Source organism: Flavobacterium sp. SOK18b (assembly GCF_014156605.1).
Lineage (GTDB): Bacteria > Bacteroidota > Bacteroidia > Flavobacteriales > Flavobacteriaceae > Flavobacterium > Flavobacterium tiangeerense.
This window is the reverse complement of the sequence record NZ_QKNZ01000001.1, coordinates 1-57,671: the sequence shown is the minus strand read 5'-3', so window position 1 is coordinate 57,671 and position 57,671 is coordinate 1. Positions and strand designations below refer to the sequence as shown.

Below are 57,671 nucleotides of genomic sequence, written 5' to 3'. Positions count from 1 at the left end.
ATGTATTTAAGTGTAACAATTTTTATTAATGCTGAAAATTATACTAGTTTTAATTTATATGACACAAAAGATTTGGCTAGTAAACCTGCTTTGGTGTAATTAGAAACCCTAATACGAGCGCTACCGATTTCGTGATACGGCGTATTTTCAAGTTTTTTTAATAATTTTTTGTAATAAACAAATGCGGTGTAAACACCAAACTTAGCTTCGATTGGCAATTTCACAATCCCTTCGTAAGCCACTCTAAAATCTTCTTCTATTTCGTTGATGATTTGTGTTTTTGCTTTTTCATCAAATGAATTTAGATCTACGCCTGGGAAATAATTTCTGTTAAGGACAAGATTATCATCTTTTAAATCACGTAAAAAATTGACTTTCTGGAAAGCCGAACCTAGTCTCATGGCTTCGTCTTTAAGTTGCTCGTAACGTTTATCATCACCCGCTACAAAAACTTTGAGGCACATAAGTCCTACTACGTCAGCAGAACCGTATATGTAAGCATCATACTCTTCTTTACTGTGATAATCAGATTTGATTAAATCTAGTTTCATGCTTCGTAAAAATGCTTGAACAAGATCATCGCTAATGTTGTATTGCTTAACCGTTTGTTGAAAAGAATTCAAAATAGGATTTAAACTGATTCCTCTTTTTAAGGCTTTGTAATACTCATCTTCAAACTCTGTAATCAACTCTTCTTTATCATAGCCATGAAATGTATCCACAATTTCATCTGCAAAACGCACAAAACCATAAATGCTATAAATGGCGTCTCTTATGCTTGGTGATAACATGTATACCGCTAATGAAAAAGAGGTACTGTAATTTTTAGTAACTAACTTGCTACATTTAAAAGACACATCGTCAAATAATTCTTTCATACTATTGCTCTGAAAATTGCTTATTAATTAATTCTGACACTAATTTTCCAGAAATTAATGCCGGAGGAACCCCAGGACCAGGAACCGTTAATTGACCTGTGAAATATAAATTCTTAACCTTTTTACTTTTTAACTTCGGTCTCAAAAACGCTGTTTGCAAGAGTGTATTTGCCATGCCGTACGCATTTCCTTTGTATGAATTATACTCTGAAACAAAATCATTTTTACAAAAAGACTCTTTAAAAATAATACTTTCTCTAACATTTTGCTGTGTTAGGGTTTCAAAACGCTTGATGATTATTTCAAAATATTCTTCTCTTAAAGCCTCAGTATCATTTATCCCTGGTGCTAAAGGTACAAGAAAAAATCCAGACTCCATACCTTCAGGTGCAGCAGTTGCATCTGTTACAGATGGGAAATTTGCATAAAACAAAGGCTCTTTCGGCCATTGAGGTTCATCATAAATATCCTTAGCATGCTGATAAAAATCAACATCAAAAAACAAAGCATGGTGTGCTATGTTTTCTAATTTTTTATTAAATCCTACATAAAACAATAATGATGATGGAGCAAAAACTTTACTGTCCCAATATTTCTCTGAATACGCTCGGTATTTTTGATCTAATAATGTTTCTGTGTGGTGGTAATCAGCACCACTCAAAATTAAATCAGATGCCACGCGCTCTCCATTTATTTGAAGTGCAACTGCAGTTCCATTTTCAACAATTATTTTGTCAACTCCCGCATTGGTAACAAATTGTACTCCTTGTTCTTTTGCAAGATTTACCATGGCTCTCACCACATCAAACATTCCAGTTTTTGGGTGCCAAGTGCCCAATCCGAAATCAGCAAAGTTCATGAAACTGTAAAAAGAAGGCGTATCCGATGGTTTTGCACCAAGGAATAAAACAGGAAACTCTAAAATCTGAATTAATCGTTCATTTTTAAATTGCTTGCGTACATCTCTACTGATGTTACTAAAAAATTCTCCTACTTTTAATGCCGTTTCGGTGGTAATTAATTCTAAAGCCGAAACTCCTGGACGATAGACTAAATCTTTTATAGCGATATCATAGTTGCTTTTGGCACGTCCCATAAATTTTTGCAGCTTTGAACCACTACCCTTTTCGATGGACTCGAAAGTAGCAACAATTTCATCTAAATTATCAGCAATAGTAATAAAATCATTGATTCCGTAGTACACTCTGTAGGCTGGTGCTAGTTTAATCAACTCATAATAATCAGTAGTTTTTTTACCAAAATCAGCAAAAAATCGCTCAAATACATCAGGCATCCAGTACCAACTTGGCCCCATGTCAAATGTAAAACCGTCTATTTTAAGTTGTCTGGCTCTACCACCTAATGAATCATTTTTTTCATAAACTGTCACATTATGACCACTTTGAGCTAAATAGGAAGCTGCAGCCAAAGCAGAGAAGCCTGATCCTATTATTGTAATTTTTTTTATATCTTTCATTTGTCTAGCAAATATACAAATTGTTTAAACAAAATATTAAATCCAATCAATTAATTCTGAGATAGAATTAAAAATTGTTATTTGCTCTGGAAGTTCGTCCTTTTTTATAAACTCAACCATGCGACCAATATACCATAATTCTGTGGTGTCATCTAATAATTCTTCTGACATCTTCTGAATATAATTATCCAGAATATCTCGTTCTGGCTGAACCGTCATGTAAGACACATAAACAATAGAGTTAAAGTGTTTTTTTAAGTCTTTTAGGTTTTCAATAGGCATACTTTCACCCAGATAAATCGTTTTGTATCCGTGTAATAACACTTCATAGTTTAAGTACATCAAACCTAGTTCATGAATCTCGTTCATAGGTAAAGACAAAACAAAAACTTTATCATTCTTGGTTTGCTTCAAAACTTGAAGTTTCTCTGTATTAATTAGTAATTTTTGTTTGATTAAATAACTAATAAAATGCTCGTGAGCAGGTGTAATGGTATCGGATTGCCACAAAAGTCCTAATTCATTCATCAATGGAATAAAAACTTGATGAAAAATCTCTTTAAATGATTTCTCAGCTATTAACCAATTGTATGTGTTAAAAAACAACTCTTGATCAAAGTTCATCATAGCCATCTTAAACTCACTGATGGCGTGACTTTTTGCAGTTTTACTCGAAATTATTTCACGTACAAGCGACGGAATTTTTTCCTGAGGATAGGTTGCAATTTTTGATATCTTGTACCCATAATCATGGAGCAAGGTTATGTTTAAAAGTTTTTGTAAACTAGCCAAATCATACAAACGAATGTTAGTATCTGTACGCATGGGCTGAAGAATATCGTAACGTTTCTCCCAAATTCGTATCGTGTGAGCTTTGATCCCCGAAAGGTTTTCAAGATCCTTGATACTGAATACATTTTTTACATTGTTCATCGTTTTTCAATATTTATTGAACAAATGTAAAATAAATTTTATTATAAATGGTACTAAATACACCAAAACAAGTAAAAACAGTTGTATTTACTTCAAACTCACCCGTTTTATTGTATTCAAAAGGTCTAAATGCAGAATTGTCTTAGAATTATCTTCATTTCTAGTGTACATAGGTTCAAATTTAGCCCCATAAATTAATTCGTTAAATGTATATGATGTTCTTGTGGCAACTGTATTGCTAAACATGTCGTCAAAGGCGGTTAAGAATACAATAATTTCTCCATTGGTAGATTTGAAATCTTCTTCGGTAAAACCATATAGTGGACTGCTCTCTGTAATAGGATGAACGAGTGTCCAGCTTAAAGTGAGTACATTTATTCTTTCTAATTCTAGGTCTAATGCAAAAAATTTATTGATATAAACCTCATTTTCTTTTATGCTCATTCTAATGGTGACCTTAGCAAAAGCATCAGTAAGATTAGTGTTTTTAAAAGGGGTTACTCGCATCATCAAACCCGTACCCTCTCTATACGGTGCAATGATAGCATTATGAGAAAATTTCAAAAAAGCAGTTGGTTTACTAAAACGTCCAAAAAACAAACCTGTAGCAATGGCAAAACTCAGCAAACCAATTAATGCCTCGGCTGCAGCTAATAAACTACTCAAAAAACCCACAGGACTAATGTGACCATACCCTACAGTGGTAAAGGTTTGAGCACTAAAAAAATAAGCTTGACCAAATTTTCCCCAATCAGATCCTTTAACATCAATACCGTTTAAGTGTTCGATCCCAATTGCATAATATAAAAGTGCAAAAACAAGATTTATTCCAATATAGAATAACAAAAGTATAGAAAGAAACCGCCAACGTGGCATATCAATCATGGTGTGGTACCAACTGATTCTATTTAAGATAAACATTCCTCTTTTTTCAACATTGGCACTTCCATCCTTGTTGATAAAACGGCCACCGTAATTATTGGCATTCGTACCAAAACCCGTATTTTGTTGTGATTCTCCTTTTGGATTCATAGCTTTTAGTTATAAAATGACAAAAAATACCATTTGAATGGCCTCCTTAAATGTTTGATTGAAACAACAAAAATATAAATATAAAAACAAGTAAGTTTATACAGAGTATAAAAACGTTTTAAATCTCATAATATAATACCATTTTCAAAAGTAATTCGTTCCCACTTTTTTTATAATTTAGTACCAACTAAAAAGAAACTATGAAAAAAATAACCAAAGAAGATATCAGTCAAGAAGTATTTGACTTATATGACGATTATGCGCACAACAAAATTGACCGTCGCGGATTTGTAGAAAAACTATCTTTATTTGCTGTTGGTACCTTAACGCTTCCGTCATTATTGAGCTTTATGTCCCCTAATTATGTAGACTCAATTTTGATACAACCCGAAGATCCTAGAATAAAATCTGGATTTATTACTTACAATTCGGACAAAGGCGGTGGGCCAATAAAAGGACTTTTATCTCAACCTACACGAACAAAAAAGAAATTACCCGGAATTATTGTAGTACATGAAAATCGAGGTCTTAATCCGTACATTGAAGATGTAGGCCGTAGAGGAGCAGTTGAAGGATTTATTACGCTAGCGCCAGATGCTTTATCTCCATTAGGTGGCTATCCTGGTAATGACGATGCGGGACGCGAACTTCAAAAAAAACGTACGCGCGAAGAAATGCTCGAAGATTTTATTGCTGCTTACCATTTTTTAAAATCGCACAAAGATTGCAACGGACATATAGGAGTTGTTGGGTTTTGTTTTGGAGGTTGGATTGCGAATATGATGGCCGTAAAAATACCCGAACTTGGTGCCGCAGTACCTTATTATGGAGGTCAACCGACAGCAGCTGAAGCCGAAATGATAAAAACCCCAATCCTAGCCCAATACGCTGGCTTAGATACCCGTGTGAACGAAGGTTGGCCTGCTTATGAAAGCATTTTAAAAAAGAACAATGTACAACATGTAGCCTATTTTTACGATGGTGTTAACCATGGTTTTCACAACAATACTACTCCAAGGTACGATGAAAAAGCCGCTACTTTATCTTGGACCAGAACCATTGATTTTTTCAAGAAAGAATTAAAGAAGAAATAATAAAATATGAGATAAAATTCCCAAATTATCTTTGGGAATTTTTGTTTTGGTCTATAAAGATAAGTGCTTAAAATATTCAACTGAACGCATCAATAACTTGAATTCCTAATAAATAAAAAGAATTAAATCAAAAATGAAACTAAAAATACTATCTCTCTTTGCTGTTTTATGGAGTAGTAATGGAATGACGCAAGAATCCAAAGGATTGATCATAAAAGACATTAACATAATAACAATGACCAGTCCAAATGTTACTGAAAGAAAAAGCGTTTTAATTGAAAACGGCAAAATTGTAAAGATTGATGATTACAATAAAATGTCAAAAAAATCAAACCTTGAAGTAATTGAGGGTTACAACAAGTTCTTGATGCCAGGCTTAGCTGAAATGCACAGCCATGTCCCTGCAGAAAAGGATGTAGAGAATTATCTTTTGGAAAATATTGCCGCAGGAGTAACTCAAATTAGGATTATGAATACTAAAACACCGCAACTCCTATTAAAAAGTAAAATTGAAACTGGTTCAAAGATAGTAAGTCCTAAAATACATTACAGTCATATAATAACCCGTGAGGATAAGTATACAGAACCGCAATTTGACAGCTTGATGGTTGCAATAAAAAAGAATAATCTTAATTTCATAAAAGTTTTTAGCATAGCTAATGAAGAAGTTTTTGACAACTTGATGAAATCGGCCAATAGAAATTCTGTTATCGTTTGTGGACACTATCCGAAGGAAGTTGCTCTTGAAAAAGTACTGCAATCTGGCTACAAAAGCATTGAACATCTTGCTGGCTACGAAAAAATTAATGACCAAAGTGCTCTAGCAAATGCTATTCAATTAACAAAAAAATATAGCGTGTACAACTGCCCTACGCTAGATTGGGATATTATGTCAGTAAAACTTAGTTATCCGAATGACTATAAAAATAGACTAGTTTATTTTAATGCTCCTAAAACGTATCTCGAAAAATGGGAAAAAGAATTAAACGATTACGTAACTGCAAAAGGAAATGACCAAATCATACAAGCTGCAGAAAAATACAAACCTCAATTTCAATACAAACAAAAAATTCTAAAACAACTCAATGATAACAAATGCCTTTTGTTACTAGGTAGTGACCCAGCAGGCACCTTTCAAATGAACGGATTCAATATGCACGATGAAATGGTAAATTGGTCAAATGCTGGAATTGATACCTTTACTATTTTAAAATCGGCCACTTCAACACCTGCATCCTTCTTTGGTGAAACCAAAAATTGGGGAACAATCGAACCAGGCAAATCTGCTGATTTAATAATTCTAGATAAAAATCCATTACAAGATATTACAAACATAAAAACAGTTGCAATCACAATCATTGAAGGTAAAGTTTATGTAAAATCAGAACTATTGAAAAAATTAGAATCAAATTCTAAGAATTAAAAAATTGTGTGTTTCAAAATACTTTCCTACGCTTACCAAAAAAACAAACAGCAAGCCAAACAAAAATTACTAAAGCTAGAACCCATTATATAACAACTCACAAGTAAATCCCAATTGTGACTCTACTGGTTTTTAATAGCCTACCTTACCAAGAAACTCATGGCTATAGCGCACAAAGTTCAATTGGTAGAAGCATTATTTGACCGTCTTGAAAAGGAAATTATAGTCTTTCAGGCCCAATCACAATTAAACTGTTGTAGCGGTTGCGGTGCATGTTGCAGCACTCCTGAGATAGAAGCGTCGCCATTAGAGTTTTTGCCTTGGGCACTGCATTTATTTTTGAATGGAGAAGCCGAAAAAACACTGGACACGTTACAACATAAATCCAATACTTATTGTCACTTGTATCAACCTCTAACCTTAGTAGATCGAGCTATGGGGCGTTGCAGCAATTACCGATACCGCGGTTTAATCTGCAGGCTTTTTGGATATGCAGCCACGAGAGACAAATACGGTCAGCTACGATTAGCGACTTGCAAAATCATAAAAGAAGGACAAAACGAACACTACAAAACTACTGAAGAGGCTATCAGCAAAGGACTTTATATTCCTGTTTTTACAGATTATTACATGCAACTCTCCCAGATTGATGCACGCCTAGGAACTACTATGATGCCTATCAATAAAGCATTAAGCACAGCCATTGAAGAGGTCCTACACTATTATGCTTATCGCCCTTTTCCAACAGATTTGGCAAATATTGCTTAATCCAAACATACAGTCCCACAAAAAAAAGCCCCAGTTGGGGCTTTTTTTGTATAAATGTTTTGAGTTTTATTTACTTAAATACATTTTTCTTCTGGAGTACAATTCATAAAACTGATCGTCTTTCAAGTCATCAATAAATAAAATACTTTCCCCTGTTGATTTCATTTCTGGTCCTAAAGCTTTGTTTACATTGTGGAACTTACTAAAAGAAAACACGGGCTGCTTTATGGCAAATCCTTTCAACTGCGGATTAAAATCAAAATCAGTTACTTTATTATGGCCTAACATAACTTTTGTTGCATAGTTCACATACGGTTCTCCATAGGCTTTTGCAATAAATGGCACCGTACGAGAGGCTCTTGGATTTGCTTCTATGATGTACACAATATCATTTTTTATCGCAAACTGAATGTTGATTAATCCAACGGTTTTAAGTGCTAATGCAATTTTTTGAGTGTGATCTTTTATTTGTTGCATCACAAATTCACCTAAGTTGAATGGCGGCAGAGTAGCATTACTGTCGCCAGAGTGCACACCACAAGGCTCAATATGCTCCATAATCCCTATGATGTATACATTTTCACCGTCGCAAATAGCATCTGCTTCCGCTTCAATCGCACCATCTAAATAATGATCTAAAAGTAATTTATTCCCTGGAATGGTTTTCAATAAATTAATTACGTGTTCCTCAAGTTCTTGTTTGTTAATCACAATTTTCATTCCTTGACCACCTAAAACATAAGAAGGACGAATCAATAATGGGAAGTCTAACGTATCTGCTAGAGCAGCAGCTTCATCAGCAGTTTCTGCAATACCAAACTGTGGAAACGGAATAGCTAATTCTGTCAAAAGTTCAGAAAAACGCCCTCTATCTTCGGCTAAATCCAGTGCGTCAAAACTAGTTCCTATGATTTTGATTCCGTATTTAGATAATTTTTCAGCTAATTTCAAAGCCGTTTGCCCCCCTAGCTGAACAATAACTCCTTCTGGTTTTTCGTGTTGAATGATATCATAAATATGCTCCCAAAAAACAGGCTCGAAATACAATTTATCAGCAGTATCAAAGTCAGTTGAAACCGTTTCGGGATTACAGTTGATCATGATGGTTTCGTAACCGCACTCTTTAGCAGCAAGTACTCCGTGTACGCAAGAGTAATCAAATTCTATACCTTGCCCAATTCGATTTGGCCCTGAGCCCAAAACAATAATTTTCTTTTTATCGGTAACAATACTTTCATTGTCTACGTAACGTATACCATCTGCTTTTTCAATTTCAGCTTCAAAAGTAGAATAGTAATACGGTGTTTTTGCTTTGAACTCTGCAGCACAAGTATCTACCAGTTTAAATACACGGTTGATATTTTTAGCGGTACGCAAATCATGAACTTGGCTTTCTAAACAACCTACCATATGGGCAATTTGTCTGTCAGCAAACCCTTTTTGTTTGGCTTCAAGCAATAATTCTCTTGGCAACGTTTCAACTTTAAAAGTAGAAATCTCTTTTTCTAAAGTGTAAAGTTCTTCATATTGCTTCAAGAACCACATGTCAATTTTAGTAATTTCATGAATCCTACTCAACGGAATTCCCATGGCAATAGCATCATAAATCACAAACACTCGATCCCAACTTGCAAAAGTTAGTTTCTCAATAATTTGTTCATAGTTGGTATATCCTTTTCCGTCAGCTCCTAAACCATTTCTTTTGATTTCCAATGATTGAGTGGCTTTATGCAAGGCTTCTTGGAACGAACGTCCAATTCCCATCACCTCCCCTACTGATTTCATTTGAAGCCCTAATGTTCTATCAGCTCCTTCAAACTTATCAAAGTTCCAACGTGGTATTTTTACAATTACATAATCCAAAGTTGGCTCAAACAAAGCCGAAGTTGATCTAGTAATTTGATTTTGCAATTCATCTAAGTTGTAACCCAAGGCCAGTTTAGAGGCGATTTTTGCAATAGGATATCCTGTTGCTTTTGATGCCAAAGCAGAAGAACGAGATACACGAGGATTGATCTCGATAGCTACAATATCTTCTTTATCATCTGGCGAAACAGCAAATTGCACGTTACATCCACCCGCAAAGTTCCCTATGCTACGCATCATCAAAATAGCATAATCACGCATTTTTTGAAACGTTGTATCTGATAAAGTCATTGCTGGGGCAACCGTGATCGAATCTCCAGTGTGAATACCCATTGGATCCATATTTTCAATAGAACAAATGATAACAACATTGTCGTTTTTGTCTCTCAAAAGTTCCAATTCATATTCTTTCCAACCCATCAAAGCTTTGTCAATCAAAACTTCGTGTATTGGAGATGCTTCTAAACCTCTAGTTAAAAGCTCATCAAAATCTTCTTTTTTGTATACAATAGCCGCTCCTGTTCCTCCTAATGTAAACGAAGGACGAATTACCAATGGAAAACCAAATTCTTGTGCAATTTCTTTTCCTCTCAAGTAGGACGTACATATTTCAGCAGGTGCCGATGGTACATTTATTTTTTTAAGCAATTGTTTGAACTGCTCTCTATCCTCAGTAATATTAATGGCATTAACATCTACACCAATTAATTTTACATCAAAATCTTTCCAAATTCCCTTTTCTTCTGCTTCAAGACATAAATTCAAAGCCGTTTGTCCTCCCATCGTTGGTAAAACCGCATCAATTTGAGGATGTGCTTTTAAAATTTCAATGATTGACTTTGTGGTCAATGGCTTCAAATAAACATGATCAGCCATTGAGGGGTCAGTCATAATTGTAGCCGGGTTAGAGTTGATTAAGATGACCTCAATTCCTTCTTCACGAATAGAACGTGCCGATTGTGAACCTGCATAATCAAATTCACAAGCTTGACCAATAACAATAGGACCAGAACCTATTATCAAAACGGATTTTATAGATGTATCTTTTGGCATTTTATGTAGTGTTGTGTAGTTGTTGTTTATAATTATTAAAAGTATCAAAAATAGACACTTAAGTGTAAAATAACCTGTCCTTTTTTAACGACTAGGTATAAAAAAAGGCGATACTAAAAAAAGTAACGCCTTAATTATGTTTATAAAAACATTATTTTTTGTGTCTTGGTTCACTAGAAACAGTCAATTTATGTCTTCCTTTAGCTCTTCTACGCGCAAGAACTTTTCTTCCATTAGCAGAAGCCATTCTGTCCATAAATCCGTGCTTATTTCTTCTTTTTCTTTTCGATGGTTGAAATGTTCTTTTGCTCATTGCTTTGTATCTTTAAAATCTTATTTATATGTCTACTAATTTGAATAATTGTTTATTCGAAAACCGAGTGCAAATATACAAAGACTTTTTTTCCTCACAAGTAGTTTTGCAAAATTATTTTCAATTCATTTTACTATATTTGTAATCTTAAATTAAACATACTATGTTTCACAGAAATATCAAACTTATTATTGCCGGACTTATCGTAGCTACTGGCATTTGGCAATTCACAGAGAGTAATATTGGTAATGGAATTTTTCTTTTACTAATCAGTGTTATCCCCGTATTTTTATACTTTAAAAATGAATTTATCCTTTTAGCATTTCTAAAATTAAGAAAACAAGACTTTGAGGGCGCTAAAAAATGGTTAGCATACATTAAAAATCCAGAAACAGCATTGGTACAAAAACAACAAGGATATTTCAATTACCTACACGGAATTATGCTTTCTCAAACCAATATCAATCAAGCAGAGAAATATTTCAAAAAAGCAATTGAACTTGGTTTATCAATGGATATGGATTTGGCTGTAGCCAAATTAAACCTTGCTGGTGTAGCCATGACGAGACGTCGTAAGTTAGAGGCAACAACATTATTGAACGAGGCTAAAAAGTTAGACAAACAGAACATGCTGAAGGAGCAAATTGTAATGATGAAAGAGCAAATGAAAAAAATGTAACTCTTTTTTTTAATAAATTAATTATGAACCACTTACAATTGTAAGTGGTTTTTTTATACATATTACTGTTTATCGTTTTTTTTAGGCGGTTCAACGATTTATTTAACATTAGTTAAATAATTAACATAAGTTTATAGTAAAACTTGAATTTATGTGGAGAAAAATAAACATTCTGTTTTTTATACTTTTTACCACAGGCAACTATGCACAAGATAGTATTGTCTATTTTTCTGATGCTGTAAAACGCAATATCAAACCTTATCAATCAGCAAGCGCAATTGCTTTTGAAAATAAAGACTTCACAGAGGGCAAGCGGTTATTTGACTCCCTAGTTCAGCACAAACTAAACGGTACTCTATTTGATGATTTTACCATAAAAGGATATAATTCAAAAAAAGTAATACTCCATAAAATAAATAAACCCATTTTATTGGTTACTTATGCCAGCTGGTGCGTGCGTAACAAAGGAGATGCTCCAGCTTTGAATACACTAGCTAATAAATATGGTAATAATTTACAAATAGTCATAGTCTTTTGGGACAAAAAGAAAAATTTAAAGAAAACAGCAAATCAATTTAATTCTAAAATAAAAATTTGCTATGCTAATGAGGCTTATCAAAATGATTTTAAAATAGTAGCCACCTTAAAACACACTTTAGGAATGCCTACCGTATATTACATAGACGAAAATAAAAATGTAGTAACCATCAATCGCATTAAAAATCAAAATAAAATAAAAATTTCTAAGGACGCAGCATTCGCTATGAGTTACTCTCTTTTTGATGACATGATTAACACTACTAACAACAAATTAAGTTTAAACACAACCACCAGAAAATTTTAAGTTGGCTGTTATTCAAAAAGTTTTAAACCTCATAACTATCCGTAATTATAAGTGGTAATTTCTCATTCAACCATTTGTATTTATTTAAAATCATAATGTGAGTACCTCCTTTTACAACAATACATTTTTTTATATTTTTTATAGGAAAAACATCATCTAGATCTCCATGGATGTGAATGACACTTTCATCGATTGTGACTCTATCCCAAAGCACAACTTGCTCTACCGCCCAGGTTAAATAACGAATATCTCGAACCGATAAAAATTTCTCATACAACTTGAGCCTTTGATTTACTTTTTCACCAAAAGAGAATTTAGCTAAACTTTCTATATTCAAAATCAAGTTCATCGGGATTAGTTTATAAGCTTTAGTGGACTTTGCTAACTTTAATCGCACTGGAAACTCAGTATTACTCTTGACACTGGAAATAATAATAACTTTGCTAGCCGCAATATGTTTTGCCATTTCCTGAACTAAAATACCACCGAAAGAAACCCCAATCAAAACTGGATTTTTGTGGGCTATTTTATCTGCAATTCTCTTGGCATACGCTACCAATGTCTCATTATCAAATGGAATTTCCCACTCCAGGTAGTGCATTTCAAAATCAGTCTCAGGAAGTTTTATACGCTCAAAAATAGTTGTACTAGCCGCCAACCCAGGCATAAAATAAACATGTATTTTACTCATAATTGCTTTTAACTTATTTATAACACCTTTCAGCATTATTATACCGAAATTTGTTTAAAATTAATTTTTTTTTAGAAAATACACATACTAACAATCATATATTAATAATAAATTATGACTTCGCAACTTTATAAAGCAAATACAAGAGGTACTGCCGATTTTGGCTGGCTTCAGGCTAATTTTTCTTTTTCGTTTGGCAACTATTTCAATCCAGAGCGTGTACAATTTGGAATGCTACGTGTACTTAATGACGACACGATTGCAGCTGGAGCTGGTTTTGGCACGCATGGTCACGCCAATATGGAAATCATCACTATTCCCCTCGAAGGTGGCTTGATGCACAAAGACAGTATGGGTAACGAAGGTGTTATTCGCTTTGGCGAAGTGCAAGTAATGAGTGCCGGTAGCGGAGTTGAACATTCTGAAATGAATGCCAGCAAAACAGAACGCGCTAAAACGTTACAATTATGGGTTTTTCCGGATACGGAAGAAGTAACGCCGCGATACGACCAAAAATCATTTGACCTAGAACAACACAAAAATACTTTCATAAACGTAGTTTCACCAAAAGACCACAACGATGGCAACGCACTTTGGGTACACCAAAAAACTTTTTTTCATTTGGGTATTTTTGATACCAACACCAGCTACACCTACTCGATTCAGATTCCTAACAACGGAGTTTACTTGTTTTTAATAGAAGGTGAAATTGAAATAAACAACCAAATTCTGACTGCAAGAGATGCAATAGGAATAACCGGAACATCTGCATTTGATATTAAAATTAATAGTACGGCTAAAATACTGTTGATTGAAGTGCCAATGCAGCAGTAACGATCCTAATTTTATGTAAATTAAAGACAATACATTTTCGAGACAATTTGAAACCAATAGCCCACAAGGTTTACTCGCTGTTGAGTATTCTTTTCAGGAAAAGAAAATCTTTCTCACCAAAATTCACAAACCAGAAGGATTTGAAGACGAAGATTTTTTGAATGATTTTTTAAAAAGTATTTTAGAAAACGCCATCGAAAAAAAATGGAAAGTAGTTCCTATTTTACCGCGAATCGTGCAGTTTTTTAAAAAATTCCCACAATACAAAGAATTACTTCCTCCCGGAATTAGACTATAAACAAAAAACGACTGCATTATTCCTGCAGTCGCTTTTTTATAACCTTTAGTGTAAAAAATTATTTCTCAATTTCACGCATGCTTTCCATTTTTTTGTTGGCCAAGAAACCAGTGATATCTTCAAAATGTTCTACCACTCGTTTGTTCCCAAATTCAAAAACCTTTGTTGCTAATCCGTCCAAGAAATCACGATCGTGTGACACTAGAATCAAAGTTCCGTCAAAATCACGCAAAGCATCTTTGATAATGTCTTTGGTTTTCATATCTAAGTGATTCGAAGGCTCATCTAGAATTAATAAATTTACAGGCTCAAGCAACAATTTAATCATCGCAAGACGCGTTTTTTCACCACCTGAAAGTACTTTTACCTTTTTAGTAACATCGTCACCGTGAAACATAAAGGCGCCCAAAATATCTTTTATTTTAGTACGTACATCACCTACGGCAATATCGTCTATGGTTTCAAATATCGTTGCATTTTCATCTAATAACGAAGCTTGATTTTGAGCAAAATACCCAATTTGAGCATTATGACCAATCTCTAAACTACCACCATCAATGCCAATCTCCTTCATAATGGCCTTAATCATAGTCGATTTACCCTCACCATTTTTACCTACAAAAGCTACTTTTTCACCTCTTTCAATAACCAAACTAGCATCTTTAAAAACTACGTGATCACCATACGATTTGGTCAATTCCTTTACAATAACGGGATATTGACCAGAGCGAGCTGCTGGAGGGAATTTTAACTTTAAAGCCGATGTATCTACCTCATCCACTTGAACAATCACCAATTTTTCGAGCATTTTTACACGTGATTGTACGGCATCTGTTTTAGAGAACGTTCCTTTGAAACGGTCAATAAAAGTACGATTATCAGCAATCATGCGTTGTTGTTCATCGTATGCTTTTTGCTGGTGCATACGACGGTCTTTGCGTAACTCTAAGTAATGCGTGTACTTTGCTTTATAATCGTAAATACGTCCCATTGTTACTTCAATAGTACGATTGGTAATATTATCTACAAACGCTCTATCGTGTGAAATTACCACAACCGCCTTGGCTGAATTTATCAAAAAATCCTCTAACCATTGAATACTCTCAATATCCATATGATTGGTAGGCTCATCTAGTAAAATCAAGTCTGGTTTTTTCAAAAGAATTTTAGCTAACTCAATTCGCATTCTCCAACCTCCTGAAAACTCTGATGTTTGCCTTGTGAAATCCTCACGTAAAAAACCCAAACCAGTTAATATTTTTTCAACTTCGGCTTCGTAATTCACTTCTTCAATGGCATAAAACTTCTCGCTTAAGTCTGAAACTCTTTCGATTAATTTCATGTACGCATCACTTTCATAATCAGTACGAATGGTTAACTGGTCGTTGATTTCATCAATCTCAGCTTTCATTGAAAAAATTTCCCCAAAAGCTTTTGAAGCTTCCTCCATAACAGTAGCCCCATCAGTTGTTAACAAATGCTGCGGCAAATAAGCTACTACTGCATCTTTTGGTGCCGAAATATTTCCGGTTGAAGGTTTACTTTGTCCTGCAATAATTTTAAGTAAGGTAGATTTACCCGCGCCATTTTTACCCATCAAGGCAATTTTATCATTTTCATTTATGGCAAAAGAAACATCACTAAAAAGCGTTGTACCACCAAATTGCACTGAAATATCATTTACTGTAATCATTATTTGAGTTTAAAGTTTAATGTTCAAAAGAGTGAAGGATTCAACATTTTATGAAACCGTTTTTTGAAGGTGCAAAGATAGTTTAAATACAGAATTAGACAATTTGCAACTCAGAAAGTTTTGAGTATCCTAAAAACAAAAATGCCATTACTATAAAGAAAGGCCTTAAACAGAATTATCTTTACAGCAATAGCATTCTAAAATACTAGATGATAAAAAACGATCTTATTCTTTTCTCCACTTTTTGGTTTCCTCAAAAACATGCTCTAAAATAGCTGCTTCTCTTTCATCAAATTCTATATTTCTGCGGCTCATGACTAATCGGGCGGTTTCAAAAGCTTTTTTAGTGATGTACGTTGTAAATCCAGCTGCACCACCCCATGAAAAACTTGGCACGAAATTGCGCGGAAAACCACTTCCAAAAACATTAGCACTCACACCTATCACTGTTCCTGTATTAAACATCGTATTGATACCACATTTACTATGATCGCCCATCATCAAACCACAAAACTGCAGTCCCGTTTTAACAAATCCCTCCGTTTCATAGCTCCATAATTTTACTTCCTCATAATTGTTTTTCAAATTTGAGTTGTTACTATCCGCACCTATATTACACCATTCTCCAAGGACTGAATTTCCTAAAAATCCGTCATGTCCTTTATTTGAATAGCCAAATAAAACTGAATTATTAATTTCACCACCTACTTTAGAATATGGTCCAACAGTGGTTGCACCATAAATTTTGCTCGCTAATTTCACCTTCGCATGTTCACATAAGGCAAATGGACCTCTAATCACAGAGCCCTCCATGATTTCTGCATCCTTACCTATATATATAGGACCTGTAGAAGCATTTAAAGTTACAAACTCTAACTTTGCTCCTTCCTCAATAAAAATATTCTCGGGTGCAATGACATTTACACTCTTTGGTATGGGTTGTGATTGTCTGTCTTCGGTTAGAAATTCAAAATCTTCTCTAATAGCAGCATCATTTTTAGCAAAAATATCCCAAGGATTGTGCACAGTCAAACAATCGTCAGTGTATTCAAGTATCTCATAAGTATCAAAATCTACTTCTTCTTGCTCCTCCGTAGTGTAAAAAGCAATTACTTCATCTCCTTTAAAAATAGCTTGATTAGGCTCTAAGTTGCTTACCATCTCTGCCAATACCGCATTAGGAAGGTACGATGCGTTAATCATTACATTGACTTCAAGTTCCACCATTGGATATTTTTCTGATAAATATTCCTCGGTAAGTGTTGTGGTTGTTGACCCTAGATGCAATTCCCATTTTTGTCTAATAGTCATGATACCAATCAAGATGTCAGCAACGGGACGAGTAAATGTAAAAGGCAATAAGGCATTTCTTGAAGGTCCGTCAAAAAGGATGTAATTCATAGTGTGGATTATTTATAAGTATATCGGTGTCAACTTCACCTGCATGTTTGTAATATTGACTTCAAAGTTACAAAGTTTTCAAATAAATAGCATAAAAAAAGCCTTTCATGAAGAAAGGCTTTACTATTATAGAAAACAAGTTAAAATTATTTAACGTGTTTAGCGTATTTAGTTTTGAATTTATCAATACGTCCTGCAGTATCGATAAGTTTAGATTTACCTGTGTAAAAAGGGTGAGATGTTCTAGATATCTCCATTTTTACAACTGGGTATTCAACACCATCAACAGTTATTGTTTCTTTAGTATCTGCAGTAGATTTAGTAATAAAAACTTCTTCATTTGACATGTCTTTGAAGGCTACTAATCTGTAATTTTCTGGGTGAATTCCTTTTTTCATCTTGTAAATCTTTTTTATTTGTTAATTATTAAGTTGCTTTGAAGCTTTTCTTTTTACAGAAAAGGTATAAACTCCTAATAACTTTTTGTTTTTATACTTTTATTTTGAGTCTGCAAATTTACACTATTTTTTCAATAAACAAATCTTTGTTTCACTTTTTTTATGTGAACTCAAAAAACGTTTTTTAACGTTGAATATATTGGGAATTGTTATATTTGTAAACTAATTTTAAAACCACCTAAAATGATCAACGAAATTGTCAAAAAAAATGGAATAACTTTTGGAGTTATAATAGGAGTAGTTTCAGCACTAATCACAGCAACAATATATGCTGTTGATCTTAATTTATTCACAGAATGGTGGATAGGTGTACTGAGTATTTTGACGTATTTAATTTTAGGTATAGCCTTACTTGTTAAGACAAAAAAAGAGTTAAATGGTGTTTTTTCTTTTAAAAATGCATTTACTACTTATTTCATTACAATAGTAATAGGAATATTAATTTCAGTTCTTTTTAATATTTTACTTTTCAATGTCATTGATCCTTCGGCTAAAGAAGCTGTGAATGAATTAATCATTAAGTATTCAATGAATATGATGCAAAAGTTAGGAGCACCTGCTTCTTCAATCAATGAAGCTATAGCAAAAATGAAGGAAAATGATCCTTATTCACCTATTGAATTATTAAAAGGGTCTATTTTCACAATACTTTTTAGTTCTCTTTTTGGTTTAATTTTAGCAGCATTTTTTAAAAGCAAATCTACACAAGAATAAAAATTAATGAATTTATCTATACTAATTCCGCTTTTAAACGAAGAGGAATCGCTTCATGAACTTTATACATGGATCATCAAAGTGGTGCAATCCCATAATTATACCTATGAGATCATTTTTCTGGATGATGGTAGTACGGATAATTCTTGGGCACTGATTGAAGGCTTTTCAAAAGAAAATCCTCATGTAAAAGGAGTGCGTTTTATGAAAAACTTTGGGAAATCACAGGCTTTACATGCTGGTTTTGCTAAAGCACAAGGAGATGTTATCATTACCATGGATGCTGACTTGCAAGATAGCCCTGAGGAAATTCCGGGATTGTATGACATGATTAACAATGGGAAATACGATTTGGTTTCGGGTTGGAAAAAGAAACGCTACGACTCTGTAGTGGCTAAAAACCTTCCGTCGAAACTATTTAATTGGGCGGCTCGAAAAACATCAGGCGTAGAATTGAATGATTTCAATTGCGGCTTAAAAGCATACAAAAACATTGTAGTTAAGAATATCGAAGTTTCTGGTGAAATGCACCGATACATTCCGGTATTGGCTAAGAATGCTGGTTTTGGCAAAATTGGCGAAAAAGTTGTACAACATCAGGCCCGAAAATATGGTGAAACCAAATTTGGGATGGAACGTTTTATTAACGGATTCTTAGATTTGATTACGATTTGGTTCTTGTCCAGATTTGGAAAAAGACCCATGCACCTTTTTGGCGCGATGGGATCCTTGATGTTTATTATTGGATTTATGCTTGCTGGTTACATCGGTTTTTCAAAATTATACCACATGTATAATGATATGCGTTATAGTCTTGTGACCAATAATCCTTGGTTTTATATTGCCTTAACTACAATGGTTTTGGGAACACAATTGTTTCTAGCAGGATTTCTAGGTGAAATCATTTTGAGAACAAAAAATAATGAAGAGCGTTATAAAATTGCGAGTATCGTAAACTTGTAATTTAAAAATAGACGCCTTACAACGGGATGATTACTAGCCCTGATAGTAGTGAAAATCCTTTTATTCGCCTCAGCGAATAAAAGATTGCAACGTATAGCAGGAAAGAGCTCCTAAAAATAAAAAAATAAGATGGAAATCAAACAAAACATTCTAGATGCGGTAAATGAGTGGCTTACGCCAACATTCGATAACGCTACACAAGTGGCTGTGAAAGAATTGATGACTACTTCACCAAAATATTTAGAGGAAAGTTTTTATAAGAACTTAGAATTTGGTACTGGAGGAATGCGTGGTGTAATGGGAGTAGGAAACAATCGCATTAATAAATATACACTAGGAAAGAGTACACAAGGATTGTCTAATTACTTGCATACTGCGTTCCCAAACCAACCTTTGAAGGCCGTTATTGCTTACGATTGTCGTCATGATAGTGATACACTAGCCAAAATCGTTGCTGATGTATTTTCAGCAAATGGGATTGAAGTATATTTGTTTTCAGAATTGAGACCCACACCAGAATTGTCTTTTGCGGTAAAACATTTGGGATGCCAATGTGGTATTGTACTTACGGCATCGCACAACCCGCCTGAATATAATGGATACAAAGTATACTGGCAAGATGGTGGTCAAATTGTTCCGCCAGAAGACAAAGGCATTATTGATGTGATTGAAAAATTGACCTACGATCAAATTCAGTTTACGGCAAATGAGGATTTAATTCATTATATAGATACTGCTATTGATGCCGCATTCATAGCATCATCTATTGCAAATGCTAGTTTTAACACTTCGCAAACAGCAAAAGACGATTTAAATATTGTATTTACATCATTACACGGCACCTCAATAACTATCATTCCCGAAACTTTGGCGCAAGCCGGATATAACAATGTACATATTGTAGAGGAGCAACGCAAACCGAATGGCGATTTCCCAACGGTTAAATCTCCGAATCCAGAAGAACCAGAAGCATTGACCATGGCACTTGCATTGGCAGATAAAACCCATGCTGATATTGTGGTAGGTACAGATCCAGATTGTGATCGTTTAGGGGTTGCTGTACGTGATAACAACGGTAAAATGACTTTGCTAAACGGTAACCAAACTATGGTTTTGATGACCGCATTTTTACTAGAGCAATGGAAAAAATCAGGAAAAATTAATGACAAGCAATTTATAGGATCTACTATTGTATCAACTCCTATGATGATGGAACTGGCTACTAATTACGGCGTGGAATGCAAAATAGGTTTGACTGGTTTTAAATGGATTGCCAAAATGATCAAAGACTTTCCAGAGCTAGAGTTCATTGGTGGTGGCGAAGAGAGTTTTGGATATATGGTGGGCGATGCTGTACGTGATAAAGATGCTGTTGCAGCAACCCTATTGGTTTGCGAAATGGCAGCTCAAGCCAAAGCCAATGGAAGTAGCGTATATCAAGAATTAATCAAATTGTATGTAGACAACGGTTTTTATAAAGAACACTTAGTATCCATCACTAAAAAAGGAATGGAAGGTTTGCAAGAAATCACACAAATGATGATTGACTTACGTGAAAATCCTTTGAAAGAAATCAACGGCGAAAGAGTGATCATGGTAGAAGATTACCAGTCAAGTATTGCTAAAAACTTATTAGATGGTACTGAATCAGCCATAACGATTCCAAAATCGAATGTATTGATTTACTATACCGAAGACGGCTCTAAAATATGTGCTCGCCCAAGTGGTACCGAACCAAAAATTAAATTTTATATCAGTGTAAATACTACACTTGAAGCGGTTGAAGATTTTGAAGAAGTAGAAGCAATTCTGGACCAAAAAATCGCCAACATAATTACTGCAATGCAATTGAACTAATGGATCCGAATATAAAAAAATTAATACCCTTTACAAAACCCTATCAATCACATATTATTTGGAATGTGATTTATAATATTTTGTATGCTTTGTTTAGCACGATTTCAATGCTGACTTTGTTTCCTGTTTTACAGGTACTTTTTGGCAAAACAGAAAAAGTATATGAACAGCCAATTTACACGGGAATAGGAAATCTTAAGGATTATGTAACAGAATATATTAACTTTAAAATCTCCTCTTTATCTGATGGTGAAAGTACTGAGATTGTGTTATTGTTTGTGGTGGCCATGGTCATTACAACATTTTTTATTAAAAATTTATTCAACTACTTGGCTTCCTATCACATCATGCACCTAAAAAACGGTGTTTTGAAGGATTTGAGACGTTCGATGTATGACAAAATCATTGAATTGCCTATCTCCTATTATTCTGAAAAAAGAAAAGGAGATATGATGGCGCGCATGCTTGGTGATGTGAATGAGGTTCAAAACTCTTTTTTCTCCATTTTAGAATTGGTAGTAAAAGAACCTTTGACGATCGTTTTCGCATTGGGAATGATGTTTGCCATTAGTACCAAATTGACATTATTTGTACTGATTTTTATGCCTATTTCGGGTTATATCATTTCTAAACTGGCTAAAAATTTAAGAAGCCAATCGATGGAGGCGCAAAAAGAAAGTGGTTCTTTAATTTCTGTGGTTGAAGAAACTTTAGGCGGTTTAAAAGTGATCAAAAGCTACAATGCCGAACCCACTTTTAAAGGTCGCTTTAATGAATCTGTAACACGTTTGTTAAATTTAAACAACAGCATCGGAAGTCGAAATAACTTAGCGACTCCATTGAGCGAATTTCTTGGAGTAACTACAATTGCTATTTTACTTTTTTACGGAGGCCTATTGGTTTTAAATGACAAAACTCTTGATGGAGCTTCTTTTATCGTTTATCTAACACTGGCATTCAATATTTTAACTCCTGCCAAAGCCATTTCAAAAGCATCTTATTCTGTGAAAAACGGATTGGCTGCTGCTGAACGTGTTTTCGAAGTTTTAGATGTAGAAAACGAAATCACTTCAAAAGTAAATGCTGTTCAAAAAGACGCATTTGAATCGGATATTACCATTTCAAACATCAACTTTAAGTACGAAGACGAAAAAGTATTAAAGAACTTTTCGTTACAAGTAAAAAAAGGACAAACGGTGGCGCTAGTAGGACAGTCTGGTAGTGGAAAAAGTACTATTGCTAATTTACTAACTCGTTTTTATGATGTAAACGAAGGCACTATTTCTATTGATGGAACGGATATAAAAGATCTTGACTTACAATCACTGCGCAGTTTAATGGGATTGGTAACCCAAGACAGTATTTTGTTTAATGATACCATCAAAGCCAATATATCATTAGGAAAACCAGATGCTACCGATGAAGAAATAATTGAAGCCTTGAAAATTGCCAATGCATTTGAGTTTGTAAAAGATTTACCAAAAGGAATTTACACAAACATTGGCGACAGCGGAAACAAATTATCCGGTGGACAAAAACAACGTTTGTCTATCGCTCGTGCCGTTTTGAAAAATCCACCGATCATGATTTTGGATGAAGCAACATCAGCATTGGATACCGAAAGCGAAAAATTTGTTCAAGTAGCCCTCGAGAACATGATGCAAAACAGAACTTCAATTGTTATTGCACATAGATTATCCACGATTCAAAAAGCAGATGTCATTGTGGTGATGCAAAAAGGAAAAATTGTAGAGCAAGGAAACCACGAAGAATTGATAGCGCTACAAGGTGTTTACAATAAACTGGTGAGCTTACAATCGCTTGAGTAGTTAAAATCGACAACTCAGAATTGAGGTAAGACATTTCAGTATACATTTTTTAAAGGTTACGTAAGATAGCAATATATTTACGTAACCTTTTTCATTTAAAACAATCTGTTATGCTATTCAAAATTATCTTAGTGCTGCACATTCTTTCTGGATTTACTGGTTTACTGTTGGGTACAGTGGTTTTAATTCGCAAAAAAGGCGATAAAATCCATAAAAGAATTGGCTTGATTTTCACCATTGCCATGATCAGCACAGGATTGTGTGCCTTTTATTTGGCGTATGTACATCCTAATTTATTTCTTTTTATAGTAGGTGTATTTACGATCTATTTGGCTATTTCCGGATACAGAATGGTACAACTGAAAAAAGCCCATTTAGGTCAAAAACCGCAACTTGGCGATGCAATACTTACGATTGCCATGTTGATCTGCTCAGCGCTTTTTTACTACATTGGCATCCGTTATTTACTAGCTAAACAAGTTTTTAGTATCGTATTTCTATTATTTGGAACAGTAAGTTTACGATTGTGTTACATAGAATACAAAGCCTACACAGGTAAAGTTACCGATACCTTATACGGTTTAAAAAATCATATTGGCCGTATGACAGGCGCCTATATTGCAGCATTTACGGCTTTTATCGTAGTCAACAATACTTTTTTACCAGATGTGTTGGCATGGAGTTTACCCGGAATTATAGGTGGTATTTTCATTTCAAGGTCCATCCAAAAATTAAAATCTAACCTAAATAAAATTTAATGATGAAAAGAATTTTTGCTTTAGCACTATTCTTGAGTTTTTCAGTTGTCAATTACGCTCAAAACACAAAAATAGATACAATTCCATTTACCTTGAAATCATCTTTATTGGTTTTTAAAGGAAAACTAAACGGAGTAGCAACAGATTTTGCACTAGATACTGGTGCTTCGCTTGGTGTAGTTCCTACGGCCAAAGCTAACGCGGCAAACATTAGGATTTCTGGAAAAAAAAGCATTACTGATAGTAACGAAAATCAAAATACCATGCAATCTGCCGTAATAGAAACGGTAACTATTGGTACTTTTGAAATTAAAGATATCAAAAGTATTATTTATGACATGCCCTTTCTAGCTTGTACAGACGTGTATTTACTTGGCGCCAATGCCATCAACAATTTGAATTGGAAAATTGATTTTGACAAAAAACTACTGTACGTTTCTAAAACTGTTTTTGAACCTACTACTGAAATGCTAACCATACCGATTGTGTACAAAAGCAACAGGCATTTTACTACTATTACGATCCAAGGAAATGTATTAAAAAATTGTTTAATCGATACGGGATACAACGATTTCCTTGAAGTTCCAACTAACGAGCCTGTGCTAAAGAAGTTAAAAAAAGATATTACAAATGATATTATTAGTAGTTCGAGAATAAGTATGAGCCTTTCTGAGATGAAAATAAATGCTTTTGAAACACTTTCTTTTGACAACTTAGTATTAGGAAATAAACGCTTTGATAATGTGAAAATAGATAGTAGACCCGAGATTGAAAAAAAGATTGGAATTAAATTTTTCTCCCAATTGACTTCAGTTACGATTATGAACAACAGCACGTCAACCTATCATTTGCAATTATCTAACAAACCAATATCGTTGCAATTGAGTTTTGATGCTGATGTTTTTCTACAAAATAGCAAACTAATAATTACTGGAAAAAGCAATCATCCAGAGAGTACAGCAAAAGAAGTTTTACTCGGAGATGAGATACAAGCTGTTAACGGTTTAAAAGCCAATGATTTTAAAAATGAATGCGATTTCATTTTATGGCGTATCAAAGCAACTACAAATGACACAATGGAACTTTTATTAGTAAATGGAAAAAAGGTAACACTAAAAAGACAAGTTCTGAAATCATAATTAAAAAAAAATGATGAACTTTACATAAAAGCATTTCCTATAAATTAAAGCTATGTATGTTAACAACGCATCGATAAAACTTCCTGAAGATCCGAACACAGTAGTATGGAAATACCTAGACCTATCTAAATTTCTGGATTTATTGCTTTCGCAAAAACTATTCATGTCCCGCTCTGATAAATTTGAAGATCAGTACGAAGGTACTTTTAGTGAGCCCACTTTTGAAGAAATCAAAAAATTATCTCAAGACAATCCTGATTTTTTAAATTACTACAAAAAACATCGCGAAAAAGTAGCCATTAGCAGCTGGCACATTAATGAATACGAATCCTTTGCTATGTGGCAAATATTTACTCAAAATACTGAAGGACTCGCCATTCAATCTACAATTGGACGTTTGCAACAGTCGCTTCAAATAGAAAAGGAATATCAACAATACATAGGAGAAGTCAACTATATCGATTATAAAAAAGAGCACATTCCATTTGACGACTTGTTTTTTCCTTTTTTATTTAAAAGGAAAAGTTTTCAATATGAAGGCGAAGTACGCATCATCACTGATATTGGCGAAAGCGAAGTTAAAATCAATGAAGGTTTGAAAATAAACATTGACATTAATACCTTAATTGAAAAAATTTACATTCACCCAAAATCCGAAAACTGGTATAAAAACTTGGTAATCCAATTAGTAAAACAACTCGGCTCTGACTTCACTATTGAAAAATCCGATTTAGAAAGTGAGATTTTGATTTAGAAAAACCAATTAAACTGGCTCGTAAGTAGTAATCTTCCACTCTTTACTGGTCAAATCAGTATAATAATAATGAACCAAATCATTTTTATCAAATTGACCGTTTTTATTAGTATCCTCAACCGTTCTAAAATACAAACGATTGCGAGAGGCTAGAAGTTTCCAATCTATTAATTCCTCAAAGTCAGGCGAGATTTTAGTAAGACGCTCCCCGCTTATAGTACTCAAATGCAAGGATTTTATGTCGCTAGCATCTAATTTACCATCTTTGTTGGTATCCATATCAACCATAGTGTACACCATGATTTGGTTTTTGGTTCTATCTGCAACCGTTTTTAAATACGTTGCTGTTTGTATCAAAACGGGTTTATCCGTTAATTTAGTGATGGAGTCTGAATCAATTTTTTGGAATTTAATATTTTGTAAAAAACCTGTAATTTCATATTCTCCATAATTGGAAATCGTAAAACTCAAATCATTCACACTTGATGAACCATAACGCGATTTCACGCCACGATCACGAATACTCAAATCAGCAATAGGGTGAATTAAATAATCCGTACCTTCCATTTGCCAAGGCAAATCAGCTATTTGTATTTGTGCCGAATCCACTTTAGCAATATCCCTTACCTTATTTGCTCCATCATAAGTTACTTTTGGTTTTTCTGCTTCTTCTTTACAACTGGCTAAAAACAACAAAGCAATTCCTATAATGGCGATCTGTATTTTTTTCATGTCATTCTAATATTAAAACTCAAATGTAATCATTTTTAAAAATAGCTTCCTTATTCCAAGTACAATTTAACGAATAAAAAGAATGAAACTGGGTATTGAAAGAACCTTACAACTTAGCAGTCAATTTCAAATTAAAAACTCGTGTGGTCATGTAGTTTGGTATTGCATATTGATTTTTAGAGTAAACATCCCTAACCCAAGTATTTGTAATAGCATTTTGATTGTTAAAAAGATTAAAAATTTCTAATCCTAGAGCTAATTCTTTACAATTTTTAAATAAACCCGAGCTTCTTTTCCTTGTGGTGTTATCAATAAATACTTTAGAAAAGCCTACATCAACCCTTCGGTAATCATTCAATCGGTTTTGGTACAAATAAGGATCTGCGTATGATGGTGATCCTCCTGGTAATCCTGTATTGTAGACTAAGTTCAAATACAATTTTACACTTGGAATATTAGGCATGTAATCTTGAAAAAGCATCGCAAACTTTAAGCGTTGATCTGTGGGTCTAGCTATAAAACCCCTTTCATTGCTGTTTTCCTCTGTTTTTAAATACCCAAAACTAATCCACGATTCGGTTCCAGGTACAAACTCACCATTCAAACGCACATCTACACCTTGGGCATAAGCCACTGCATTGTTATTAGCTGCATACCGTATGCGTACATTATCAATAGTGTATGTATTAGCATCAGTTATAGATTTGTAATACACTTCAGAGAGTAACTTAAAAGGACGATCCCACAATTTAAAACTGTAGTCATTTCCTAAGACTATATGAAAAGATTGTTGCGCTTTTGTATTGGGTTGTACCACACCGTCTCCATCCCTGAGCTCTCTATAGAAAGGCGGTTGATGATAAAGTCCTCCAGAAATCCTAAAAACAACATCTTGTTTCCAATTTGGTTTAATGGCAAACTGAGCTCTTGGACTTATTGTGAATTGAGACTTACCCAATGTGCTGGCGCCAGAAACTTCCCAATTGTGCATTCGGATTCCTGCATTATACCAAACTTCATTCGTTCCTAAATTTGATTTTAAACTCCATTGTCCGTAGCCTGAAAACCGATTTATAGAATTGAAATTTATAGCTCGTATATCTTGATATGGAACCAACGGTCCTGTGTAAGGAGTATAAGGCTGATCGTTTTTTGGCAAATTTAAAATTGGCGGATTCAATGCAAAACCAGCTGAATCAATAACTTCCCACTCTATTATTCGGTCTCTAATAGATTCACGAGTATACTTAACACCCCATTCTATTTGACTGTTTTTCCAGTCCTGAAATCCTTTTATTTCAGTATTTACAATTAAGGCATCAAGATCATTCCTAGCATGACTTAGCTGTGATCCAATACCTCTTGTGAATGAAACGTCACCTAGAGTTTCTGAACCAATATTAGTATCAACTTCACCCAGTCTATATTGCGCCAATATGTCAAAATACTCTTGTTCTAACGTATGAAAGATGGAACCTATAAATTTTAAAGTAAAATTATCCGATACATTAAATACTGATTTTATTGCTCCAAAATACGTATCGTATTTATCTTTTTCTTGACCTTCATAAAAAACCGTAAGTGCCATTGGACTGTCTAGTGTTCCAAAATTTGAAACGCGTGACAAAGGACGATATTGGTATTTATTTTGAGAAATGTTTCCTAAAAAACTCCACTGCCATTTGGACGAAGCCTGATAATTAATATTGGTTTGGATATCAGCAAACGTTGGTGTAAAATTAGTTTGCGTTTCCTGACTGTTCACAAGTAGTGAATTATTTCTATAGCGTAATCCCGTTACAGCTGACCATTTTTTATCTTTAGAAACCGCATCAATAGCAACGCTTCCGCCAAGAAAACTAGCTTCAAGGCTTGCGCCAAAAGTGGTTGGCTTTCTATAAGTAATATCTAATACCGAAGACAGTTTGTCTCCATACTTAGCTTGAAATCCTCCAGCAGAGAAATCGACATTATGAACCAAATCAGTATTGGTAAAACTCAAACCTTCTTGCTGACCTGAGCGAATCAAAAAAGGGCGATAGACTTCAATTTCATTCACATAAACTAAATTCTCATCATAATTCCCTCCACGCACAGCATATTGGGTACTTAACTCATTATTGGAATTAACACCTGGCAAGGATTTCAAAATGTTTTCTACACCAGCATTCGCACCCGGAATTTTTCGAATCATTTCGGGTTCTAGATTTACTATTCCCTGAACCACACTCCTATTACCCGTTATTACAACCACTTCTCCCATTTGCTCTGCCTGGCTGTTCATTACAGGGTTAAATTCCTTTTGTTCATTAGCCTCAAGCATAAAAACAACAGTGATTTTTTTAAGAGAAACGTGTGTAAAAACAACTGTTACTTTTTGATTTGCAGGGACTTTAACATCATAAAAACCATTCTCATTAGACTGAGTATTAAAACCGTCAAATGTAATATTGACATTCTCTAAAGGTTGTTTGTTTTCATCCAAAACAATACCTCGTATCCTTGCCGTTTGTGCAGTTGCAGAAAAACCAAGACAAATAATCGATAAAAAAAGAAAGAATTTAGTAGTACTCAATTGATTTGGATTTATTTTTTCTCACCTCTGTAAAAACGCGTTTCAAAAGTAGTTGAATTTCCCATATTATCAACAACATCAACTTTTAAAACATTAGAACCATCTTGCAAATATTCATCTCTTAAAAAATGAGTGATTTTGCGGGTTTTATTATCATATTCAAAAAGCACCCATTTCCCATTCAAGTATCCGTTGTAGGTTTTAATTCCAGATAAAGCATCACTTATAGTAAGCTGTAAAGACTTTTGCTCATTAATCCATTTGCCTTCAATAGGATTAGCTATCGTTACTGTAGGCGCCACAGTGTCTGATAACAACTTGTAATTTCCTAAAACCTTCACTTTGGTAGAAAAAACACTATCCTTTCTGTAAGTAGAATTGTAACTTACTTTGCCGCCCTGCACTTTACCAATAAACATTTTTTGACGTTGCTCCTCATTACTTTTTGCATCTTTAATGGTAATTGTAAAATTTGAATGAGCCGGAACGGTATCATCATGCAAAAATAAAGTATCATTAACCACATTAAAATTCATATTGAAATCTTCATAAAAAGTTCCTGCAGGAAAAAAAACTGACATGTTTCCAAGTTCAAAATTACTGTCATTTAACGCTTTTACAAAATATTTAGACTGAGGCTGATCAGTGCCAATAATTGTAGGTAACAAATCATAATGTATGGGTATAGAAATGGTTCTCTTATTACCAAAATAATCTGAAACTTCAATTCGATATAATGAGGCTAAGTTAGGAGAAACCTGCAAAACCCCTTTATTTTCATCGACTTCAATAAAACGCAAATCATAAGGAGCTTTCATAAAAAGTTTTTGCACTCGTTGTTGCATTTTTTTATAACGAGAATAATCAATTAAAGCATTGATATACCTCATGTCATTAAAAGAATAGGTGTTAAATGCATAACCAAAATTTGGTTTACCATTCAAAAAAGTCTGAACTTTATAAACACCATTATTATTAAATGATACATCATCAATGTCATGAGCCGTTATACCGAAACCTATAACGCCATTAGAAACAACTTTATCAGACAAGTAAGTACCATCTTTTTGTAAAGAAACATTTAATAACACAGGACGCTTCGCATTATTTACAGTGGTTTTACTATCTAGTGGATAGACATAAACACCTGTAACAACAGGCTTTTTAGTGTCTTTTAAAAAAGCATCAAAACCAAAAAGTAGTGGATTTATAACAAATTCTGTTTTTGTATCTCTAAATTCAAAATGTAAATGCGGACCTTCAGAAGCTCCTGTATTACCAGATAAAGCAATAACGTCTCCTTTTTTTACTGGCAATTCTTCTGGTTTTAAAAACATTTCAATCTCAAAAGACTGCTCTTTATAGTGGTTGTTTTTAACATATGATTCTATTGAACCTTCAGCCTTACTTAAATGCCCGTAAACAGAAGTATAACCATTAGGATGATTGATATAAATTGTTTTTCCATTACCAAAAGTAGAAATTTTAATTCTGGACACATATCCATCGGCTACTGCATAAACCTTTAAACCCTCCTTTTGTTGGGTTTTCAAATCAAAACCCGCATGAAAATGATTGGGCCTCAATTCCCCAAAATTCCCAGACAATTGCATAGGAATATCAAGAGGTGAACGAAAATAATCTTTTGGATATTCATTTTGAGCCTGAATAGAGCTGCAAAAAAACACAAAAAGGGCAAAAAATCTCATAATTTACATTTTGGCTAAGATAAAAAAAAACAACGGAAACCAAATGAGAAAAACAAAAATGTACTCCGCTGAAATTGAGTATTTTAATTTATTTAATGCAAAAAAAATAATAAATTATTGCAAAATTAAAAAGGAATAGTAACTTTGTAAGATATGTAATGAAAAGGATAAATAATGAGTACAATTGCAGAAATTATTGATACTCTTGAAAATAAGGTTCTAAAAATTTTCAGCAAAATGAAAATTTTAGAACAAGAAAATCAAGATTTAAAAAACAAATTAATAAGGTCTGCAACCACAATACAAACTCAATCAAGAGAGATTGAGGCACTAAAAATGCAGTATGAAACACTCAAGATGGCAAACTCATTACTAGGCAGTGACGAAAATAAAAGAGATACAAAGCTAAAAATAAATTCATTAATTCGGGAAATTGACTACTGTATAGCTCAGCTATCAGATTAAGAAATATGGACGAAAAGCTAAAAATTAAAATATCAATCGCCGATAGAATCTATCCTTTAACGGTAGATCTTTCACAAGAAGAAGGTCTAAGAAGTGCTTCAAAAAAAATTGATATAATGATTAAGCAATTTGAAGAAAACTATGCTGTGCGTGATAAACAAGATGTTTTAGCCATGTGTGCGTTACAATTTGCTTCGCAAACAGAACAAAAACAAATTGACAATCAAATAAATGGCGAGGAAACCATGGAGCGAATTAAAAAAATTAACGCACTTTTAGACCAATATCTCGACAAATAAACGTTCTTTACAAAAACTAAGATACTGCCTACATTAGTTCATATTTGGTAAACTCAACACTAACAATTTAGAATGAGCAAATCATCGTTACTATAGCAAGCCAATTCAGTTTGGAAGCTTGAACAACGAGTTAGCTCAAAACTTGTCTTTTCGAGTTTATACAAGCAATCTAATGTAGGCTTTTTTTATATATAAATTTTAACAAACATGGACAACATATTAACGATCGTTATTACAGGAATTATAGGTATCGCAGCTGGTTTTGGGATAGCCAAACTAATTGAGAAAAGCAATATTTCAAACCTCATAAAAAATTCAAAAAAGGAAGCCGCATCCATACTTAAAGATGCAAACCTTGAAGCCGAAAACATCAAAAAAGATAAAATCCTTCAAGCAAAAGAAAAATTTATTGAGTTAAAATCTGAACATGAGCAAGTAATCCTGGCACGAGATAAAAAAGTAGCTGAAATAGAAAAAAGAATACGTGACAAAGAATCTCAAGTATCAAATGAACTATCAAAAGCTAAAAAGGTAAATGATGATTTTGAAGCTAAAACTCAAGAATACAGTTCAAAAATTGAAAATTTAGAGAAAAAACAAACAGAGATTGATCGTTTACACAAAAGTCAATTACAACAACTTGAGGTAATTTCAGGTCTATCTGCAGAGGAAGCAAAAAACCAACTTGTAGAAGGGCTAAAGGCTGAAGCCAAAAGTAAAGCGATGTCTCATATTCAAGACACTATTGAAGAAGCTAAACTTACCGCGCAACAAGAAGCCAAGAAAATCATCATTAACACGATTCAAAGAGTAGGTACTGAAGAGGCTGTTGAAAACTGCGTATCGGTATTTAATATTGAATCTGATGATGTAAAAGGTAGAATCATTGGACGTGAAGGTAGAAACATTCGTGCTCTTGAGGCTGCGACAGGTGTGGAAATCATTGTAGACGATACTCCAGAAGCAATTATTCTTTCTTGTTTTGATCCTGTACGTAGAGAAATTGCTCGTCTAGCCTTACATAAACTGGTTACCGACGGAAGAATTCACCCTGCACGAATTGAAGAAGTTGTTGCCAAAACAGCAAAGCAAATCGATGATGAAATTATTGAGGTTGGAAAACGTACAGTAATTGATCTTGGTATTCATGGTTTACATCCTGAATTAATCAAAGTTGTGGGTAGAATGAAATACCGTTCTTCTTATGGACAAAATTTACTACAGCACTCGAGAGAAGTATCTAAGCTATGTGGAATTATGGCAGCGGAGCTAGGATTGAATGTAAAACTAGCTAAAAGAGCTGGATTACTTCACGATATTGGTAAAGTACCTGATACTGAAAGTGATTTACCACACGCCTTATTAGGAATGCAATGGGCAGAGAAGTACGGTGAGAAAGAAGAGGTTTGTAATGCGATTGGTGCGCACCATGACGAGATAGAAATGAAATCTTTACTTTCACCTATAATCCAGGTTTGTGACGCTATTTCAGGAGCAAGACCAGGAGCACGTAGACAAGTACTAGACTCATACATACAAAGATTAAAAGACCTTGAAGAAGTTGCTTACGGATTTAATGGTGTAAAAAATGCTTATGCTATTCAAGCCGGTAGAGAGCTTCGTGTAATTGTTGAGAGCGAAAAAGTTTCTGATGAAAATGCTGCAAGTTTATCTTTTGATATTTCGCAGAAAATTCAAACTGAAATGACGTATCCTGGACAAGTAAAAGTTACTGTAATTCGTGAAACAAGAGCTGTAAATATCGCCAAGTAAAATATTTAATTCCATAAAAAAAATCCAAATCCCAATGCTAATTTATTGGAATTTGGATTTTTTTTTTTGAAGTTTATTCTCTACTTCCTAGGGTGAAAACTATTCATTACTTGTGTTAAAAATGTACGGTCTAGATGCACATAAATTTCAGTAGTTGTAATAGACTCGTGTCCCAGCATGAGTTGTATGGCACGTAAATCAGCACCATTTTCCAGTAAATGAGTCGCAAATGAATGTCTAAGTGTATGAGGACTTATGGTTTTGTTAAGATCAATTGTAACGGCTAAATTTTTTATAATAGTGAAAATCATAGCCCGTGTGAGTTGTTTTCCTCTTCTGTTTAAAAATAGAGTATCCTCAAACCCTTTTTGAATAGAGAGATGGGTCCTCACAGTATTTTTATAGAGGAGAATGTATTTTTGAGTCACATCACTTATCGGAACTAAGCGCTGTTTATTTCCTTTACCCGTGATTTTGACAAAGCCTTCTTCAAAAAACAGATCTGATATCTTTAATGTTACCAACTCCGAGACTCTTAAACCACAACCATACAATGTTTCTAACATGGCACGATTACGTTCGCCCTCATTAGTAGACAAATCAATCGCCTGTATTAATCCATCAATTTCTTCAACCGTAAGCGTGTCAGGAAGTTTTCGACCAGTTTTGGGCGTTTCAATTAGCTCCATAGGATCATCGTTGCGATAATCTTCAAAAACTAAATATTTAAAAAAGCTTTTTAATCCCGAAATAATTCGAGCCTGCGATCTCGGATTTACCTCTTTGGCAACACTGTAAATAAATTGCTGGATGATTTCGTCAGTTATTTTTAGAGGAGAAACAACAATTTCATTTTGGGATAAAAAAAGTAATAAACGCTCTAAATCAAACGAGTAGTTTTCTACGGTATTCTTAGACAATCCCCGCTCAATCTTTAAGTACGATTGATAACTTTTTATAATACTGTCCCAATTCATACTTACAAAGGAACGTATTTTTTAAGCATAAAAAAACCTCCTTTTAAAGAGGAGGTTAATTAACTATCTTAGATATATAATTTACAATTTGAAATTCACACCTAAATTTACAGAAGAGTAAGTTCCACCTTCTACAGATATTCCTTTGTAACCAAGATATACTTCTACTTTTTCAGTTTGATAACCAAATTTTGGTTGGTAATATACTCCACCATTACCTTCTCCTTCACCTAAATAAATTCCATATCCTAAATCTGCACCTAAAAATAAGTTATCCGTTAGAGAATATTGTGCTGTTGCAGCAACTGGTATAAATCCAGAATCTTCAGCTTTAATTTCTGCAACTCCAGCACCAGTGTTAATTTCAAAAGTTTTACCTAAGAAATTAGTATAACCTGAAGCAATACCAGCACTGAACTTATCAGCAACTTTCCAAGTGTAAGCAACATCTCCTCCGAAATTTACAGAACTGAAATCCTTTGCGTCTCCAGTTGTTAATCCAACATGAGCACCTAATTTAAAGTTTCCTTCTTGTGCATTAGCAAATCCGAAAGCAAATACAGCCGCAACTGTTAAAATAATTCTTTTCATTTTGTTGTTTTTTTTGTTTAATTATGAATCAAATATATATAAACCGTTATTTTAAAAAAAATTTTTAATAAGATTTTTATATTACATGAAGATAAACTGCTGTACTAATTCAGATACACATTAATCATAAATATCTATCAATTAGCAACTTAATAAACATCCGTATCACGGAAATTAGTGAGGTAAAAAAAATTAAAAAAAACAAAATATTAAGTAAGAAAAATTTTAACAATACTATAGTATTAACATCGTTTTAAACCGCAAAAAGAACCTGTTTTAAATCAAAAATATAGCGTATTATTACAATTCTAAAATGAAACGCTTACTTGAAAGTTAAAAAAACAAAATTCTCACGAAAAAAAAAAGATAATTAAACACTACTTGGAACAGTTATTGAAACGTTAAAAATTGAGATTAGCAGCAATAATTTTAAAACAAAATAGTTTTTAAGTAATGTGCTTTATCACTAACAACAATAATTATAAAAATGTAAATTATGAAAAGAATACTTTTAGCAACAATCGTATTGTTTGCAGCTACTGCTAACATGCAAGCACAAGCCATCAAGTTTGGATTGAAAGCAGGTTTAAATTACGCAAATCAATCAGGTAGTGATATTGGCACTAGCCTTGTTGATTATAAAAAAGAGGCTATTACTAGTTATCATGCTGGTTTAATTGCTGAAATAAAACTGACCGATGGATTTGCTATTCAACCCGAACTATTATACTCAACTCAGGGTGCTTCCTATGAAAATGCAGGAGAAGAATTTAAAAATGAATTAGGATATATTTCTATTCCTGTAATGGCAAAATTCAGCCTTAACAACAGTATTAGTTTAGACCTTGGCCCTCAGGCTTCTTTTTTGTTGAGTGAAAGAAAAAATGTTGATTTTAAAGAAGCTGAAACATTTGAATTTGGCGCAGCGGCTGGTTTGACCCTAAATGTTACTAAAAATTTATACATTCAAGGTCGCTATGTACTAGGATTAACCGAAGCAACTAAAGATGCTGAAGTTAAAAATTCAGTAGTCCAGCTATCAGCAGGTTTTAAATTTTAACCAAACCTAAAATTAAATTGCAAAACCGTTCTATAAATTAGAACGGTTTTTTTATTTTTACCAAAATCAGAATTATGAAAATAGGCATTATCAATGGTCCAAATTTAAATTTATTAGGAAAACGCGAACCTGAAGTTTACGGAAACCAAACATTTGAAGACTATTTTAACACATTAAAAGAGCGTTTCCCAGAAATTAACTTTTCTTATTATCAAAGTAATATTGAGGGTGAACTTATTGATAAAATTCAGGAATTTGGTTTTTCATTTGATGGTTTAATTCTCAATGCTGGCGCTTACACCCATACCTCTGTAGGTATAGGAGATGCCGTCAAAGCAATAACAACTCCTGTAGTAGAAGTTCATATATCAAATACATTTTCTAGAGAAAGCTTTAGACATCAATCCTATATTTCTGGAAATGCCAAAGGTGTCATACTAGGTTTTGGTTTGCAAAGTTATGATTTAGCTGTACTTTCTTTTAAACAAAAATAATTAACAATACCTTAAGTTATTGTTTAACAAATAATTAATAACCTATGTAAAAAGTACTGCTATTTTTGTGGAAGAAAAAACTTTCATGAAAAAACACTACCTGTTACTCTTATTAGTTTCTACATTTTTTTGCAATGCACAAATAAAAGGAAACGTCACTGACGAAAAAGGCAATCCATTAGCATTTGTAAACATCTTTCAAGAAGATACTTATAATGGAACTACTTCAAACGAATTAGGGAATTACGAATTTAATGTGCGCCCAAAGGGAAAACAAACATTAGTTTTTCAATTTTTAGGATTCAAAACTCAAAAAATTGCTATTGAAACAGCAAAGTTACCTTATACTTTAAATGTAAAACTCGTTGAGGAAAGTTTTTCACTAAATGAAGTAATCATAAACACCAAAAGTAATCCCGCCATTGCCATTATAAAAAATGCTATTGCAAATAGGGATTCAAATACTAAAAATACCAATAAATACCGTGCAGATTTCTATTCCCGTGGTATATTTAAGCTGAAAAATGCTCCTAAAAAGATCTTTGGACAAAAAATAGGCGACTTAAATGGCGCATTAGACTCTACAGGAACAGGGATTATTTCTTTATCTGAAACATTTTCTAAAATTGTTTATGAAAAACCCAATAAACTCAGTGAAGTAGTAGTGGCATCAAAAGTAAGTGGTAACAATAACGGCTACAGTTACAACACCGCTCGATCCTCATTTTATGATTTTTATGATAATACAATTGACTTTGGAATAGCAATGATTTCGCCAATTGCCAGCAACGCATTGAATTACTACAATTACAAACTAGAAAGCACTTTTTTTGATGACAAGAATAAGATGATCAATAAAATTAAGGTTAGTGCAAAACGAGATAGCGAACCTGTTTTTGAAGGATATATCTACATTGTTGAGGATTCTTGGGCTATTTATGCCGTAGAACTTGACATTAAAGGATATAGAATAAAAGAAGATTTTCTTGATGTAATGACTTTAAAACAAAATTTTAGTTACAATAATAATTCGAAAATTTGGACGAAAAACACGCAGAGTCTCGAGATTACGGCAGGAGCCTTTGGAATAAAATTCAACGGAAAATACAACTATGTGTATAGTAATTATGAATTTGTAACTTCTTTTGCTCCCAAAACGTTTACCAATGAAATTACAAAAATTGAGTTGACCGCAAATCAAAAAGACAGTACGTTCTGGAATAGCAACAGGCCGATTCCCTTAACTATCGAAGAAAATTTAGATTATTTTAGAAAAGATAGTATTTATACGGTTCGAAATTCAAAAAAATACTTAGACTCCATTGACCTAAAAAACAACAAATTTAATCCTCTCAAACTGCTTACTGGGTATACATTTAAAAATAGTTCACAAAAATATAGTTTTAGTTATGCCGGGTTGGTTAATATAGGTTCTCTCAGTTTTAATACTGTTCAGGGGTACAATCTTGATTCGGGTTTTCGATTTACAAATTGGAAAAATCAAGAAAAAAAAGGAATTTATACTACACTTAGCACAACGTTTAATTATGGTTTCTCAGAAGATCGTTTGCGTGTAACGGGGCAATTCCTTCATAGATTCAACAATCAAAATTATGCTACAGTTTATGCAACAGGTGGAAGCTCAGTAAAACAATTCAACCCAAATGAACCTATTAGTAAAGCTATAAACAGTGTAAGCACTCTTTTCTTTAGAAACAATTTCATGAAATTGTACAACCTAGAATCTATGGCTATTGGGTTTACACAAAATATTGCAAATGGCATCAACCTTAATAGTAAGATTGAGTATCAACAGCGTAAACCTTTATTTAACACCACTGATTATTCATTGTTTAATAAATCTGATTTTTATACTTCAAACAACCCCTTGGACCCTACTAATTATAGTTCATCTGCTTTTGAACAACATCATTTAACTAAATTAAATCTTTCTTTCAAAATCAATTTTGGCAATAAATATTCCTCCAGACCAGATGGTAAATTCAACATTAGAAACGAAAAATATCCTACACTATATGTAGCCTATGAGAAAGCCATTGGCGCAAGCGATAAAAAATATGAATATGACTATTTCAACCTTCGCGCTACCTATGATTTAAAATTAGGAAACAAAGGAGCTTTAGGTATAAACATGAAAGCTGGTGCGTTTATAAATGCTCAAAATATTGCTTTTATGGATTACAAACATTTTAATGGAAACCAAACAAGCGTAGGTCAAGATGAACGTTATTTGAATGTTTTTAACTTGCTACCCTACTACTCTAGCAGTACTAACAATCGTTTTGCAGAAGCTCATGCAGAATATAATGATAAAGGATATATCATGAATAAAATTCCATTATTGAATAAATTAAAATCCACTTTAAATATAGGAGCTCATGCGCTATCCATACCAGATAAAAAACCGTATTCTGAAATGAGTATTGGTCTAGATAATATAGGAATTGGGAAATTTAAAATGTTTAGAATAGATTATGTCCGCTCCTATCAAAGTGGTTTTAAAGGTGACGGAGTGGTTTTTGGACTTAAATTTTTAAACATAATTGATTAAAAAAGTACTTAGTTTTATCTCGATAAACAACAACTCACAATACATAAAAAAGGCACCTGAAAATAATCTCGGTGCCTTTTTTATTGGTGTAAATTTACTCATGAGGTTCTACATGAATTAATACGTGCCCTAATTCTGGGATTTGTTCTCGTAAGGTATCTTTGAGTTTATGAGCAAGGTCATGACCTTCCTTTACGGTTATATTTGAGTTTACTGTTGCATGTAAATCAACATGATATTGCATGCCTGCCTTTCGGATAAAACATTTTTCAGTATCTAAAATTCCATCAACTTGAACAGATACTTCTCTAATGTGTTCTATCAAGTCATCGTATAAATGTTCATCCATGATTTCGCCTAGAGCAGGTCGAAAAATCAAATAACTGTTATACAATATAAATCCAGATGCAAAAAGTGCTGCCCAATCATCAGCTGCTTCGTAACCATTACCTAAAATTAAAGCAATAGAAATCCCTAAAAAAGCAGCTACCGAAGTGATGGCATCACTCCTATGGTGCCAAGCATCGGCTTTTAATGAAGAACTATTAGTCTCTATACTGCGTTTCATAACTACTCGAAAGGAATACTCTTTCCAGATAATTATGGCGCCAAGAACAATTAGTGTCCAAGGCTTTGGCAATTGATGCGGTGTACCAATATTAATGATACTTTCATAAGCTATAATTGTTGCCGAGGTTATCAAAAACCCCACTACCAAGAACGTAATCAATGGCTCAGCCCTACCGTGTCCGTACGGATGATTCTCATCAGCAGGTTTATTGGAATATTTAATTCCGAACAAGACTAAAAATGACGCAAAAATGTCTGTTGTAGACTCGATAGCATCAGCAATCAAAGCGTATGAATTGCCAAAAAAACCTGCAAATCCTTTTATAATGGCCAAAGTTGTGTTGCCCACAATACTAAAATAAGTAGCCCTAATTGCTGTTTGTTCTTTTGACATTTGTTTCGTTTAAAAAAGAATCGTTTAAATAAACCACTTGCTTTTTTGTATTGCTAGATGGTTTATTTAAACGATGTATTAAGAATTGAGTAGGTTTACGCTCTAACGATTTGAGCACCAATAGCTCTCAAACGTTCGTCAATACGCTCATACCCTCTATCTATTTGTTCAATGTTTTGTATGGTACTTGTTCCTTTTGCAGAAAGTGCAGCAATTAACAATGATATACCAGCGCGAATATCTGGTGATGACATAGTTGTAGCCTTCAGTTGTGATTTAAAATCATGTCCCATAACTACAGCACGGTGTGGATCACACAACATGATTTTAGCACCCATGTCAATAAGTTTATCTACAAAAAACAAACGACTTTCAAACATTTTTTGGTGAATCAAAACATCACCTCTTGCTTGTGTAGCCACTACAAGTACAATACTCAATAAATCTGGAGTAAATCCAGGCCATGGTGCATCAGCAATGGTAAGAATAGAACCATCAATATCTGTTTTTACTTCATACCCATTTACATGAGCAGGAATGTAAATATCATCTCCACGACGCTCTAGGGTAATTCCTAATTTTCTAAATGTATTTGGAATTACTCCAAGGTTATCCCAACTAACATTTTTTATAGTAATTTCAGACTTTGTCATGGCAGCAAGACCAATCCAACTTCCTATTTCAATCATGTCAGGCAAAATTCTGTGCTCACAGCCACCTAAGCTATCTACCCCTTCAATAGTCAATAAATTTGATCCTACTCCGGTGATATTTGCACCCATTGAGTTCAGCATTTTACACAATTGCTGTAAATACGGTTCACATGCAGCATTGTATACAGTTGTTCTTCCTTTTGCTAAAACGGCTGCCATTACAATATTTGCAGTTCCCGTAACTGATGCTTCATCTAATAACATATCAGCTCCAACTAATCCCTCAGCAGCTTCTACACCATAAAAGTGATCTTCTCTATTGTATCTAAACTTAGCACCAAGGTTTATGAAACCTTCAAAGTGCGTATCTAATCTTCGTCTTCCAATTTTGTCGCCACCCGGTTTTGGAATATATCCTTTTCCAAATCTTGCTAACAAAGGTCCAACAATCATGATAGATCCTCTAAGTGATCCACCTTCTTTCTTAAAAGCTTCAGTCTCCAGGTATTGAATATTTACCTCATCTGCCTGAAAAGTGTAAGAACCTGAACCTGTTTTTTGAATTTTAACACCCAAATTACCTAATAAAGTGATCAATTTATTAATGTCAATAATATCTGGAATATTATTAATAATAACTTTTTCAGGTGTTAATAAAACAGCACACAATATTTGTAATGCTTCATTTTTTGCGCCCTGTGGAGTGATTTCTCCTTGAAGACTAATGCCTCCCTCTATTTTGAAAATTCCCATCTTTTATGGTTATGAGTTATAAATTATTTAATTGTACGTAATGATTTTTTAAAAAAGTGCTGATAAGGTAATAAGCCACTAATTCTAAAATAAATTACAAGGGTTTTCTATTTTGGTTTTTGTGAGGTAGGTTTGGCTTACCTGTTTTCAAATTTTTGTTGCTTAAAATTTTAGGCTGACCTGTAGGAGCTATTTTATTAGAAACTCGTTTATTAGTTCTTAACAAATCAGTAGTATTGAGCAATTCTTCTGAACTTTGTATTAAATTTAATTTTCCGTCAGAGAGTTCATATAAGTGTTCAAAGATTACATCATCTTTTACTGTATCTTTATTCCAACTCAAATAGGATTTTTTCATGTGATTGGCAATTACTTTTACCAATGCTTTTTTCATATCGCCATCTTCCCATTTATTGGCAACATCAATCATATATTTAATGTTATTCCCGTAAAACCTATATTTTGGAAAATTTTGAGGATATTTTAAAACATCCGGCTTTAACTGCAATACTTCACGCGAGGGTATAGGATAAGGAGAATCAGCAACAAGTTTAAAATCAGACATAATAAATAACTGATCCCATAATTTATGTTGAAAATCTGGGACATCCCTTAAATGCGGATTTAAACTACCCATAACTTGGATGATGTATTTTGCAGCCTTATTACGCTCTACTTCATCTTGAATGTTTGTAGCCAAGTCAATAAGTTTTTGCAAATGTCTACCGTATTCTGGGATTATAAGGTGTGACCTTTCAGCATTGTACTCAAGATGATGCACTACATCATTCGAATTTTCTTTAATATATTTTGAATTCATGTTTTGAATGTATCTATTTTAATTCGGTTGCATTATCGAGAAGTTCACCCAATCGAGAAGCACATCAAAAAAATTATGTTTTTATAAAGAAATAATGCCTTCAATTGTAGAAACTTCTAAGTATTTATCTACAATTTCTTGTGAATTTTTCATGGTCACATCAATAGATATGCTTGTAAACTTACCCGTTTTGGATTTTGTTGTTTTTATAACAGCACCCATACAATCAAAAGCAGTCTGTACTTTTTCAATATTTTTAGCATCGCTTGGCACTATAAATTTAAATAAGTATTCTGCAGGCCAAGTATTATTTAGGTCTAACTCTACTTTTAATCGATCATAAAATTCTTCAGTCTTTTTATCCATTTTGATTTAAAATAAAGGCAAATATACGGTTTCAACCGTTAATTATGAATTTTTGATTTGTGAATTTTTATCTATTTGCATTTTATATGTGTTGAATTTTTATAATCCCAATAAGTTTAAGTAAATTTGCCCCTTATTTTTTAAAAGTGCAAAAAGAAATCATTGTTATCATAGGTGGTCCTGGTACAGGAAAAACTACTATTATAGACGGATTGGTCGCAAAAGGCCATTGCTGTTATCCCGAAATTTCACGTGAAGTTACCATGGAGGCAAAAAAACAAGGAATAGAACAATTATTCCTTGAAAAACCATTGCTTTTTAGTGAATTATTGCTTGAAGGCAGGATAAAACAATTTTATAACGCTCAAAACGAAGCTCATAATGTAGTTTTTATAGACAGAGGAATCCCTGATGTTTTGGCTTACATGCACTACATAGGCGATAGTTACCCTGCAAGTTTTGATGTTGCCTGTAAAGAACACACGTATTCAAAAATATTCATCTTACCACCTTGGGAAGAAATCTATATCAGCGATGATGCTCGTTACGAAAATTTTGAACAAGCAAAACTCATTCACAGTCATCTTATTGAAACATATAAAAACTATGGCTACGATTTGATTGAAGTTCCGAAAGACACAATGGAAAATAGAATTCATTTTATCTTAAACACTATCTCGAATTAGTTGCATCAACAAGGAGTTTTAATTTTTCATGGTAATAAAACAGATACTTTATGAATGATGCTCTTGCTGTTCTTCAAAAATATTGGAAACACAACTCCTTTCGATCGCTTCAAAATGAGATTATTGAATCTGTACTGCAAGGTCAAGATACCTTTGCAGTAATGCCTACTGGAGGCGGTAAATCAGTGTGTTTTCAAGTTCCAGCGCTTTTGAACAAGGGAATATGCCTTGTCATTTCGCCACTGGTAGCATTAATGAAAGATCAAGTAGCAAATTTACAATCAAAAGGAATCAAAGCAATAGCCTTGACAGGAGGCATTAGAAGCGAAGAAATGATAGATTTGCTAGACAACTGTCAATATGGTGATTATAAATTTCTTTATTTATCACCCGAGCGGTTACAATCGGACTGGATTATTGACCGCATAAAAAAACTTCCTATAAATTTAATCACAATTGATGAAGCGCATTGTGTATCCCAATGGGGACATGATTTTAGACCTGCATACCTAAAAATTTCTACACTTAAAGAGTACTTCCCAAACACTCCTTTTCTGGCCTTAACCGCAAGTGCAACTCCCCGAGTAAAAACGGATATCATACAAGAGCTTAGTCTTGAGAAGCCAATATTATTTGAAAAATCTTTTTCAAGACCAAACATTGCTTACATGGTTTTTGAGGTAGAAGACAAACTTTTTAGAGTAGAACAAGTTTTAAAAAAAAATCCAGAACCTTCTATTATTTATGTTCGAAACAGAAAATCAACTCTTGAAATTGCTTCCCAATTAAACAGTTTAGGATTTAAAGCTACTCACTATCACGGAGGACTTTCATCAAAAGAAAAAGATAAAAACATGCAGGCCTGGATGCAGGAAGACGTCCAAGTCATTGTAGCAACAAATGCTTTTGGAATGGGAATAGACAAACCCAATGTAAAAACGGTAATTCACATACAATTACCAGAAAACATGGAGAATTATTACCAAGAAGCTGGTCGTGCCGGACGTAATGAAGAAAAAGCTTTTGCAATTCTACTGACGAGTCCATCAGATATAATTCATGCTGAAAATCAGTTTTTAAACAACTTGCCTGACAAGAAATTTTTAAACCTAATGTACGTTAAGCTTTGCAATTATTTCCAAATTGCCTACGGCGAAGGTATTGATGAGCAATTTACCTTCAATTTAAATCAATTTTGCATCAAGTATAAATTTCCTACCTTAAAAACGTATGCTGCAATGCAGTTTTTAGACCGCCAAGGAGTCATTACTTTATCACAAGAATTCTCAGAGAAAATTACTTTGCAATTCACCATACCGTCTAAAGAAGTAATTCGATACATGAGTTTAAATCCAATTGATGAAGAAATTATCTTAGCTATTTTGCGCACATATCCAGGTATATACGAGATGCAAACTCCTTTTAACCTGCAACTTGTTGCTAAAAAATCAAATCATAAAACAACTCAAGTACAAGCTGTTTTACACAAATTAAAAGAAAAGAATATAGTAGAATACCACTCTAAAAATAATGATACCACATTGGTTTTTAACGAAATTCGAGAAGACGAAAGAACAATAAATAGAGTGTCCAAACATTTAGAACATCAAAACCAATTAAAAAAAACACAGCTAGAGTCTGTAATTGCATATATAAAAAACAAAAGCACTTGTAAAAGTCAGTTAATTCTAAACTATTTTGGGGAGAAAACTACCGAAAATTGTGGTCATTGCTCCTACTGCATTACTCATAAAATAAAGAAAAAAGACAGCAAGAATCTTGCTCAAGAAATAGTAACTTTGCTCAAGCAACAAGATTTAAGCTCCAGAGATATTCAAAATAAAACGAATAATTCAACCGAAGACGTTTTTATCGTTTTACAAGATTTATTAGAAAATAATATCATATTGGTTCAACCAAACAATACTTACACATTACGATTATGACAGAGAAATTACGAATTGTTTTTATGGGAACTCCAGATTTTGCAGTAGGAATACTAGATACTATTGTAAAAAACAACTATAATGTTGTAGGCATAATCACTGCAGCAGATAAACCTGCAGGACGTGGTCAAAAAATAAAATTTTCGGCTGTAAAAGAATTTGCGTTACAAAATCAGCTTCCTTTATTGCAACCAGCAAGCTTGAAAGATGAAGATTTTTTATCCGAATTAAAAAACTTAAATGCAAACTTACACATTGTAGTAGCGTTTAGAATGTTACCAAAGGTCGTTTGGGATATGCCAGCATTAGGAACATTCAACCTACACGCTTCACTGCTTCCGGAATATAGAGGTGCAGCTCCTATAAACTGGGCAATTATCAATGGCGAAAGCAAAACCGGAGTCACTACCTTTTTCATTGATGACAAAATTGATACCGGAGCCATGATTTTAAGCGATGAAATCGCTATTAATGAAAACGAAAATGCGGGCCAACTACACGACAGATTGATGGAATTAGGCAGTAAAACTGTAATCAGAACATTAGAAATGATTGCAGAAGGTGATGTTTCTACTCAGATTCAAGAGGACAATGCATCAATTAAAACTGCGTACAAACTTAATAAGGAAAACTGTAAAATAGATTGGACAAAATCCGCAAGTGTAGTTCACAATTTAATTAGAGGATTATGTCCTTATCCAGCCTCATGGTGCTATTTCAAAGACAATGAAGAGGAATGGAATGTCAAAATATATGAATCATCAATTGTATTAGAAAAACATGCCTTTGAAATAGGAAGCGTACATTGTACCAAGAAAGAATTAAAAATTGCTGTTTCTGATGGATTTGTCAAAATACTGAGCTTACAATTTCCAGGAAAGAAAAGAATGAATACTAGCGATTTATTGAACGGAATTGTTTTTTCTGCTTTTGCAAAAGCGTATTAGACCCAACAAAACAAGGGAATCACAGCGCGACGCCTAGATTTATCAACAAAAAAAATAAGTTATTAACAAATTAAGCTAAATTAACACAAAACACTTGCGAGGAAAGGAAATCCACTTAAATTTGTATATTAACAATATTTGATAACCAACAATTAATAACTATTATTATGAACAAATCAGAATTAATCGATGCTATCGCTGCAGATGCAGGAATAACAAAAGCAGCTGCAAAATTAGCTTTAGAGTCTTTTTTAGGTAACGTGGGAGAAACCTTGAAAAAAGGTGGTAGAATTTCATTAGTAGGTTTTGGATCTTGGTCAGTATCTGCTAGAGCTGCAAGAGATGGTAGAAACCCTCAAACAGGTAAAACGATTCAAATCGCAGCAAAAAATGTAGTGAAATTTAAAGCTGGAGCTGAACTTGAGAGTGCAGTGAACTAATTTTAGAACACCATATATAGACAAAACCTTCCATTTGGAAGGTTTTTTTTTGCATTTCAACGAAAATGTTTATGAATTAAATAATAAAAACCTTAATTTTAATAAAAAAATTATTCCAATGATTACAGATAAATTAAAAAAAGGACATTTGCTCATTGCAGAACCTTCCATAATTGGCGACTTATCATTCAACAGATCAGTGATTTTACTAGCTGATTACAACCAAGAAGGCTCAATAGGTTTTATCATTAATAAACCCTTAAAATACACTATTCACGATTTAATTCCTGAAATTGATGCTTCTTTCAAGATTTACAATGGCGGACCTGTAGAACAAGATAACTTATATTTTATTCACAACATTCCTGATTTGATTCCAAATAGCATTGAAATATCAAATGGTATTTATTGGGGAGGTGATTTTGAGTTCACTAAAGAACTTATTAATAAAGGCTCCATTAATAATGACAACATTCGTTTCTTTTTGGGCTATACGGGCTGGCATGAAAACCAATTGGAAACCGAAATGAAAAGTAATTCATGGATCATAACAGCAAATAGTTATGAAAACAAGATCATTGGAAAATCTGCAACTCATTTTTGGAAAGAACAAATAATGGAACTTGGGGGTGATTACCTAATATGGTCAAATGCACCTGAAAATCCTTATCTAAATTAATTTTGCACAAGCTTATTTATTTCATCAAGCAACTGTAAAGCTATTTTTGAAATATATGTTTTTTTACGATAATGTGTTATGGGTTGAATTCCCTTTATTACATTGGTAACAAATAATTCATCTGCTTTTTGAAGATCAAATGGAGAAATTACCTCTTCAAATACTTCAAGATTATCTATTTTTTTTGCTATTTGCAAAATTTGTTTTCGCATAATACCATTCAAACAACCTTCTGAAATAGGCGGCGTTATTAACTTATTTCCTTGCACCATAAATATATTTCCTTGCAGTGCTTCGGCTACATTTTTACTATCATTGAGCAAGATACAATTGTCTAAACCGTTTTCGCTAGCAAAAATACTACCCGTTATATTGATAATTTTATTTGTTGTTTTAATACTCGAAAGTAATTGTTTAGAAATATAAAAATCCTTGTATAAATCTACTTCATACTTTTTATCTTCAATATAATAATGAGAATTTTCAATTGAAACTACTTGAATCAAATATGAAACGGTTTGATTTTGTGGCAAATAATACCCACCTTCGTTTCTAAAAACTGTAATTCGGGCTCTTGCCGAACTAGATATTTCATTTTTAAGTGCCAAAGAAATAATTTCTTCTTCAAGAAATTCCATGGTGAAATTCATGGGAATTTCCATTCGGAGAACGCGCATGGACGCCATTAATCTGAAATAGTGATCTTCTAGAAAAAGAATTTTACTATTGACAATTTTGACTGTTTCAAAAACACCATCACCATACAAAAAAGCACGGTTTTGCCCCCATTTGCAATCGTCTTGAGAAATAATTGTTCCGTTAAAATTAACCATAAAAAAAGCCCTAAAATTATTTAAGGCAAATATAGTTATAAATACTATTTTTAAACGGAACCGATGAGATGTTTTAAATCAGAAATTTGATTTTCCCATAATAAAGTAGCTTCGCTAACCTCTCCCTTTTCGGCAAAGTCTACTACCATTAGAGATACATCTTTGGTAAGCTCATCAACCAGAATGTGTAGTTCAAAAAAGTACTCTGTATCCTTACTATTCTCATCAACCCATTTAAATTTTACTTTCTCGCCCGTTTTTTTAGACGCAAGTCTGGCTTTTTCCTCTGAATCATTCCAAATAAAGGTAAAATATTCACCTCTAGAGTTTACGTTATCTGCAAACCATTCTGACAGCCCTGATGGAGTTGATATATATTGATATAGTAATTGAGGAGATGAATTTATGGGAAACTCGATTTCGTAACGTACTTTTTGATCCATGAGATACTTTTGTATTTTTTTCGAAATATATAGATAATTACCACATAAAAAAAGGTTTTTTAAAAATATTTTTTTTTATTAATTTATGCTTGCAAGCTCTAAATTTATTTCTATATTTGCACCCGCAATGAGGGACAGTTAACCACCCTACAACGGCGAGATAGCTCAGTTGGTTAGAGCGCAGGATTCATAACCCTGAGGTCCCGAGTTCAAATCTCGGTCTCGCTACAAGTTTTAAAAATCACAAAGTCTAGATTTTAAGCGGTATTAAAGCAATTTAATACCGCTTTTTTATGTCGAATTTATTACGATATTTACAATCTGAACACGATTTTGAACACGATTTGAAAGAAAAGAAGAAATACTCCGAACCTAAGATCTACGATGCAGACGGTGATTTGTCAAAACGTTGGTATGTTTATTTTTCTTTTAGAAAAACTGCTGATCTAACCCTAATTAGATTTCCTAGTAACATTTATGCTCCGCAACATCTTGATAAAAAAGGGAGACTTCAATGGTTAAAAAGTATCCAACGTAACTTATCGATACTTTTAAAGGACGGCTTCAATCCCTATGACCCAAATAACAACTTTGAATTTGAAAGTGAAGAAAGTTTAAGCCATTCTATAAGAGAAGCTTTTGAATTTGCGCTGAACATTAAAAAAAGCACCTTAGCAGGTACGTCCTATCAGGGATTAGAGGGCAGAATGCTGCGATTCGAAAAATGGCTAAATGAAAATGGGCTTAAAAACAGCCTAATTACATCTGTAAGCAAGAAAGTGGTCACCTCCTACTTAAACGAAATTTTAATTGCTACATCGGCTAAAAACAGAAATAACACTCGCACTGACATCAGTTCTATGTTTACTGTTTTAGCAGATAATGAAATTATTCCTGACAACTTTATTCATAAAATTCCAGTTTTAAAAAGTACTCCTGAGAAAAATAAATCTTTTACTAGTGATCAAGAAACTGAAATTTTCAAATATTTAAACGAAAACAATAAGTTACTATCCTTGTATGTAAAATTCATTTCCTTTAACTTTTTAAGACCAGTGGAAGTGAATCGTATTAAAATTGGCGACATTGATTTAAATGATAAAATTTTAAAAATTAAAACCAAAACAGGATTCAAAGTAAAGAGAATCCCTCAACTGCTTATTGAAGAAATTCCTGATCTCTCCATTTATAAAAGTGATGCCTATTTATTTGGAAGAAAAGATTTTGGCCAATACTGGGAAGCTACAGAAAATAGTAGAAGAAATGATTTTTCAGATTATTTTTTAGAAGTCAAAAAGAAATTTGGGTTTGATAAAAATTACGGATTGTATAGTTTTAGACATACTTTTATAACTAAACTCTACAATACTTTCATAAAAGAAATGACACCAGATGAAGCCGAATCAAATATAATGTCTATCACTGGCCATACCAGTAAAACGGCTCTTAGAAAATACTTAAGGGAGATCAATGCCTATATACCTGATGATTATTCTAAGTATATTAGGTAGTTTATTCTCTTTGTAGAATAACTTAGCGTAATTTTGCTTTTTAATACATTACAACTAATTATAATTGGTTTATAAAGAGAAGAAAAGCTACTTCATAGGATAGTGGTTTTGTTTGCTTTAAAATTGCTAAAAACGCTGTTAATTGTTTGTCCTAATTTATGTAGAAATTCGATTCAAGCATTAGGCTAAGTAAGCCTATTAAACACATCTTTAGAAAAAGTGAGGAGACTTTATAACGTTTACAGCTTACAACACGATCTAAAATAGCTCGAAGTCAGAAACGTTCGAGTAGCACACACAAGAAATTTATTTATAAATAACAACACTGCGCGTAGTGTGGTATTAAAAAAATTGCGCAAAGTCAGAGACATTTGCGCAGCTTTTCATGAGGAAGACTTCGGAGCGCTGGGACATTCGTACAGCACGCCCAACTTTTAATAACCTTTTCGTTTTAGACAAGACTTCGGACAGCTGGGAAGACTTCGGGCAGCTGGGTTTTATTTTAAATCTGCAATATTCATTTTTTCACGAACAGTATATAAACTGTCAACATGTTGCTCATCACTTACTATATAGCTAACAAAAGTTACATTTTTGTTAGTTATATCACTTGTAGCAACTCCAATATCTGGAGAATATACTTTTTTAGTAAGAGGTTCTTTTTTATCACCAACAATGTAAAAATATTGTGGTGAATCACTCCATCCTTCATTAGGTTTAAATTTTGTATTTAAAATACCACTCGCAGGTATTTCATATACACGACTACCATTTTCATATTTTTCTTCTTTCCCATTTTCAGCGTTAAAACGTATAATTACTATGCCCGTAAAACCTTTGGATAAAAGATGAATTTCCTTGTCTGCACTACTTGTATAATACCAGCATAGATAACTTATAATTGCTATGAGCAAAATTCCAATAATAATTAATGCTTTCTTCATTTAATTATTTTTTTTCAAATTGTTTATTCCAATCTTGTATTGAATACTTTTTATCTCCTTGCTGTACCCCTGTAAAGTTACCCTTTCCACCAGTTGTAATTTGGAAGTTGGTGTTAATTAATTGCTTTTTATTATCCCCGTATAAATCAGGAAGTCCTCCTTGTTCCATACTAGCCCCAATAAATACTCCATTCTTACCCGATGCATCCTGCATAAATGCTTCTGTACTTGGAAAACTATCACCGACTATAGATGCAGAAACACTTACAGTTCCTGTTTTGCTGTTCTCAGATATAGAAATTGTTGAATGCATGTCTATTTCAGGAGTAACCGATGCTGGAGTAATAGGATCTTTAGCGGTATAGTTTGATGATACGGTTGTAATATTATCGCCACTAGAGTTTTTACTATTACTAGCACTAAAACTTTGGGTAGGTACTGCGGCTTTTTCTTGATAAGCTACTCCAACTCCTCTAGAACCAGCTGCTTCAGTTCCAAAAAGAACTGTTTTGTCACTTCGAGTTCTTGCATCTGAAACAGTTCTTTTTTGAGAGTCTACAGTATAACTCTGAGTAACTCTGGAAGTTGTATTCCTGCTTACATCAGTTGAAGGACTTCTTCCATCTCCCCGAAACATACCTCCTCCTACAGTTGTTGTGGATATAAAAGAACGTATATAGACTGGATAAGGCCACATCCCATCAGGATCTATAAAGTAAATAGGATTATCCATAGCATAATTATATGGAGACCATCTACGACCTTGTTCTGCCTTCGGGTCAATATTCATCCACCTACCAATAGCTGGATCATAATTCCTCGCTCCATAATCATACATGTTAAGCTGATTTCCTCCAATATTATCATCCTGCCATTCTTTACCATTGAACTTATACTTATAGGCTTTTACAAAGTTACTCCAGTGTAATAAGAACGTCCATTTCTCTATATCCTAGCGGTTCAAATGTAATATTTTTCATTTAAAAAAACTTTCGTTCTTGTTTATTTTCGGTTGAAATAGGCAGTCATTGCCTGAAAAGCTTTACTGATAAACAAAGCACCAACTAATTGGATTAAGCATTTAGTAGCTTTCCTTGCTCTTTCTGGAAATGCCATAAACATTGAGGTCATTATCAGAATAAAAACTAAAAACATTGTGAAATTATTCATAGCGTTAAATTTGTATTATTTCGTTAGCAAATTGAAGAATCTTTAACTGGATTAAAGGTTAACATTGTTAACTTTCTTCTTTGCGAAGGTAAATTTGTAGTTCGAAATAAAATAGGACACTAAATTTCAACATATATAAAACTAAAAAAACACCAAATCAAATACTTATGATTTAGTGTTTTACTCTTTAAAATTAAGATTGTAGCATTGACAAGGGGAACACGGGGGACAAATCCGTCAAAACTTTTTTTGTCCTTTTTGAAAACTTTACAACGGAAAAAATCTGTTTATCATTTCTCTTTGTTGCAAACTATCCACTTTGAAATATTTTTCAGTAGTTCCAGGCCATTTGTGTCCTGCAAGTTCCTGAACCCGTTCCAATCTTATTTTCTTTTCGTTGAGCCAATTGCAAATAACACTCATGCGGATGGTTCGTGGGTTGAGGTTTCTATCAGGAAATAATGGTTTCAATGGTTCAATAATTGCGTGGATTCCCATCTGGTGCTCGTTTGCAACGAGTGCCTTCTTACTTTCAAAAAATAATTCGTAGCGTTTGTAACGCTGTAAACTAAAACAAGATTTAATCTATACTTGTAAATCTTTCTGAAGACAATTATGATATTGACCCCGCTGCACGAAGTATTCAAAAAAAATGTACTTAAAGACGACGGGGTGCTGCGCGAATGTCTCTGACACTCTTCTCCTCTAAGTCTACTCAAGAAAAGCTGCGCAAACGTCTTTGACTTTGCGCAATTTTTTTAATTTCTTGATATTCTCTAATCTCTTAAAAATTACCCGACATGAAATCCTATTTATTCGGATTTGGAATTTTAACTTTTAATTTTTTTCCTTTAATTCTGACCCAACTCCTACTCGAGTGAGTACTAAAAACTAGATAATAATAGTAATGGTACTTTGGAGATAACAGAAACACCTACGACCATTATCATACCTGCGCGCATATGAAGAGATGCATACGACACTCTACTGTATGTAGAAAAAATAAAAGCTCTAGCCACGAGAGTTACACCATATAAGATTATGCTAAATATCAAAAAATTAAATGAAATACCAAAAATATAGCTTTATTTAATATTCAGCATATATTTTATATGATTAGATTAGATTACATCAACTCAATATTATCACTGATCAAAAAACGTCAAATTTTTCTCAACCCCATTTTTTTCAGGATCACAAAACTCCCATTTAATGACCAGATTTATTACATAAGCATCCCTAAAATATTTGAAAACAAATTGATACAAACTAAAAATAAAGTGTCCTCACTTAACTAAAATTTCTCTTGTACTCATTTTTTCCCTACGGGTTTTTCAATAGATTCTCAAATAAATTGTCATATGCTGTTTGCGAGATATAATTTTCATCTGAAGATTCTACGTAAAATATGTGTTCGAAATATAAACCAAAAAAGTAAAATAATACTTTACTCATTTCCCCTTTAATAGTAAAATTAAGCAAGTTTTTCAAGATTTCGGTGTGACTAATTAATGAGCTCTCATTGTTCATCGATAAATTGTTTTCAATAGTATAGGTGAATGACATTGCGCTCATGAACAACTCATTTTGGATGATAGAATCAAAAATGAGTCGCCTTTTACCTTCAGACAATTCTGTAATAAAGTATTGAACTTTCATTTTAAAGTAGTCACTACTGTCTATGGAAGTATCATTAATTATTTTAACAGCTTCAATAAAATTTTCAGATAATTTCGCATTCTCTAAATAAAAATTCGGAGACTCAAATTTTTCAAATAATAATAAATTTACGAAAGGGACGAAAACATGTAATTTTTCATCTTTGGGAATGAAGTTTTTATTCTTTTTCATAGTGTACAAAAAATGCGTGAAGCAATAGTCAACTGTCAAAGAGGTACTCGGAAACCCAACAACCAGAAGACTACGCCCACGCAAGTATTTTGCATAGGCGTAAGTCTATCAATTTTGGCTGTTAAAGAAGATTCCGAGTTTTCTTTGACCAAATCAATAGCTTACGCGATTAATAATATTTTTCTAAGTGTAAAATTAGATTTTTATTTCAAAACATTTTTATTGTATTATTAAAATTATATGCTACTTATAGGAGCACTTTTTAAATTTTCTTAGTAAATACTCGACAGCTTGAGCATCTGACAGTATTTTTTTCTTTTTATTTGATGTTTTGGTCTTATTCATTAATTCAGATTGCACACCAAGCATAGCATATAAGCGAGATTTCTCTCTCTCGTTTAATGCTTCTATAACTTGATATGCGGTTTCTGCTAACATGAAGTTTATGGTTTAAGACCTTTCTTAGGTTTGCTTTCTATCCTTTTTGTAATAGTTGGAATAGTTTCTTGTCGATGATTACTTGATTCTTGCTGCTTAATGTATTCGACTCTTGTATTTGTATTTTCATCTCCAATTGCATTTTCTTTACTTGCTCTAATTCCAGCATCAATTTCTGGAACAGTAGAATGGTCTCTGATTTGTTCATAATTATTAAGTTTAGTTTTTATATTTTGCCATGATATTTTTTTGTGTACATCACTTCCTTTATAAGGAATCTCTTTATAGAGAAAAGATATACCTGAAATGTACCCCGTGGAACTTTGATTTAATTTGGTATCTACTCCTCTTTCTTTTAATTTTTTGATAAATAGTTCAAGATTGATATTCCCATTCAGAGTTTCAAAAATGATATTTTGCAACTCTAATCTTGCAGGAATGTCTCCAGTTCTTAGGCATTTTTCTATTTCACCTTTACTGAGGACATTGCTTTCTTCCTTAAGTATAAGTTTAGTTAAATTATATTTTAGTTCTAATTGGCGAACCAATTCCTCACTCCGTTGATAGTTTTTTGAATCGCTAACCACATTACCATCATATTTCACCCTATTAGCTACAAAATGTGTGTGGCATATATCCGTATCAAAATGTAAGAAAATTATATATTGGTTATCATCGAAACCCATACCCTCTAAAAAATCACGGTTTAAGCTTGCAAAATCTTCATTAGAAAGTTTTTCTGAGTCAGAATAAGGCAAATTCAAACTTACATGATATACAGCTCTAGAAAGGTTGGGTTTTAGCTGCCTAATGACATTAAACTCTTTGGTTTGTTTTACCACTGAATTTGTCGATAAATTGGAATCTAAAACAATAGCCTCTCCTTTATCTACCTTATTTCGATTATACTTTAAAACACCATAAAAATCTTTTCCAATGATTTGCTTGGCTATCATATTAATCCAACAATTGATTTTTAATGGTATTTAACTTTTCTTTTAAATTCAATAAATCCTCCTCTAAGCCTTTCAAATTTGGATTGCCTTGATTTGCTAGTTTGGCCATTTGGTTAATATTATTACCTATCCGAGAAAGTTCAATTAGGTAATCTCTGTTTAAACCAGGCATAGAAAATTTAGGCAACTGTTTTTTCAAAGACCTAATTCTTATAAATTGAGTAACTGACAAACCATAAGATTTAGAAAATTCTTCAATTTGAAGTTGCTCATCAAGAGTAACTCTGATATTGATTTGGAACATTTTTAAATCTTGAATCTGTTTCTTTGGTCTTGTCATATCCATTCAATTTTACAATAAATGAAAACTCATTTATTCGATTAACTGATGACAAATCTATGAGGGTAATTGCTAGCAAAAAAGATTTACCGTAATCAAAAAACGACACGGTAAACCTGATTCCAATTAAATTGAAGATTAATAAACTAAGATTTAAACTTTTCAAAAATTAAAAAAAAGATTAAATTTTAAAGAAAAAGCATCATTTAAAAATAGGGCTCTGCCAGATTACAAATTAAACGGGGTGTGGGGTGCAACCCTGCCAAGCCATTCGACCAAAGGGAGGTTTTTGCTATCAAAAACATGGCTTGCTTCGTGACAACCTATAATTTTAGTTTGGCCTTAAGGGGAAAAAAATAAGCATAAAAAAAACCTTCACTTTTGATGAAGGTTAGACATATTTACTTTTTAGATTAGCAATCATCACTGATCATTTTGGTATAGGTTTCCTTTAAAGTTTCCTCAGCTTCTTTAACTTCAAAAAAATGAAAAGGTGTTTTCAAAATTTCAGAAATAGCATCTTTATAATGTCGTTTTTTATACGCCATATCTTTGCCATTAAAATATTTACAAGGATTTTTTGGATGTACTTTTTGAGGAGTATCGAGAACGTTTTTTTCTTTGTTTCTTATTTCAAACCGTAAAGCTGCTTTATTTTCATATTTCTTTAAATCAGTAAAATCATATGAAAGTTTATCATAAAAATCTTCTTCTAAAACTACAATTAAAGCTTTTCTTCTTGATAGATAATATTTTAAATCTAACTCAATGTAATTAAAAATAGATTTATCGTTAACTATATGGTCGTGTAATAGTTTTAATTGTTCAGACGTAAAAACTACTCCTTGAATTTTAATTGAGATAACCAAAATTTGATCACTATTCAAGTAATCGAATACTTCTCTTAAATTAGCTTTTATCATCTTTTAGGCCCGCCTCTTCTTTTACCTTTGTTTAAATTTTGATCCAACGAAACAATCTCTTTGATAGCTTGTTTTAAATTTAGCTCCCGTTTAAAAATTAAATGCATTTTTTGACAAGCGATACTTCCTAATAAAAAATAATCCCGCATGTTTAAATCCTGTTTTTCAATATGTTTTTTAATAAAAAACGCAAGTAAAACCGCTTCGTAATTTTCTATTGGCTCCTTAATAGCGTCCATTTTTTTATACATTAAATCCCAAGATTCACCGCTACTTTGTGTTGATTTAATAGGTTGTTTAACAATAGAGCTACCCATAATTTTAGAAAATGATTCTAAAAAATACCTACCATATTCCCATTGTCGTACATTTAATTGATCAATTAGTGCTTCTTGAGTAAACTCTTTAATCTCTGGATATTTAAAAAAATCTCCCAATCGATAGGGTTTAGAAAGTAATGTATTGAACCATTCTTTTTTAAATTCTGATAAATTATCTAAGAGTATTAATCCGAAGTTAATGGTGATTTTAAAATAACGATTTGAATCTAAATTGAAGTTTTTTAGATCTGTTCCTGGCAGTTGTTCTAAGTAATGACCATGTAATTCAATTGCGAATGAAAGTGCAAGCAGAGACTTAAAATCTTGCTCCGAAAAGTACACAAACTCGGTATTTACAAGCTTTTCCTTTAGATCATCATATATTATATATTCTGATTTTAGTGGTGAAAGAACCTCAAATTCATCTAATATCATACTGTTAATTATTTAAGTTTAAAACAAAAAAAAGCTGAAATTATTTAAATAAAAAATATAATTTTTAAAAATATTGATGTATTTTAAGAAATATCCCATATGTAATATTCAAGACAATAATATTCCGAATTAGAATATTTGGTAGTGTATTCATTGATTAGTTTTTACATTAATTAGTTCTAACATTTAGTAGTTCTAACATTTAATAGTTCTAACATTTAATAGTTCTAACATTTAGTAGTTCTAACATTTAGTAG

The 57,671-nt window shown here is 33.1% G+C and carries 57 protein-coding genes, 1 tRNA gene and 1 other RNA gene; 28 read left to right on the top strand and 31 right to left on the bottom strand.

The features are described from left to right. Positions 1 to 38 precede the first annotated feature (38 nt). The 4 genes from DNC80_RS00290 to DNC80_RS00275 all read right to left on the bottom strand — a co-directional run bounded on the left by DNC80_RS00290 (position 39) and on the right by DNC80_RS00275 (position 4,320). A complete protein-coding gene (locus DNC80_RS00290) occupies positions 39 to 878 on the bottom strand; it encodes a phytoene/squalene synthase family protein (RefSeq protein ID WP_182648244.1) in 840 nt (279 codons plus the stop codon). 1 nt (position 879) lies between these two features. Beyond that, the gene (locus DNC80_RS00285) at positions 880 to 2,355 is read right to left on the bottom strand and encodes an NAD(P)/FAD-dependent oxidoreductase (protein ID WP_182648242.1); all 1,476 of its coding nucleotides are present in this window, start codon (positions 2,353 to 2,355) and stop codon (positions 880 to 882) included. 36 nt (positions 2,356 to 2,391) lie between these two features. After that, the gene (locus DNC80_RS00280; protein ID WP_182648240.1) at positions 2,392 to 3,288 is read right to left on the bottom strand and encodes a MerR family transcriptional regulator; all 897 of its coding nucleotides are present in this window, start codon (positions 3,286 to 3,288) and stop codon (positions 2,392 to 2,394) included. An 87-nt stretch (positions 3,289 to 3,375) separates the two neighbouring features. Continuing rightward, positions 3,376 to 4,320, bottom strand: coding sequence for an ion channel (locus DNC80_RS00275; RefSeq protein WP_182648237.1), 945 nt, complete (start codon positions 4,318 to 4,320; stop codon positions 3,376 to 3,378). A 200-nt stretch (positions 4,321 to 4,520) separates the two neighbouring features. Here DNC80_RS00275 and DNC80_RS00270 point away from each other — a divergent pair, with 200 nt between their 5' ends. The 3 genes from DNC80_RS00270 (at position 4,521) to DNC80_RS00260 (ending at position 7,605) form a co-directional block, all read left to right on the top strand. Next, entirely contained in the window at positions 4,521 to 5,414 is an 894-nt protein-coding gene (locus tag DNC80_RS00270; RefSeq protein ID WP_182648235.1) for a dienelactone hydrolase family protein, read from the top strand. 133 nt (positions 5,415 to 5,547) lie between these two features. After that, a complete protein-coding gene (locus tag DNC80_RS00265; protein ID WP_182648233.1) occupies positions 5,548 to 6,837 on the top strand; it encodes an amidohydrolase family protein in 1,290 nt (429 codons plus the stop codon). Between the two features lie 159 nt (positions 6,838 to 6,996). Next, positions 6,997 to 7,605 (top strand): YkgJ family cysteine cluster protein, encoded by a 609-nt coding sequence (locus DNC80_RS00260; RefSeq protein WP_182648231.1) that lies wholly within the window; start codon positions 6,997 to 6,999, stop codon positions 7,603 to 7,605. Positions 7,606 to 7,671: 66 nt separating this feature from the next. On the opposite strand, the gene carB is transcribed toward DNC80_RS00260, so the two are convergent. Beyond that, positions 7,672 to 10,524, bottom strand: a complete 2,853-nt coding sequence (carB, locus tag DNC80_RS00255) for a carbamoyl-phosphate synthase large subunit (protein ID WP_182648229.1) — start codon at positions 10,522 to 10,524, stop codon at positions 7,672 to 7,674. 151 nt (positions 10,525 to 10,675) lie between these two features. Beyond that, a complete protein-coding gene (rpmH, locus tag DNC80_RS00250) occupies positions 10,676 to 10,837 on the bottom strand; it encodes a 50S ribosomal protein L34 (RefSeq protein ID WP_008464848.1) in 162 nt (53 codons plus the stop codon). A 163-nt stretch (positions 10,838 to 11,000) separates the two neighbouring features. Between rpmH and DNC80_RS00245 the strand changes: the two genes are divergently transcribed. Both DNC80_RS00245 and DNC80_RS00240 read left to right on the top strand, forming a co-directional pair. After that, positions 11,001 to 11,516, top strand: a complete 516-nt coding sequence (locus tag DNC80_RS00245) for a hypothetical protein (protein ID WP_086453558.1) — start codon at positions 11,001 to 11,003, stop codon at positions 11,514 to 11,516. A gap of 151 nt (positions 11,517 to 11,667) precedes the next feature. Continuing rightward, positions 11,668 to 12,360 (top strand): thioredoxin family protein, encoded by a 693-nt coding sequence (locus DNC80_RS00240; protein WP_182648220.1) that lies wholly within the window; start codon positions 11,668 to 11,670, stop codon positions 12,358 to 12,360. A 22-nt stretch (positions 12,361 to 12,382) separates the two neighbouring features. Here the strand turns inward: DNC80_RS00240 and DNC80_RS00235 are convergent, their stop codons facing one another. Then, entirely contained in the window at positions 12,383 to 13,051 is a 669-nt protein-coding gene (locus tag DNC80_RS00235; protein WP_182648218.1) for an alpha/beta hydrolase, read from the bottom strand. A 114-nt stretch (positions 13,052 to 13,165) separates the two neighbouring features. Between DNC80_RS00235 and DNC80_RS00230 the strand changes: the two genes are divergently transcribed. Both DNC80_RS00230 and DNC80_RS15940 read left to right on the top strand, forming a co-directional pair. Then, on the top strand, positions 13,166 to 13,885 hold the full coding sequence (locus DNC80_RS00230; protein ID WP_182648216.1) for a pirin family protein: 720 nt from the start codon (positions 13,166 to 13,168) through the stop codon (positions 13,883 to 13,885). Between the two features lie 19 nt (positions 13,886 to 13,904). Beyond that, positions 13,905 to 14,183 (top strand): GNAT family N-acetyltransferase, encoded by a 279-nt coding sequence (locus DNC80_RS15940; protein WP_370628657.1) that lies wholly within the window; start codon positions 13,905 to 13,907, stop codon positions 14,181 to 14,183. Positions 14,184 to 14,241: 58 nt separating this feature from the next. Here the strand turns inward: DNC80_RS15940 and DNC80_RS00225 are convergent, their stop codons facing one another. The 3 genes from DNC80_RS00225 to DNC80_RS00215 form a co-directional block, all read right to left on the bottom strand. Then, complete coding sequence (locus tag DNC80_RS00225; RefSeq protein ID WP_182648213.1) at positions 14,242 to 15,876, bottom strand: ABC-F family ATP-binding cassette domain-containing protein; 1,635 nt, start codon at positions 15,874 to 15,876, stop codon at positions 14,242 to 14,244. Between the two features lie 225 nt (positions 15,877 to 16,101). Then, the gene (locus DNC80_RS00220; protein WP_182648211.1) at positions 16,102 to 17,277 is read right to left on the bottom strand and encodes a GlmU family protein; all 1,176 of its coding nucleotides are present in this window, start codon (positions 17,275 to 17,277) and stop codon (positions 16,102 to 16,104) included. Positions 17,278 to 17,423: 146 nt separating this feature from the next. Then, complete coding sequence (locus DNC80_RS00215; RefSeq protein ID WP_086455156.1) at positions 17,424 to 17,675, bottom strand: type B 50S ribosomal protein L31; 252 nt, start codon at positions 17,673 to 17,675, stop codon at positions 17,424 to 17,426. 243 nt (positions 17,676 to 17,918) lie between these two features. Here DNC80_RS00215 and DNC80_RS00210 point away from each other — a divergent pair, with 243 nt between their 5' ends. From DNC80_RS00210 to DNC80_RS00180, 7 genes are all read left to right on the top strand, one after another. Further along, complete coding sequence (locus DNC80_RS00210) at positions 17,919 to 18,449, top strand: DUF4199 domain-containing protein (protein WP_182648209.1); 531 nt, start codon at positions 17,919 to 17,921, stop codon at positions 18,447 to 18,449. A gap of 6 nt (positions 18,450 to 18,455) precedes the next feature. Further along, entirely contained in the window at positions 18,456 to 19,412 is a 957-nt protein-coding gene (locus DNC80_RS00205) for a glycosyltransferase family 2 protein (RefSeq protein ID WP_182648207.1), read from the top strand. 129 nt (positions 19,413 to 19,541) lie between these two features. After that, on the top strand, positions 19,542 to 21,269 hold the full coding sequence (locus DNC80_RS00200) for a phospho-sugar mutase (RefSeq protein ID WP_182648205.1): 1,728 nt from the start codon (positions 19,542 to 19,544) through the stop codon (positions 21,267 to 21,269). After that, on the top strand, positions 21,269 to 23,098 hold the full coding sequence (locus DNC80_RS00195) for an ABC transporter ATP-binding protein (protein ID WP_182648203.1): 1,830 nt from the start codon (positions 21,269 to 21,271) through the stop codon (positions 23,096 to 23,098). The genes DNC80_RS00200 and DNC80_RS00195 overlap by 1 nt, the downstream gene beginning before the upstream one ends. A gap of 110 nt (positions 23,099 to 23,208) precedes the next feature. Beyond that, positions 23,209 to 23,856, top strand: coding sequence for a DUF2306 domain-containing protein (locus tag DNC80_RS00190; protein WP_182648202.1), 648 nt, complete (start codon positions 23,209 to 23,211; stop codon positions 23,854 to 23,856). After that, the gene (locus DNC80_RS00185; RefSeq protein ID WP_182648200.1) at positions 23,856 to 24,995 is read left to right on the top strand and encodes an aspartyl protease family protein; all 1,140 of its coding nucleotides are present in this window, start codon (positions 23,856 to 23,858) and stop codon (positions 24,993 to 24,995) included. Before DNC80_RS00190 ends, DNC80_RS00185 begins: the two co-directional genes overlap by 1 nt. 52 nt (positions 24,996 to 25,047) lie before the next feature. Further along, on the top strand, positions 25,048 to 25,749 hold the full coding sequence (locus DNC80_RS00180) for a hypothetical protein (RefSeq protein WP_182648199.1): 702 nt from the start codon (positions 25,048 to 25,050) through the stop codon (positions 25,747 to 25,749). Positions 25,750 to 25,758: 9 nt separating this feature from the next. Here the strand turns inward: DNC80_RS00180 and DNC80_RS00175 are convergent, their stop codons facing one another. From DNC80_RS00175 to DNC80_RS00165, 3 genes are all read right to left on the bottom strand, one after another. Next, the gene (locus tag DNC80_RS00175; protein ID WP_182648197.1) at positions 25,759 to 26,481 is read right to left on the bottom strand and encodes a hypothetical protein; all 723 of its coding nucleotides are present in this window, start codon (positions 26,479 to 26,481) and stop codon (positions 25,759 to 25,761) included. 106 nt (positions 26,482 to 26,587) lie between these two features. Continuing rightward, positions 26,588 to 29,056 carry a carboxypeptidase-like regulatory domain-containing protein gene (locus DNC80_RS00170; protein ID WP_182648195.1) on the bottom strand — a complete coding sequence of 823 codons (2,469 nt, stop codon included), beginning with the start codon at positions 29,054 to 29,056 and terminating at the stop codon, positions 26,588 to 26,590. Between the two features lie 11 nt (positions 29,057 to 29,067). Beyond that, positions 29,068 to 30,765, bottom strand: coding sequence for a M23 family metallopeptidase (locus DNC80_RS00165; RefSeq protein WP_182648193.1), 1,698 nt, complete (start codon positions 30,763 to 30,765; stop codon positions 29,068 to 29,070). A 174-nt stretch (positions 30,766 to 30,939) separates the two neighbouring features. Here DNC80_RS00165 and DNC80_RS00160 point away from each other — a divergent pair, with 174 nt between their 5' ends. The 4 genes from DNC80_RS00160 to rny all read left to right on the top strand — a co-directional run bounded on the left by DNC80_RS00160 (position 30,940) and on the right by rny (position 33,302). Beyond that, a complete protein-coding gene (locus DNC80_RS00160) occupies positions 30,940 to 31,230 on the top strand; it encodes a hypothetical protein (RefSeq protein WP_182648191.1) in 291 nt (96 codons plus the stop codon). 5 nt (positions 31,231 to 31,235) lie between these two features. Beyond that, on the top strand, positions 31,236 to 31,529 hold the full coding sequence (locus tag DNC80_RS00155) for a cell division protein ZapA (RefSeq protein ID WP_086455282.1): 294 nt from the start codon (positions 31,236 to 31,238) through the stop codon (positions 31,527 to 31,529). Between the two features lie 51 nt (positions 31,530 to 31,580). After that, positions 31,581 to 31,687: non-coding RNA, 6S RNA (gene ssrS / locus DNC80_RS00150), on the top strand. Between the two features lie 49 nt (positions 31,688 to 31,736). Continuing rightward, positions 31,737 to 33,302 carry a ribonuclease Y gene (gene rny, locus DNC80_RS00145; protein WP_144888928.1) on the top strand — a complete coding sequence of 522 codons (1,566 nt, stop codon included), beginning with the start codon at positions 31,737 to 31,739 and terminating at the stop codon, positions 33,300 to 33,302. Positions 33,303 to 33,382: 80 nt separating this feature from the next. On the opposite strand, the gene xerD is transcribed toward rny, so the two are convergent. Together xerD and DNC80_RS00135 are read right to left on the bottom strand one after the other, a co-directional pair. Beyond that, entirely contained in the window at positions 33,383 to 34,279 is an 897-nt protein-coding gene (gene xerD / locus DNC80_RS00140) for a site-specific tyrosine recombinase XerD (protein WP_182648189.1), read from the bottom strand. Between the two features lie 81 nt (positions 34,280 to 34,360). Next, positions 34,361 to 34,870: a hypothetical protein gene (locus DNC80_RS00135; protein WP_182648187.1), complete on the bottom strand. Its 510-nt coding sequence runs from the start codon at positions 34,868 to 34,870 to the stop codon at positions 34,361 to 34,363. 496 nt (positions 34,871 to 35,366) lie between these two features. Here DNC80_RS00135 and DNC80_RS00130 point away from each other — a divergent pair, with 496 nt between their 5' ends. The 3 genes from DNC80_RS00130 (at position 35,367) to DNC80_RS00120 (ending at position 38,996) form a co-directional block, all read left to right on the top strand. Further along, on the top strand, positions 35,367 to 35,930 hold the full coding sequence (locus tag DNC80_RS00130; protein ID WP_182648185.1) for a porin family protein: 564 nt from the start codon (positions 35,367 to 35,369) through the stop codon (positions 35,928 to 35,930). Between the two features lie 74 nt (positions 35,931 to 36,004). After that, positions 36,005 to 36,424: a type II 3-dehydroquinate dehydratase gene (locus tag DNC80_RS00125; protein ID WP_182648183.1), complete on the top strand. Its 420-nt coding sequence runs from the start codon at positions 36,005 to 36,007 to the stop codon at positions 36,422 to 36,424. A gap of 85 nt (positions 36,425 to 36,509) precedes the next feature. Continuing rightward, positions 36,510 to 38,996, top strand: a complete 2,487-nt coding sequence (locus DNC80_RS00120) for a DUF5686 and carboxypeptidase regulatory-like domain-containing protein (protein ID WP_182648181.1) — start codon at positions 36,510 to 36,512, stop codon at positions 38,994 to 38,996. 94 nt (positions 38,997 to 39,090) lie between these two features. On the opposite strand, the gene DNC80_RS00115 is transcribed toward DNC80_RS00120, so the two are convergent. The 4 genes from DNC80_RS00115 to DNC80_RS00100 form a co-directional block, all read right to left on the bottom strand. Beyond that, entirely contained in the window at positions 39,091 to 39,960 is an 870-nt protein-coding gene (locus tag DNC80_RS00115; protein WP_182648180.1) for a cation diffusion facilitator family transporter, read from the bottom strand. A 95-nt stretch (positions 39,961 to 40,055) separates the two neighbouring features. Beyond that, positions 40,056 to 41,366, bottom strand: a complete 1,311-nt coding sequence (gene murA, locus DNC80_RS00110; protein WP_182648178.1) for a UDP-N-acetylglucosamine 1-carboxyvinyltransferase — start codon at positions 41,364 to 41,366, stop codon at positions 40,056 to 40,058. 94 nt (positions 41,367 to 41,460) lie between these two features. Further along, complete coding sequence (locus DNC80_RS00105; RefSeq protein ID WP_182648176.1) at positions 41,461 to 42,186, bottom strand: DUF4290 domain-containing protein; 726 nt, start codon at positions 42,184 to 42,186, stop codon at positions 41,461 to 41,463. Positions 42,187 to 42,267: 81 nt separating this feature from the next. Next, on the bottom strand, positions 42,268 to 42,552 hold the full coding sequence (locus DNC80_RS00100) for a DUF493 family protein (RefSeq protein ID WP_086454935.1): 285 nt from the start codon (positions 42,550 to 42,552) through the stop codon (positions 42,268 to 42,270). A 146-nt stretch (positions 42,553 to 42,698) separates the two neighbouring features. Here DNC80_RS00100 and DNC80_RS00095 point away from each other — a divergent pair, with 146 nt between their 5' ends. From DNC80_RS00095 to DNC80_RS00075, 5 genes are all read left to right on the top strand, one after another. Next, positions 42,699 to 43,238: an AAA family ATPase gene (locus DNC80_RS00095; protein WP_086454750.1), complete on the top strand. Its 540-nt coding sequence runs from the start codon at positions 42,699 to 42,701 to the stop codon at positions 43,236 to 43,238. Between the two features lie 50 nt (positions 43,239 to 43,288). Beyond that, positions 43,289 to 45,184, top strand: a complete 1,896-nt coding sequence (locus tag DNC80_RS00090) for an ATP-dependent DNA helicase RecQ (protein ID WP_182648175.1) — start codon at positions 43,289 to 43,291, stop codon at positions 45,182 to 45,184. Beyond that, the gene (gene fmt, locus DNC80_RS00085) at positions 45,181 to 46,131 is read left to right on the top strand and encodes a methionyl-tRNA formyltransferase (protein ID WP_255493136.1); all 951 of its coding nucleotides are present in this window, start codon (positions 45,181 to 45,183) and stop codon (positions 46,129 to 46,131) included. The genes DNC80_RS00090 and fmt overlap by 4 nt, the downstream gene beginning before the upstream one ends. A gap of 167 nt (positions 46,132 to 46,298) precedes the next feature. Further along, entirely contained in the window at positions 46,299 to 46,571 is a 273-nt protein-coding gene (locus tag DNC80_RS00080; protein ID WP_086454747.1) for an HU family DNA-binding protein, read from the top strand. A gap of 118 nt (positions 46,572 to 46,689) precedes the next feature. Beyond that, positions 46,690 to 47,250 carry a YqgE/AlgH family protein gene (locus DNC80_RS00075; RefSeq protein ID WP_086454751.1) on the top strand — a complete coding sequence of 187 codons (561 nt, stop codon included), beginning with the start codon at positions 46,690 to 46,692 and terminating at the stop codon, positions 47,248 to 47,250. Here the strand turns inward: DNC80_RS00075 and DNC80_RS00070 are convergent. Further along, positions 47,247 to 48,083 (bottom strand): aminotransferase class IV, encoded by an 837-nt coding sequence (locus DNC80_RS00070; protein ID WP_182648172.1) that lies wholly within the window; start codon positions 48,081 to 48,083, stop codon positions 47,247 to 47,249. The genes DNC80_RS00075 and DNC80_RS00070 overlap by 4 nt on opposite strands. Before the next feature lie 50 nt (positions 48,084 to 48,133). After that, a complete protein-coding gene (locus DNC80_RS00065; protein ID WP_144888942.1) occupies positions 48,134 to 48,526 on the bottom strand; it encodes an START-like domain-containing protein in 393 nt (130 codons plus the stop codon). 154 nt (positions 48,527 to 48,680) lie between these two features. Here DNC80_RS00065 and DNC80_RS00060 point away from each other — a divergent pair. Both DNC80_RS00060 and DNC80_RS00055 read left to right on the top strand, forming a co-directional pair. Further along, positions 48,681 to 48,754, top strand: a tRNA-Met gene (locus DNC80_RS00060). 65 nt (positions 48,755 to 48,819) lie between these two features. Continuing rightward, on the top strand, positions 48,820 to 50,037 hold the full coding sequence (locus tag DNC80_RS00055; RefSeq protein WP_182648169.1) for a tyrosine-type recombinase/integrase: 1,218 nt from the start codon (positions 48,820 to 48,822) through the stop codon (positions 50,035 to 50,037). Positions 50,038 to 50,534: 497 nt separating this feature from the next. Here the strand turns inward: DNC80_RS00055 and DNC80_RS00050 are convergent, their stop codons facing one another. From DNC80_RS00050 to DNC80_RS00005, 10 genes are all read right to left on the bottom strand, one after another. Continuing rightward, the gene (locus DNC80_RS00050) at positions 50,535 to 50,981 is read right to left on the bottom strand and encodes a hypothetical protein (RefSeq protein WP_182648168.1); all 447 of its coding nucleotides are present in this window, start codon (positions 50,979 to 50,981) and stop codon (positions 50,535 to 50,537) included. Positions 50,982 to 50,985: 4 nt separating this feature from the next. Next, a complete protein-coding gene (locus tag DNC80_RS16100; RefSeq protein ID WP_182648271.1) occupies positions 50,986 to 51,930 on the bottom strand; it encodes an RHS repeat-associated core domain-containing protein in 945 nt (314 codons plus the stop codon). A gap of 53 nt (positions 51,931 to 51,983) precedes the next feature. After that, positions 51,984 to 52,151, bottom strand: a complete 168-nt coding sequence (locus tag DNC80_RS00040; RefSeq protein WP_182648166.1) for a hypothetical protein — start codon at positions 52,149 to 52,151, stop codon at positions 51,984 to 51,986. A gap of 267 nt (positions 52,152 to 52,418) precedes the next feature. Then, positions 52,419 to 52,649, bottom strand: coding sequence for a hypothetical protein (locus DNC80_RS00035; RefSeq protein ID WP_255493135.1), 231 nt, complete (start codon positions 52,647 to 52,649; stop codon positions 52,419 to 52,421). Between the two features lie 825 nt (positions 52,650 to 53,474). Further along, positions 53,475 to 54,002, bottom strand: a complete 528-nt coding sequence (locus tag DNC80_RS00030; RefSeq protein ID WP_182648164.1) for a hypothetical protein — start codon at positions 54,000 to 54,002, stop codon at positions 53,475 to 53,477. A 243-nt stretch (positions 54,003 to 54,245) separates the two neighbouring features. Then, entirely contained in the window at positions 54,246 to 54,440 is a 195-nt protein-coding gene (locus DNC80_RS00025) for a hypothetical protein (RefSeq protein WP_182648162.1), read from the bottom strand. A gap of 5 nt (positions 54,441 to 54,445) precedes the next feature. After that, positions 54,446 to 55,396, bottom strand: coding sequence for a relaxase/mobilization nuclease domain-containing protein (locus DNC80_RS00020; protein ID WP_182648160.1), 951 nt, complete (start codon positions 55,394 to 55,396; stop codon positions 54,446 to 54,448). A 1-nt stretch (position 55,397) separates the two neighbouring features. Then, positions 55,398 to 55,736 (bottom strand): plasmid mobilization relaxosome protein MobC, encoded by a 339-nt coding sequence (mobC, locus tag DNC80_RS00015; protein WP_182648159.1) that lies wholly within the window; start codon positions 55,734 to 55,736, stop codon positions 55,398 to 55,400. A 413-nt stretch (positions 55,737 to 56,149) separates the two neighbouring features. Next, a complete protein-coding gene (locus DNC80_RS00010) occupies positions 56,150 to 56,659 on the bottom strand; it encodes a hypothetical protein (protein WP_182648157.1) in 510 nt (169 codons plus the stop codon). Beyond that, a complete protein-coding gene (locus DNC80_RS00005; protein WP_182648155.1) occupies positions 56,656 to 57,414 on the bottom strand; it encodes a hypothetical protein in 759 nt (252 codons plus the stop codon). The genes DNC80_RS00010 and DNC80_RS00005 overlap by 4 nt, the downstream gene beginning before the upstream one ends. Positions 57,415 to 57,671: the final 257 nt, after the last annotated feature.

Bases quoted from the DNA above. Each gene is read 5' to 3' on its own strand.
- DNC80_RS00290 (WP_182648244.1), bottom strand. From the start codon at position 878: ATGAAAGAATTATTTGACGATGTGTCTTTTAAATGTAGCAAGTTAGTT.
- DNC80_RS00285 (WP_182648242.1), bottom strand. From the start codon at position 2,355: ATGAAAGATATAAAAAAAATTACAATAATAGGATCAGGCTTCTCTGCT.
- DNC80_RS00280 (WP_182648240.1), bottom strand. From the start codon at position 3,288: ATGAACAATGTAAAAAATGTATTCAGTATCAAGGATCTTGAAAACCTT.
- DNC80_RS00275 (WP_182648237.1), bottom strand. From the start codon at position 4,320: ATGAATCCAAAAGGAGAATCACAACAAAATACGGGTTTTGGTACGAAT.
- DNC80_RS00270 (WP_182648235.1), top strand. From the start codon at position 4,521: ATGAAAAAAATAACCAAAGAAGATATCAGTCAAGAAGTATTTGACTTA.
- DNC80_RS00265 (WP_182648233.1), top strand. From the start codon at position 5,548: ATGAAACTAAAAATACTATCTCTCTTTGCTGTTTTATGGAGTAGTAAT.
- DNC80_RS00260 (WP_182648231.1), top strand. From the start codon at position 6,997: ATGGCTATAGCGCACAAAGTTCAATTGGTAGAAGCATTATTTGACCGT.
- carB (WP_182648229.1), bottom strand. From the start codon at position 10,524: ATGCCAAAAGATACATCTATAAAATCCGTTTTGATAATAGGTTCTGGT.
- rpmH (WP_008464848.1), bottom strand. From the start codon at position 10,837: ATGAGCAAAAGAACATTTCAACCATCGAAAAGAAAAAGAAGAAATAAG.
- DNC80_RS00245 (WP_086453558.1), top strand. From the start codon at position 11,001: ATGTTTCACAGAAATATCAAACTTATTATTGCCGGACTTATCGTAGCT.
- DNC80_RS00240 (WP_182648220.1), top strand. From the start codon at position 11,668: ATGTGGAGAAAAATAAACATTCTGTTTTTTATACTTTTTACCACAGGC.
- DNC80_RS00235 (WP_182648218.1), bottom strand. From the start codon at position 13,051: ATGAGTAAAATACATGTTTATTTTATGCCTGGGTTGGCGGCTAGTACA.
- DNC80_RS00230 (WP_182648216.1), top strand. From the start codon at position 13,166: ATGACTTCGCAACTTTATAAAGCAAATACAAGAGGTACTGCCGATTTT.
- DNC80_RS00225 (WP_182648213.1), bottom strand. From the start codon at position 15,876: ATGATTACAGTAAATGATATTTCAGTGCAATTTGGTGGTACAACGCTT.
- DNC80_RS00220 (WP_182648211.1), bottom strand. From the start codon at position 17,277: ATGAATTACATCCTTTTTGACGGACCTTCAAGAAATGCCTTATTGCCT.
- DNC80_RS00215 (WP_086455156.1), bottom strand. From the start codon at position 17,675: ATGAAAAAAGGAATTCACCCAGAAAATTACAGATTAGTAGCCTTCAAA.
- DNC80_RS00210 (WP_182648209.1), top strand. From the start codon at position 17,919: ATGATCAACGAAATTGTCAAAAAAAATGGAATAACTTTTGGAGTTATA.
- DNC80_RS00205 (WP_182648207.1), top strand. From the start codon at position 18,456: ATGAATTTATCTATACTAATTCCGCTTTTAAACGAAGAGGAATCGCTT.
- DNC80_RS00200 (WP_182648205.1), top strand. From the start codon at position 19,542: ATGGAAATCAAACAAAACATTCTAGATGCGGTAAATGAGTGGCTTACG.
- DNC80_RS00195 (WP_182648203.1), top strand. From the start codon at position 21,269: ATGGATCCGAATATAAAAAAATTAATACCCTTTACAAAACCCTATCAA.
- DNC80_RS00190 (WP_182648202.1), top strand. From the start codon at position 23,209: ATGCTATTCAAAATTATCTTAGTGCTGCACATTCTTTCTGGATTTACT.
- DNC80_RS00185 (WP_182648200.1), top strand. From the start codon at position 23,856: ATGATGAAAAGAATTTTTGCTTTAGCACTATTCTTGAGTTTTTCAGTT.
- DNC80_RS00180 (WP_182648199.1), top strand. From the start codon at position 25,048: ATGTATGTTAACAACGCATCGATAAAACTTCCTGAAGATCCGAACACA.
- DNC80_RS00175 (WP_182648197.1), bottom strand. From the start codon at position 26,481: ATGAAAAAAATACAGATCGCCATTATAGGAATTGCTTTGTTGTTTTTA.
- DNC80_RS00165 (WP_182648193.1), bottom strand. From the start codon at position 30,765: ATGAGATTTTTTGCCCTTTTTGTGTTTTTTTGCAGCTCTATTCAGGCT.
- DNC80_RS00160 (WP_182648191.1), top strand. From the start codon at position 30,940: ATGAGTACAATTGCAGAAATTATTGATACTCTTGAAAATAAGGTTCTA.
- DNC80_RS00155 (WP_086455282.1), top strand. From the start codon at position 31,236: ATGGACGAAAAGCTAAAAATTAAAATATCAATCGCCGATAGAATCTAT.
- rny (WP_144888928.1), top strand. From the start codon at position 31,737: ATGGACAACATATTAACGATCGTTATTACAGGAATTATAGGTATCGCA.
- xerD (WP_182648189.1), bottom strand. From the start codon at position 34,279: ATGAATTGGGACAGTATTATAAAAAGTTATCAATCGTACTTAAAGATT.
- DNC80_RS00135 (WP_182648187.1), bottom strand. From the start codon at position 34,870: ATGAAAAGAATTATTTTAACAGTTGCGGCTGTATTTGCTTTCGGATTT.
- DNC80_RS00130 (WP_182648185.1), top strand. From the start codon at position 35,367: ATGAAAAGAATACTTTTAGCAACAATCGTATTGTTTGCAGCTACTGCT.
- DNC80_RS00125 (WP_182648183.1), top strand. From the start codon at position 36,005: ATGAAAATAGGCATTATCAATGGTCCAAATTTAAATTTATTAGGAAAA.
- DNC80_RS00120 (WP_182648181.1), top strand. From the start codon at position 36,510: ATGAAAAAACACTACCTGTTACTCTTATTAGTTTCTACATTTTTTTGC.
- DNC80_RS00115 (WP_182648180.1), bottom strand. From the start codon at position 39,960: ATGTCAAAAGAACAAACAGCAATTAGGGCTACTTATTTTAGTATTGTG.
- murA (WP_182648178.1), bottom strand. From the start codon at position 41,366: ATGGGAATTTTCAAAATAGAGGGAGGCATTAGTCTTCAAGGAGAAATC.
- DNC80_RS00105 (WP_182648176.1), bottom strand. From the start codon at position 42,186: ATGAATTCAAAATATATTAAAGAAAATTCGAATGATGTAGTGCATCAT.
- DNC80_RS00100 (WP_086454935.1), bottom strand. From the start codon at position 42,552: ATGGATAAAAAGACTGAAGAATTTTATGATCGATTAAAAGTAGAGTTA.
- DNC80_RS00090 (WP_182648175.1), top strand. From the start codon at position 43,289: ATGAATGATGCTCTTGCTGTTCTTCAAAAATATTGGAAACACAACTCC.
- fmt (WP_255493136.1), top strand. From the start codon at position 45,181: ATGACAGAGAAATTACGAATTGTTTTTATGGGAACTCCAGATTTTGCA.
- DNC80_RS00080 (WP_086454747.1), top strand. From the start codon at position 46,299: ATGAACAAATCAGAATTAATCGATGCTATCGCTGCAGATGCAGGAATA.
- DNC80_RS00075 (WP_086454751.1), top strand. From the start codon at position 46,690: ATGATTACAGATAAATTAAAAAAAGGACATTTGCTCATTGCAGAACCT.
- DNC80_RS00070 (WP_182648172.1), bottom strand. From the start codon at position 48,083: ATGGTTAATTTTAACGGAACAATTATTTCTCAAGACGATTGCAAATGG.
- DNC80_RS00065 (WP_144888942.1), bottom strand. From the start codon at position 48,526: ATGGATCAAAAAGTACGTTACGAAATCGAGTTTCCCATAAATTCATCT.
- DNC80_RS00055 (WP_182648169.1), top strand. From the start codon at position 48,820: ATGTCGAATTTATTACGATATTTACAATCTGAACACGATTTTGAACAC.
- DNC80_RS00050 (WP_182648168.1), bottom strand. From the start codon at position 50,981: ATGAAGAAAGCATTAATTATTATTGGAATTTTGCTCATAGCAATTATA.
- DNC80_RS00040 (WP_182648166.1), bottom strand. From the start codon at position 52,151: ATGAATAATTTCACAATGTTTTTAGTTTTTATTCTGATAATGACCTCA.
- DNC80_RS00035 (WP_255493135.1), bottom strand. From the start codon at position 52,649: ATGGGAATCCACGCAATTATTGAACCATTGAAACCATTATTTCCTGAT.
- DNC80_RS00030 (WP_182648164.1), bottom strand. From the start codon at position 54,002: ATGAAAAAGAATAAAAACTTCATTCCCAAAGATGAAAAATTACATGTT.
- DNC80_RS00025 (WP_182648162.1), bottom strand. From the start codon at position 54,440: ATGTTAGCAGAAACCGCATATCAAGTTATAGAAGCATTAAACGAGAGA.
- DNC80_RS00020 (WP_182648160.1), bottom strand. From the start codon at position 55,396: ATGATAGCCAAGCAAATCATTGGAAAAGATTTTTATGGTGTTTTAAAG.
- mobC (WP_182648159.1), bottom strand. From the start codon at position 55,736: ATGACAAGACCAAAGAAACAGATTCAAGATTTAAAAATGTTCCAAATC.
- DNC80_RS00010 (WP_182648157.1), bottom strand. From the start codon at position 56,659: ATGATAAAAGCTAATTTAAGAGAAGTATTCGATTACTTGAATAGTGAT.
- DNC80_RS00005 (WP_182648155.1), bottom strand. From the start codon at position 57,414: ATGATATTAGATGAATTTGAGGTTCTTTCACCACTAAAATCAGAATAT.